Annotated in this window: 41 protein-coding genes (1 of these 41 only partly in view); 21 read left to right on the plus strand and 20 right to left on the minus strand. The window is 64.7% G+C overall.

All coding sequences use genetic code 11. The annotated features are described in order from the left end of the window. On the minus strand, nucleotides 1-419 hold the beginning of the coding sequence (locus AC0L30_RS01055; protein ID WP_007593794.1) for a DMT family transporter. Its footprint begins 496 nt before the window's first position; 419 of the gene's 915 nt are visible here — the first part of the coding sequence; its start codon is at nucleotides 417-419; its stop codon lies off the left edge, out of view. Between the two features lie 101 nt (nucleotides 420-520). Here AC0L30_RS01055 and pdxR point away from each other — a divergent pair, with 101 nt between their 5' ends. Beyond that, complete coding sequence (gene pdxR / locus AC0L30_RS01060) at nucleotides 521-1,951, plus strand: MocR-like pyridoxine biosynthesis transcription factor PdxR (protein ID WP_473254877.1); 1,431 nt, start codon at nucleotides 521-523, stop codon at nucleotides 1,949-1,951. A 10-nt stretch (nucleotides 1,952-1,961) separates the two neighbouring features. Here the strand turns inward: pdxR and AC0L30_RS01065 are convergent, their stop codons facing one another. From AC0L30_RS01065 to AC0L30_RS01085, 5 genes are read right to left on the minus strand one after another with little or no spacing between them, the layout of a single operon-like run. Beyond that, nucleotides 1,962-3,185, minus strand: coding sequence for a bifunctional alpha/beta hydrolase/OsmC family protein (locus tag AC0L30_RS01065; RefSeq protein WP_007593789.1), 1,224 nt, complete (start codon nucleotides 3,183-3,185; stop codon nucleotides 1,962-1,964). 26 nt (nucleotides 3,186-3,211) lie between these two features. Beyond that, a complete protein-coding gene (locus AC0L30_RS01070; protein ID WP_473254865.1) occupies nucleotides 3,212-3,874 on the minus strand; it encodes a sulfite oxidase-like oxidoreductase in 663 nt (220 codons plus the stop codon). Between the two features lie 3 nt (nucleotides 3,875-3,877). Continuing rightward, the gene (locus AC0L30_RS01075) at nucleotides 3,878-5,200 is read right to left on the minus strand and encodes an MFS transporter (RefSeq protein ID WP_473254866.1); all 1,323 of its coding nucleotides are present in this window, start codon (nucleotides 5,198-5,200) and stop codon (nucleotides 3,878-3,880) included. A gap of 33 nt (nucleotides 5,201-5,233) precedes the next feature. Next, nucleotides 5,234-6,457, minus strand: a complete 1,224-nt coding sequence (locus AC0L30_RS01080) for a cytochrome P450 (protein ID WP_007593782.1) — start codon at nucleotides 6,455-6,457, stop codon at nucleotides 5,234-5,236. Between the two features lie 57 nt (nucleotides 6,458-6,514). After that, a complete protein-coding gene (locus tag AC0L30_RS01085) occupies nucleotides 6,515-6,724 on the minus strand; it encodes a ferredoxin (protein WP_007593780.1) in 210 nt (69 codons plus the stop codon). A 135-nt stretch (nucleotides 6,725-6,859) separates the two neighbouring features. Here AC0L30_RS01085 and AC0L30_RS01090 point away from each other — a divergent pair, with 135 nt between their 5' ends. Next, nucleotides 6,860-7,507, plus strand: a complete 648-nt coding sequence (locus tag AC0L30_RS01090) for a TetR/AcrR family transcriptional regulator (protein WP_007593778.1) — start codon at nucleotides 6,860-6,862, stop codon at nucleotides 7,505-7,507. On the opposite strand, the gene AC0L30_RS01095 is transcribed toward AC0L30_RS01090, so the two are convergent. The 4 genes from AC0L30_RS01095 to AC0L30_RS01110 all read right to left on the minus strand — a co-directional run bounded on the left by AC0L30_RS01095 (nucleotide 7,504) and on the right by AC0L30_RS01110 (nucleotide 11,554). Then, nucleotides 7,504-8,154 (minus strand): aspartate/glutamate racemase family protein, encoded by a 651-nt coding sequence (locus tag AC0L30_RS01095; RefSeq protein WP_007593776.1) that lies wholly within the window; start codon nucleotides 8,152-8,154, stop codon nucleotides 7,504-7,506. The genes AC0L30_RS01090 and AC0L30_RS01095 overlap by 4 nt on opposite strands. Nucleotides 8,155-8,302: 148 nt before the next feature. After that, nucleotides 8,303-9,316 (minus strand): amino acid ABC transporter substrate-binding protein, encoded by a 1,014-nt coding sequence (locus tag AC0L30_RS01100; RefSeq protein ID WP_007593774.1) that lies wholly within the window; start codon nucleotides 9,314-9,316, stop codon nucleotides 8,303-8,305. Between the two features lie 12 nt (nucleotides 9,317-9,328). Continuing rightward, nucleotides 9,329-10,678, minus strand: coding sequence for an aspartate aminotransferase family protein (locus AC0L30_RS01105; protein WP_007593772.1), 1,350 nt, complete (start codon nucleotides 10,676-10,678; stop codon nucleotides 9,329-9,331). Nucleotides 10,679-10,681: 3 nt separating this feature from the next. Beyond that, nucleotides 10,682-11,554, minus strand: a complete 873-nt coding sequence (locus AC0L30_RS01110) for a MurR/RpiR family transcriptional regulator (RefSeq protein ID WP_007593762.1) — start codon at nucleotides 11,552-11,554, stop codon at nucleotides 10,682-10,684. 86 nt (nucleotides 11,555-11,640) lie between these two features. Between AC0L30_RS01110 and AC0L30_RS01115 the strand changes: the two genes are divergently transcribed. Beyond that, nucleotides 11,641-12,828, plus strand: a complete 1,188-nt coding sequence (locus AC0L30_RS01115) for an amino acid ABC transporter permease (protein ID WP_007593761.1) — start codon at nucleotides 11,641-11,643, stop codon at nucleotides 12,826-12,828. 2 nt (nucleotides 12,829-12,830) lie between these two features. Further along, on the plus strand, nucleotides 12,831-13,937 hold the full coding sequence (locus AC0L30_RS01120; protein ID WP_219682666.1) for an amino acid ABC transporter permease: 1,107 nt from the start codon (nucleotides 12,831-12,833) through the stop codon (nucleotides 13,935-13,937). Between the two features lie 70 nt (nucleotides 13,938-14,007). Here the strand turns inward: AC0L30_RS01120 and AC0L30_RS01125 are convergent, their stop codons facing one another. The 3 genes from AC0L30_RS01125 to AC0L30_RS01135 all read right to left on the minus strand — a co-directional run bounded on the left by AC0L30_RS01125 (nucleotide 14,008) and on the right by AC0L30_RS01135 (nucleotide 16,462). Further along, entirely contained in the window at nucleotides 14,008-15,426 is a 1,419-nt protein-coding gene (locus AC0L30_RS01125) for an amidase (RefSeq protein ID WP_007593759.1), read from the minus strand. 113 nt (nucleotides 15,427-15,539) lie between these two features. Continuing rightward, nucleotides 15,540-16,316: an SDR family oxidoreductase gene (locus AC0L30_RS01130; RefSeq protein ID WP_007593758.1), complete on the minus strand. Its 777-nt coding sequence runs from the start codon at nucleotides 16,314-16,316 to the stop codon at nucleotides 15,540-15,542. A gap of 5 nt (nucleotides 16,317-16,321) precedes the next feature. After that, nucleotides 16,322-16,462 carry a hypothetical protein gene (locus AC0L30_RS01135; RefSeq protein ID WP_198288235.1) on the minus strand — a complete coding sequence of 47 codons (141 nt, stop codon included), beginning with the start codon at nucleotides 16,460-16,462 and terminating at the stop codon, nucleotides 16,322-16,324. 11 nt (nucleotides 16,463-16,473) lie between these two features. Here AC0L30_RS01135 and AC0L30_RS01140 point away from each other — a divergent pair, with 11 nt between their 5' ends. Next, nucleotides 16,474-17,547, plus strand: a complete 1,074-nt coding sequence (locus tag AC0L30_RS01140) for a tartrate dehydrogenase (RefSeq protein ID WP_473403629.1) — start codon at nucleotides 16,474-16,476, stop codon at nucleotides 17,545-17,547. Between the two features lie 194 nt (nucleotides 17,548-17,741). On the opposite strand, the gene AC0L30_RS01145 is transcribed toward AC0L30_RS01140, so the two are convergent. The 4 genes from AC0L30_RS01145 to AC0L30_RS01160 form a co-directional block, all read right to left on the minus strand. Beyond that, a complete protein-coding gene (locus AC0L30_RS01145) occupies nucleotides 17,742-18,815 on the minus strand; it encodes a malate/lactate/ureidoglycolate dehydrogenase (RefSeq protein WP_007593751.1) in 1,074 nt (357 codons plus the stop codon). A gap of 121 nt (nucleotides 18,816-18,936) precedes the next feature. Next, nucleotides 18,937-19,848 (minus strand): NAD(P)-dependent oxidoreductase, encoded by a 912-nt coding sequence (locus AC0L30_RS01150; protein ID WP_007593749.1) that lies wholly within the window; start codon nucleotides 19,846-19,848, stop codon nucleotides 18,937-18,939. A 12-nt stretch (nucleotides 19,849-19,860) separates the two neighbouring features. After that, nucleotides 19,861-21,111 (minus strand): Zn-dependent hydrolase, encoded by a 1,251-nt coding sequence (locus AC0L30_RS01155; protein WP_007593747.1) that lies wholly within the window; start codon nucleotides 21,109-21,111, stop codon nucleotides 19,861-19,863. A gap of 32 nt (nucleotides 21,112-21,143) precedes the next feature. Further along, on the minus strand, nucleotides 21,144-22,061 hold the full coding sequence (locus tag AC0L30_RS01160) for a LysR family transcriptional regulator (RefSeq protein WP_007593745.1): 918 nt from the start codon (nucleotides 22,059-22,061) through the stop codon (nucleotides 21,144-21,146). 120 nt (nucleotides 22,062-22,181) lie between these two features. Between AC0L30_RS01160 and AC0L30_RS01165 the strand changes: the two genes are divergently transcribed. The 6 genes from AC0L30_RS01165 to AC0L30_RS01190 all read left to right on the plus strand — a co-directional run bounded on the left by AC0L30_RS01165 (nucleotide 22,182) and on the right by AC0L30_RS01190 (nucleotide 27,761). Continuing rightward, nucleotides 22,182-22,997 (plus strand): putative hydro-lyase, encoded by an 816-nt coding sequence (locus tag AC0L30_RS01165; protein WP_007593743.1) that lies wholly within the window; start codon nucleotides 22,182-22,184, stop codon nucleotides 22,995-22,997. Between the two features lie 89 nt (nucleotides 22,998-23,086). Next, the gene (locus AC0L30_RS01170) at nucleotides 23,087-24,331 is read left to right on the plus strand and encodes an ABC transporter substrate-binding protein (RefSeq protein ID WP_007593741.1); all 1,245 of its coding nucleotides are present in this window, start codon (nucleotides 23,087-23,089) and stop codon (nucleotides 24,329-24,331) included. Nucleotides 24,332-24,483: 152 nt separating this feature from the next. Next, complete coding sequence (locus AC0L30_RS01175) at nucleotides 24,484-25,362, plus strand: branched-chain amino acid ABC transporter permease (protein ID WP_007593739.1); 879 nt, start codon at nucleotides 24,484-24,486, stop codon at nucleotides 25,360-25,362. Next, nucleotides 25,362-26,345 (plus strand): branched-chain amino acid ABC transporter permease, encoded by a 984-nt coding sequence (locus AC0L30_RS01180; protein WP_007593738.1) that lies wholly within the window; start codon nucleotides 25,362-25,364, stop codon nucleotides 26,343-26,345. The genes AC0L30_RS01175 and AC0L30_RS01180 overlap by 1 nt, the downstream gene beginning before the upstream one ends. Beyond that, nucleotides 26,342-27,073 carry an ABC transporter ATP-binding protein gene (locus AC0L30_RS01185; RefSeq protein WP_007593737.1) on the plus strand — a complete coding sequence of 244 codons (732 nt, stop codon included), beginning with the start codon at nucleotides 26,342-26,344 and terminating at the stop codon, nucleotides 27,071-27,073. The genes AC0L30_RS01180 and AC0L30_RS01185 overlap by 4 nt, the downstream gene beginning before the upstream one ends. Beyond that, the gene (locus AC0L30_RS01190) at nucleotides 27,057-27,761 is read left to right on the plus strand and encodes an ABC transporter ATP-binding protein (protein WP_007593731.1); all 705 of its coding nucleotides are present in this window, start codon (nucleotides 27,057-27,059) and stop codon (nucleotides 27,759-27,761) included. The genes AC0L30_RS01185 and AC0L30_RS01190 overlap by 17 nt, the downstream gene beginning before the upstream one ends. Nucleotides 27,762-28,724: 963 nt before the next feature. On the opposite strand, the gene AC0L30_RS01195 is transcribed toward AC0L30_RS01190, so the two are convergent. Further along, nucleotides 28,725-29,150 carry a universal stress protein gene (locus tag AC0L30_RS01195; protein ID WP_007602088.1) on the minus strand — a complete coding sequence of 142 codons (426 nt, stop codon included), beginning with the start codon at nucleotides 29,148-29,150 and terminating at the stop codon, nucleotides 28,725-28,727. A gap of 70 nt (nucleotides 29,151-29,220) precedes the next feature. Further along, nucleotides 29,221-29,754, minus strand: a complete 534-nt coding sequence (locus tag AC0L30_RS01200; RefSeq protein WP_219682799.1) for a SixA phosphatase family protein — start codon at nucleotides 29,752-29,754, stop codon at nucleotides 29,221-29,223. A 209-nt stretch (nucleotides 29,755-29,963) separates the two neighbouring features. Between AC0L30_RS01200 and AC0L30_RS01205 the strand changes: the two genes are divergently transcribed. The 9 genes from AC0L30_RS01205 (at nucleotide 29,964) to AC0L30_RS01245 (ending at nucleotide 44,167) form a co-directional block, all read left to right on the plus strand. Next, nucleotides 29,964-31,463, plus strand: coding sequence for an NAD(P)/FAD-dependent oxidoreductase (locus tag AC0L30_RS01205; protein ID WP_473403630.1), 1,500 nt, complete (start codon nucleotides 29,964-29,966; stop codon nucleotides 31,461-31,463). Nucleotides 31,464-31,519: 56 nt separating this feature from the next. Further along, the gene (gene msrB, locus AC0L30_RS01210; RefSeq protein ID WP_219682797.1) at nucleotides 31,520-32,032 is read left to right on the plus strand and encodes a peptide-methionine (R)-S-oxide reductase MsrB; all 513 of its coding nucleotides are present in this window, start codon (nucleotides 31,520-31,522) and stop codon (nucleotides 32,030-32,032) included. 292 nt (nucleotides 32,033-32,324) lie between these two features. Then, nucleotides 32,325-34,607, plus strand: a complete 2,283-nt coding sequence (locus tag AC0L30_RS01215) for a flagellar hook-basal body complex protein (RefSeq protein WP_007602095.1) — start codon at nucleotides 32,325-32,327, stop codon at nucleotides 34,605-34,607. Nucleotides 34,608-34,642: 35 nt separating this feature from the next. Beyond that, the gene (flgK, locus tag AC0L30_RS01220; protein WP_007602097.1) at nucleotides 34,643-36,526 is read left to right on the plus strand and encodes a flagellar hook-associated protein FlgK; all 1,884 of its coding nucleotides are present in this window, start codon (nucleotides 34,643-34,645) and stop codon (nucleotides 36,524-36,526) included. Between the two features lie 21 nt (nucleotides 36,527-36,547). Next, complete coding sequence (locus AC0L30_RS01225; RefSeq protein ID WP_007602098.1) at nucleotides 36,548-38,926, plus strand: flagellin/flagellar hook associated protein; 2,379 nt, start codon at nucleotides 36,548-36,550, stop codon at nucleotides 38,924-38,926. Between the two features lie 71 nt (nucleotides 38,927-38,997). Beyond that, a complete protein-coding gene (locus tag AC0L30_RS01230) occupies nucleotides 38,998-39,780 on the plus strand; it encodes a hypothetical protein (RefSeq protein ID WP_219682796.1) in 783 nt (260 codons plus the stop codon). Then, nucleotides 39,770-41,419, plus strand: coding sequence for a sugar phosphate isomerase family (locus tag AC0L30_RS01235; RefSeq protein WP_473403631.1), 1,650 nt, complete (start codon nucleotides 39,770-39,772; stop codon nucleotides 41,417-41,419). The genes AC0L30_RS01230 and AC0L30_RS01235 overlap by 11 nt, the downstream gene beginning before the upstream one ends. 1 nt (nucleotide 41,420) lies before the next feature. Then, entirely contained in the window at nucleotides 41,421-42,674 is a 1,254-nt protein-coding gene (locus AC0L30_RS01240; protein ID WP_473403632.1) for an ATP-grasp domain-containing protein, read from the plus strand. Continuing rightward, a complete protein-coding gene (locus AC0L30_RS01245) occupies nucleotides 42,671-44,167 on the plus strand; it encodes a pyridoxal phosphate-dependent decarboxylase family protein (RefSeq protein ID WP_473403633.1) in 1,497 nt (498 codons plus the stop codon). The genes AC0L30_RS01240 and AC0L30_RS01245 overlap by 4 nt, the downstream gene beginning before the upstream one ends. A 72-nt stretch (nucleotides 44,168-44,239) precedes the next feature. On the opposite strand, the gene flbT is transcribed toward AC0L30_RS01245, so the two are convergent. Beyond that, the gene (gene flbT, locus AC0L30_RS01250; protein ID WP_473403634.1) at nucleotides 44,240-44,665 is read right to left on the minus strand and encodes a flagellar biosynthesis repressor FlbT; all 426 of its coding nucleotides are present in this window, start codon (nucleotides 44,663-44,665) and stop codon (nucleotides 44,240-44,242) included. Nucleotides 44,666-44,987: 322 nt separating this feature from the next. Between flbT and AC0L30_RS01255 the strand changes: the two genes are divergently transcribed. Further along, on the plus strand, nucleotides 44,988-45,436 hold a 449-nt coding region (locus tag AC0L30_RS01255; protein WP_473403635.1), incomplete at its 3' end, for a flagellin N-terminal helical domain-containing protein.

Raw genomic sequence — 45,436 nt, forward strand, 5'->3', positions numbered from 1 at the left:
ATCACGGCAAGGCCGATCAGCCCGAGCAAGGCGCCGGCCAGCTTTGGCGCGGTCAGCGTGTCCTTCCCGAGCAGCGGCGCGGCGATCGCGACCCAGAGCGGCGTGGTGTAGCCCAGCACGATGGCCTTGCTCGCCGGCAGGAAGCGCACACCAGTCGCAACCAGCACCGAGAACACCGTCATGTGCAGCAGTGCGACGCTGAGGATTACCGGAATGTCGCGCCGCTCCGGGATCACCAGATTGTTGCTCAATCCGAGGATCGCGAACAATCCGGCCAGCGCGATCCAGCTCCGGATTGCCGACGTCCACAGGGGCGGGAGGAACTGGACGAGCTGCTTCGTCACCGACCAGTTCACGCCCCAGGCCAGCACGACGATGAGGAACAGGCCGACGGCCGCGCGGGGGGAAAGGGAGTTCATCTCGGAGGTCCTTGAAGCAGTCCAGTCCAGCGAATAGCATCCCGCTTGGCGCCTGAAAAAGTGCCAGATCGGAAAGGATTAAGGTGCCAGTTCCGGAAAGCATGATCTCCGCTCTGATCGACCTGAACCGGTCCGACGACGAGGGGCTGGTGGCTCAACTGACGAGCCAGCTCCGAAGCTTGATCGCGACGGGCCGTCTCGGCAAAGGCCGCACGCTGCCGTCGAGCCGCCGGCTTGCGAGCGATCTCGGCGTCTCGCGCAACACCGTCAGCTATGCGTTCGAGCAGCTCGCCGCCGAGGGATATCTCGAAGCCTCGCGCGGCCGCCGTCCGATGGTCACGGTCGACGGGGGCGAGCGCGTCGCAGAGGCGGGCGCCGTCGCATCTCGCATGCGCCCTGGCAAGCCGCGGCTTTCGCCCTGGGCGTCGAGCCTCACGCAGACCGACTGGCCGATGTCTTATCAGGCGCGACTAAGACCCTTGCGTCCCGGGCACGGCGATTTCAGGGAGTTTCCAAACGAGGTCTGGGCGCGTTGCCTGCGCCGCAGCGCCGTGCGCGCGGCGAAGCGCGAGCTCGGACCGGTCAACCGGACGCGCCTGCGCGAGGCGCTGGCGCATTATCTCGCGACCAGCAGGGGCGTGCGCGCGACGGCGGATCAGATCCTGATTCTGCCGAGCGCACAGGCTGCGCTGACCTTGATTGCGGCTGCCCTCATCACGCCCGGTGACGAGGTCTGGGTCGAGGATCCCGGCTATCCCGGCGCCGCCGCCGCCTTCCGCGCGTCCGGTGCGCGCGTGACCGGGATAGGATTGGACGAGCAGGGCATGCAGCGGATTCCGGGGATGGCGACCCCGACATTGATCTTCATGACGCCGTCGCACCAGCACCCGACCGGTCGCCTGATGTCGCTATCGCGCCGCACGGAATTTCTTGGCCTGAGCAGGCCCGGCAAGACCTGGATCGTGGAGGACGATTACGACGGCGAATTCCACTACGACAGCCGGCCGGTGCCGGCCTTGCAAGGACTCGATGCCCATGGCCGCGTGTTCTATGTCGGCACGTTCTCCAAAGTCATGACCGCGGACATCCGGCTCGGCTATCTCGTCGTACCGCGGGCCCTGGTCGGTACTCTCGAGATCGTACAGCGGCACATCGGACTGATCGCCGCGAGCCACATCCAGGAGGCGCTGGCCGAGTTCATTGCCGACGGGCATTTCCTGGCGCATCTGCGCCGGATGCGCCGGCTCTATCACGCCCGCCGCGATCACCTCGTGGAGGGACTAGCCGGCCATTTGGGCGACGTGCTCTCTGCCGAAGTGCCCCCGGGCGGCATTCAGCTCGTTGCGCGCCTCAAGCGCGGTCGCGCCGATCAGACGGCGGTCAAGCGGCTGGTCGAAGCGGGCGTTGAAACGCGTGCCCTGTCCGGCTTGGCACTGGGCAGGCCGCGCGATCACGGTCTGTTGCTCGGCTTCGCGGCCTGGCGCGAAAGCGAGATCACCGCGGCATTGCGGACGATGGCGTCGTGCTTCTAGCGCAATCGCGCTAGTCCACAGCCTTGGTCACGATGCGGATTTCCGAGGTCAGCGTCCGGTGCACCGGGCACTTGTCGGCGATCTCCATCAATTTCTTGCGCTGCTCGGGATCGAGCGCGCCGTCCATCGCGATGTCGCGCTCGATCTGGTCGAGCATGCCATCGCGCGTCTCGCACTCCGCGCAGTCTTTTGCATAGATCTTGGAATGCTTCAGCGAGACGGTGACACGATCGAGCGGCAGCGACTTGCGGTCGGCATAGAGACGCATGGTCATTGAAGTACAGGCCCCGAGGCCAGCGAGCAGGAGATCGTAGGGACCAGGGCCGGCATCCTCGCCGCCGGCGGCGACCGGCTCGTCCGCGATGAGCTGATGCGGTCCGACGGTGACGACCTGGTTGAACTTGCTCTTGCGGGTCTCCTGCACCACGACCCGGCGCGGTGCCTCGGGGAGATCCATCGCCTTCGCAGGCTTCGCCGTGTCGATGTACCGGCTCGCCCAGGCCGCGATCACGTCGGCTGCGTAGAGCGCGTCGGCCGGCTTGCTCAGCAGATGATCGGCGTGGTCGAGCGAGACGAAGCTCTTGGGATGCCGAGCGGAGACGAAGAGCTTCGTCGCATTGTCGATGCCGACGGTATCGTCGAGCGGAGAATGCATGACCAACAGCGCCTTGTGCAGGCCGGTGACGTCCTTCATCAGCTCGTGCTCGGCGATATCGTCGAGGAATTCGCGCTTGATCCGGAACGGGCGTCCCGCAAGCGAGACTTCGACCTCACCTTGCATGCGAATGTCGTCGAGATGCTCTTTGAACAGGCCGGTGACGTGGGCGGGATCGGATGGTGCCGCAATGGTCACAACCGCCTTGGCTTCCGGGATTTGTCCTGCTGCCGCAAGGATCGCGGCGCCGCCGAGGCTGTGACCGATCAGGATTGACGGCGCCTTGCGGACGCTACGCAGATGATCGGCCGCGCGCACGAGATCGGCCACGTTGGAGGAAAACGTCGAATTGGCGAAATCCCCTTCACTGGAGCCGAGCCCGGTGAAGTCGAAGCGCAGCACCGCGATACCCTTGGCTGCGAGTGCGACCGAGATGCGTTTGGCGGCCAGCGTGTCCTTGCCGCAGGTGAAGCAATGCGCGAACAGCGCGAAGGCCCCGGGCTCGCCGTCCGGCAATTCGAGCGTGGCCGAAAGCTGATGGCCGCCTTCGCCCGTGAACTGAAAGCGTTCCGTCGACATGGGCTTTCCCCCGTCCTTGCTTGAACCTAATCGTCCGAATAGCGCTGCTCTGCCCAGGGATCGCCGCGATTATGATAGCCGCGGACCTCCCAGAAGCCCGGAGCGTCCTCGGTCAGGAATTCAATCGACTGAACCCATTTGGCGCTTTTCCAGAAATACAGATGCGGCACGACCAGCCGCACCGGGCCGCCATGTTCGTCCGACAATGGCTCACCGGACCAGCTATGGGCGAGCAATGCATCCTCGGCGGCAAAGTCGTCCAGCGCGAGGTTGGTGGTGTAGCCGTCGTGAGAATGCAACACGACGAAGCGCGCGTCCTCGCGCGGCCGGCAGGCCGCGAGCAGCTCGCGCGTGGCGAGCCCCTCCCACTCATTGTCGTAGCGCGACCAGGTGGTGACGCAGTGGATGTCGGAGGTGAACTGCGCCTGGTTCTGGGCGACGAACTCGGCAAAGGTCCAGAACACGGGGTTCTCGACCGCGCCAAAGACATCGAGCCGCCAGCGCTCGCGCGAAACCGGCGGCACGACGCCGAGATCGAGCACCGGCCAGTCTTTTGTCAGATGCTGGCCGGGCGGCAGGCGCTGATCTTCCGGTCGCGCGATCTTGCCGGTCAAAAAACGGCCTTCGCGCGCCCATCTCTCCTTGGTGCGCGTCAGCTTGCTGTCGGGCGGCTCGTTGTCTTCGGCCATCGGCTACTCGTGGCGATGCATCGCGGAGGCGTGCTTGGTGTCGCGCATGGTGGAATAGATGATCAGTGACAGGCAGATGACGCCGGCGAGATAGTAGTAGAACCACTCCTCATGCCCGATGCTCTTGAAATAGAGCGCGATCGCGGGCGCCGTGCCGCCGAACATCGAGACGGTGATCGCATAGGGCAGGCCGACGCCGAGGGCGCGGACATTGGTCGGGAACAGCTCGGCCTTCACTACGGCGTTGATCGAGGTGTATCCGGCGACGAACAGCCAGGCCCCGCAGATCAGGATGAACGCGATGAAGGGCGACTTGGTCTCCTTCAGCGTCATCAGCAGCGGCACGGTTGCGAGCGTGCCGGCGACGCCGAAGGAGATCAGCAGCGGTTTGCGGCCGATCTTGTCGGAGATGGCGCCATAGATCGGCTGTAGGATGGTTGCGAAGATCAGCGTGCCGAAGATCACGAAAGTGGTCTGGTCCTCGGTCAGCCCCACCGAAAGCTTGACGAAGGTCTGCATGTAAGTGGTGAAGGTGTAGAACGCGGCGGTGCCGCCGGCGGTCAGGCCGACCACGAGCAAAAGCTCGCGCGGATACTTCAGCAGGTTCGTGATCGAGCCGGTCGGCTTCACCACCTTCTTGGCCTCTTCAAACGCTTCAGTCTCGTGCAGATTGCGCCGCATCACTGCAGCAAAGATCGCGAGCGCAGCACCGATCGCGAACGGGATGCGCCAGCCCCAGGCTCTCAGTTCCTCCGGCGTGAGGAAGATTTTTTGCAGAAGCAGCAGCACGATGATCGCGGTGAGCTGGCCGCCGATCAGGGTGACGTATTGAAAGCTCGAATAGAAGCCGCGGTGCTTGGGGTCGGCGACCTCGCTGAGATAGGTGGCGCTGGCGCCGTATTCGCCGCCGAGACTCAAGCCTTCGATGACGCGGGCGAGCGCCAGGATCACCGGCGCGGCGAAGCCGATCGTGGCGTAGGTCGGCGTCAACGCGATGATCAGGGAGCCGAAGCACATGAAGACGACCGACAGCGTCAGCGAGATGCGCCGCCCGTAATGATCGGCGATATAGCCGAACAGCCAGCCGCCCAACGGCCGCATCAGGAATGTCGCCGCGAATACGACGGCGACATTCAATTGTTGGACGACAGGATCGTTGCCGGGAAAGAAGGCGGGAGCGAAATAGAGCGCGAACGCGGTATAGGCGTAGAAGTCGTACCACTCGACGAGATTGCCGATCGAGCCGATGAAGATCGCCTTGATCCGGCGCTTGGCGTCGGCGACGTCAATATGGTCGGAAGCCGGTCGGGTTATTTGCTCAGTCACGTCCGGCCTCTCGGTATTGCTCTTTGGAGAGGTCTACATCGCCTTTCCAAGCAAAAATGGCAACTGGCGGGGGCCTCTGACGGTTCCCTGTGACCAGGTCACCGTGCCTGCCGGATCGAGGGCGAAGTCCGGAATTCGCTTCAGCCATTCCTCCAGCGCAACCTGCATCTCCATGCGCGCAAGGTTCGAGCCGACGCAGCGGTGGATGCCGAGGCCGAACGCGGCGTGGCGGTTCTCGCGGCGATCAATCACGACCTTGTCAGCATCCGGAAACATTTTCGGGTCACGGTTGGCGGCCGGGAAGGACAGCAGCACCATGTTGCCCGGCTTGACCGGGCAGCCTGAGACCGTTGTCTCCTTGACCACTTCGCGCGCCATCGTCACCGGCGAATAGGCCCGCAGCAGCTCTTCCACCGCGGTCGGGACCAGCCCGGGCTCGGCGACCAGGCGCTCGCGGTCGGCGGGCGTCCGGGCGAGGTGCCAGAGCGAGGAGCCGATCGCGCTCCAGGTGGTGTCGATGCCGGCAATCAGGAGCAGGCGCAACGAGCCCAGCACATGCGAATCCTCGAGCGGATTGCCGTCCTTGTCCCTGGCATTCATCAGGTAGGAAATAAGATCGTCGGTCGGCTTGGTCTTGCGCGCCTCGATGTGGGCGCTGAAATAGACGGTCATCTCCTGCACGGCCTGGAGCAGCGTGTTTTCATCCTTGATGCCAAGTTCCAGGATCATGTGGATCCAGCGGATGAAGAGATCGCTGTCTGTCTCGGGGATGCCGAGCATGTGTGCGATCGCGCGAACCGGAATGTGCTTGGTGTAGCGCTCTGCCGCGTCCAGTCGGTCTTCCGTGATGAAACCGTCGATCAACTCGTTGCAGATCGCGCGCACCCGCGGCTCCAGCTTCTTCATCGCGTCCGGCGTGAACGGCGGCAGCAGCAATTGCTTGGCTGGCTTGTGCACCGGCGGATCGGACGTGATCGGCGGGGCGGAGTTTCTGCTGGTGATCTCCGGTCGAACGTCACGGACGATGATGCGGCGTGAGGAGAAATGCTCACTGTCATTGGCGATCTCGCGCACCGCTTCATAGGTCGTCGGCAGGTAGCAGCCGAGGAAGCGCTCGGTATGCACGACCGGGCTTGCGGCGCGCAGCTCGTCCCAGATCGGGAAGGGATCTTCCGTCCATTGCGGATCGGTGTGGTCGAAATCATGGACCCAGTCGGTCACGGGCGGATGGGCGGCGGGCTGGCTGATGTCGGACATCTCGAAATCCCTTGGGGCTCGTGGTCGCGGAAGGCACGCGGGCAGAGGCGGGACGCGCTACTCCTCGATCACGTCGATCGCGATTTCCGGACAATTGGATTTGGCAAGCCAGGCCTTGTCTTCGAGGCCGGGTGGGACCGTGCCGTCGCCGGCCTCGTGGGCGTTGCCGTATTCGTCGAGCTCGAACAGCTCCGGCGCCAGCGCGTTGCAGCGCGCGTGCCCCTGGCATCTGTCGGGATCGACGTGAACCCTCAGTCGCTCTGTCATGGCGGCTTCCTCGGTCGTGTGCGCTCCAGCCCGAAGGCGGCGCGCGCTCCCATTTGCGTTTTTGTTCAAGTTATAGGCTATTACATTCGCGGCAGGCTTCCCCTGTCAAGCGCAAACTTATAGGCTCTGCGCAACATGCGTTCACAACTTGCCCGCAAGCCCGAGAATACCTACCACCACGGCGATCTCCGCGACGCCTTGATCAAGGCCGCGCTGCGCGAAGCCGAGCAGGGCGGGACGGAGGCGATCAGCATCAAGGCGCTGGCAAAGCAGCTGGGTGTCTCGCAGCCGGCGCCCTACCGGCATTTCGCCGATCGCGAGGCGCTGCTTGCGGCGGTGACGGCGGAGGCGTTCCGGCAGCTCAGCGCGCTTCTGCGTGCGGCGATGGCAAAGCCGTCGAAGCGATCGAAGCTGTCGCTGCTGGCGCAGGCGACGCTGGATTTCGGCTTACGCCGCAATGGCATCTACCGCTTGATGTTCGCTTCGCGCACGGTGTCGTGTGCGGCGAAAGGCAGCGAGCTGCACGAAGCGACACGCGAAACGTTTGCGCTCGTGATCGAGGCACTGGAAGCTCCGGCAGTCGATTACCTGCGCGAGCGGCAGGCGCTCAAGATCTGGGCGGCGCTGCATGGCGTGGTGATGCTGGCCGAGCAGGGGCTGTTCACCGGCGAGGCGGCCCATGCCACGCGCGAGGACCTTGTCGAGGATTTTGTCAGCGAAACGAAGGCCGCGCTTGCGGCGGCGATCAAGGGCGCGCGACGCCGGAAAAAGGCCGGCGCTTAAGCCTTCGCCGCCAACAGCTTCATCAGCTTCTCGACGGCGCTGTCAGGCGTGGTCACGACAGGGCGACCGGTAGCTTCTGCAACGAGGGGCGCAGTTGCCGCGATGCTGAACTGCGCGAGCGCGACGACGTCGCAATCGCGCAAATCATGTGAGGATTCCACGATCAGCCGGTCATGCGTAGCGCGGTCGCCACGGTCGAGTGCGGCCAGCGCGCCTTCGGCAAGTTTGGGCACGACCTGGACAGAGGCAGGAAACTCCGGCGGCATCGAGGCCAGCGTCGGCGCGAAGGTCGAGAGCAGGCCGATACGCCGGCCCATCGTCACTGCCCGCTCGATCATGGCTTCGTTCGGCTTGAGCACCGGCATCGGCGCATGCGCGCGCGCAACCGCCTCGATGCAGGGACCGAAGGCCGAGCAGGTGAACAGGATCGCATCCGCGCCTGTCGCCGCGGCGTAGCGACCGAGCACAAGAAAGCGTTCGGTCATGGCATCATTGAGCTTGCCCTCACGCGCCAGATCCGCCGACAGGCTGTCGTCGAGCAGGTTCATCAGCCGCGCTTCCGGCCACGCCTTCGCGAACGCAGCTTCGATCGGGGCGATGGAATGCTTGAGGGCGTGGATCAGGGCGATGCGAAGGGACGTCGGCATTGAACGTTACTACCTGGTAGATCTCGTGCCCCGGACGCGGCGCAATGCGGAGTATTGCGCCGCAGAGCCGGGGCCCATTGTGGCCGCTGGGTCCCGGCTCTGCGCAGCAGCGTTGCACGCTGCAGCGCGTCCGGGACACGAGAGGCGTTTACTTGAACGGCACCGCGTACATCAAGCCGCCCTTGCTCCAGAGGCCGTTGAGGCCGCGCTCGAGCTTGAGCGGGCTCGCCTTGCCGACATTGCGCTCGTAGATCTCGCCGTAATTGCCGGTGGCCTTGATGGCCGTGACCAGCCATTTGTTGTCGAGCCCGAGCCGGGAGCCGAGATCGCCGGAGGCACCGAGCAGGCGTTGGATCGCGGGCGTCTGCGACTTCGCCATCTCGTCGACATTGCCTTGTGTGACGCCAAGCTCTTCGGCCTCGATCAAGCCGTAATGCAGCCAGGTGATGATGTCGCTCCAGACTTCATCGCCATTGCGGGTGAAGGGGCCGAGCGGCTCCTTGCTGATGGTCTGCGGCAGCACGACGTAGTCGGCCGGGTTCGGCGCCGCGGTCGTCACGGCGCCTGCGAGCGCGGAAGCGTCTTGGGTCATGGCATCGCAACGGCCGCCGAAGAAGGTCTGGTACATGGTGTCGACGCGGTCGAACACCAGCGGCTTCCAGTCGATGCCGTTGGCGCGGCCGTAATCGCCGAGCGTGACCTCATGCGTGGTGCCCTGCGCGACGCAGACGGTGGCGCCCTTGAGGTCCTTGATCTCCTTCACGCCGAGGTCTTTCTTCACCACAAAGCCCTGACCGTCGTAGAAGTTGATTGGGCCTTGCCGCAGGCCCAGCGTGACGCCGCGCAGATAGGTCTGCGTCGAGTTGCGGTAGAGCACGTCGATCTCGCCGGACTGGAGCGCGGTGAAGCGGTTCTGCGCGGTCAGCGAGACGTAACGCACCTTGCTGGCATCGCCGAGCACGCCGGCGGCGAGCGCGCGGCAATAATCGACATCGAGACCCTTGTAATTGCCTTGCGAGTCCGGCGCGGAGAAGCCGGCAAAACCGGCGCTGACGCCGCATATCAGCGTGCCGCGGCCCTTCACAGTGTCGAGCGTCGCCGCCGATGCGACCACGGTCGATGCCGCGAGCACGCCGGCTATGATAACCACTTTCCTCATCATGTTATTCTCCCCTCAGTGATTGACACGACGCAATACGTTGTCGACAGCCGTGCCGAGCTTGTCGACGATCAGATCGATCTCGTCAGCCGAAACGATATAGGGTGGCGCCAACAGCACGTGGTCGCCACGGACGCCGTCCACGGTGCCGCCGCCGGGATAGCAGCCGAGGCCGTCGGCGAGGGCCTCCGCCTTGATCTTCTGGTTCAGCTTCAGCGCGGGATCGAACGAGGTCCGGCTGCCGCGATCGGCGACAAGCTCGATCGCCCAGAACAGGCCGCGGCCCCTGATGTCGCCGATATGGCGGTGGTTACCGAAACGCTCGGTGAGCCGCTGCTCGAGCTGCTTGCCGCGCTCCTTGACCCGGTCGAGCAAGCCGTCCTCGCGGATCACGTCCTGCACCGCGAGCGCGGCAGCGCAGGCGAGGGGATGCGCCAGATAGGTGTGGCCGTGCAGGAAGGCGCCCGAGCCGGCGCGAATGGCGTCGATGATCTTGCCACTGGTGAGCATTGCACCGATCGGCTGGTAGCCGCCGCCGAGGCCCTTGGCGATCGCCTGGATGTCGGGTGCCACGCCTTCCTGCTCCCATGCATGCGTGGTGCCGGTGCGGCCCATGCCGCACATGACCTCGTCGAGGATGAGCAGGGCACCGTGTCGGTCGCAGATCTCGCGGACCGCCCTGTAATAACCGTCCGGCGCGGTCACGGCACCTGCGGTGGCGCCGACGACGGGCTCTGCGAGGAACGCGGCGACCGTATTGGGACCGAGGCGCTGAAACTCGGCTTCGAGTTCGGCCGCAAGCCGGGCGACGAATTGCGCATCGGATTCGCCATCGTGCTTCTCGTGATAGGCGAAGGCCGGGGTCACGTGGCTGAAGGCGTCGGAGAGCAGCGGCGCATAAGGCGCACGCCGCCAGGCATTGCCGCCGGCAGCCAGCGCGCCGAGCGTATTGCCGTGATAGCTCTGGCGCCGGGCGATGAAATGCTGCCGCTGCGGCTCGCCGCGCTCGATGAAATATTGCCGGGCGATCTTGATGCTGGCTTCGACCGCTTCCGACCCGCCGCTGACGAAATAGGCGTAGGCGAGGCCGCCGGGCTCATGGCCGACCAGCCTCTCGGCCAGCGCCTCGGCCGGCTCGGACGAGAAGAACGCCGTGTGGGCGTACGCCAGTGTCGAGGCCTGCTTCGTCAGCGCCGCGATGACGCGTGGATGCTGGTGGCCAAGGCAAGAGACCGCCGCGCCGCCGGAGGCATCGATCACGCGGCGTCCGTCCTCGGCAAAGAGATAGACGCCTTCGCCGCCGATTGCCTTGGGCGGCGTTTCGCGCAGCGAGCGATGCAGCACGCGGCTGGTGCGAGCGGCCATGGGTCAACCTTTCTCTGATACGTAAGTTGAAGCCGCGGCCAGCCGCGCCTCGGTATTCTCCAGGCGCTTCTTCGCGGCCGTGCCGCCGAGCGAGAACGTCACGGCCGCGAGCGATTGGGCGATCGCAATGGCGCCGGTCAGGCTCGGGAAAAAGCCGGGAGAGGAAGCCGCTTCGAACAGCAGCACGTGGTCGGCGCCTTCAGCCATCGGCGCCGAAGAGCTATCGGCGATCGCGATCAGGGCCGCGCCGGCACGATAGGCGGCCTGCGCGACCCGGACACTGGCATGTGTGTAGGGCATGAAGCCGATGACGATGACAGCTTCGCCGGGCCGGAATGCGCCGAGGTCGAGATCGTCGGGGCCGGACGCGCCGACGAGTTGCACCTGTTCGGGACGAAACAGCCGGAGCTCGTAATTCAGCAGTTCCGCGACGCTGCGGCAGCTTCGGTAGCCGGTGATCCAGATCCGCTTGGCGTCGTGGAGCGCGCGCGCCGCCTCGGCAATCGGCTGGGCCGGGATGCGCGGAAGGCCGGCGGCCTCGGCCTCGAGCTTGTCGGTGACGAGCGCGACATCGGCGTTCGGGCCGTGGCGGCGGCTCCTGGCGCGGCCGGAGAAGGGCGCGATCTGCGAGGGGCGCCGCGCCTCCGTCAACGCCGCGCGCAATTCATCCCAGCCCGAATAACCGATCGCTTTGGCAAGCCGCGTGAACGCGGCGGGATCGGCGCCGGCAACCGCCGCGAGATCGCGCATCGAACGCGTGGTGGCGTCGTAATCGTTGGCCGCGACGAAACGCCCGACCTCCTGCAACCGCATCGGAAGCGATGGCAATGCAATGCGCAGTTCGCTCAGCGGCGAGGATTTCGCGGGCTCGGCCATGAAACATTTGTTGCACAAAGTGGAGTTTGGTGCAACACTTGACGTACGCCGCCGGAAATCGTCGTCTTGAGAAGGATTTTTGTGCTGTGACGTCAGACGCTCCGAGACCGCCGCCGCGCCGCCGCTTCTTTGGCGCTTTCGGACAACGCGAGCTGAAAGGCCTGTTCTGGCAGGCCCTGGTGGTCGGGATCGCAGTCGCGGTCATCGCCTTTCTCTGGTCCAACACGGTCACCAATCTCTCCGCGCGCCGCATTACGACCGGTTTTGCCTTCCTCGGCCGTGAGGCCGGCATGCCCATCTCCGACAGCCTGCTCGCCTACAATCCGAGAGACTCATATCTCTGGGCCTTCGTCGTCGGCATCGCCAACACCCTGCGCGTTGCCGTGATCGGAATCGTGCTTGCAACCATCCTGGGCACGGTGATCGGCATCTCGCGGCTGTCGGCCAATTGGCTGCTGTCGCGGCTCGCCGCAGTGTATGTCGAAACGCTCCGCGACATCCCGCTGCTGCTCCAGCTCCTGTTCTGGTACGTGCTGATGCAGGCGCTGCCGGCAGCGCGCGCGGCATGGCGGCCGATCGAGGGCGTGTTCCTGTCCAATCGCGGGTTGATCCTGCCGGCGATTCCGATCGGGACGCCGCAGCTTTGCGTGCTCGGCGCGGCAGTGTTCGGGCTTGTCGTGTTCTACGTCATCCGGCGGCGGCTCATCGCGCAGCAAATGCGCGACGGCAAGCCGCGGCCGTCCTGGCCTTTTGGACTCGGCTTGCTTGTTGTGCTGCCTGCGGCGGTGTCCGTGCTTCTCGGCGTGTCCTGGACGATCGAATGGCCGGAGCTGCGCGGCTTCAACTTCGTCGGCGGGCTGACGCTCGCGCCGGAATATTTCGCGTTGCTGATCGCGCTCGTCACCTACACCTCGGCCTTCATCGCCGAGATCGTGCGCAGCGGCATCCAGTCGGTGCCGCGCGGCCAGTGGGATGCCGCCAATGCGCTGGGACTGCGCCGGAGCTTCATGCTGCGGCAGATCATCCTGCCACAGGCGCTACGCGTCATCGTGCCCCCAATGACGAGCCAGTACCTCAACCTGACCAAGAACTCCTCGCTCGCGGTGGCGATCGGCTATCAGGACGTGGTCTCGATCGCCAACACGACGTTGAACCAGACCGGGCAGGCGATCGAGGCCATTGCGTTGATCATGGCGGTGTTTCTCACCATCAGCCTCGGCATCAGCTTCTTCATGAACTGGTACAATTCGCGCATCGCGCTGGTGGAGCGCTGACCATGACGGCGATCGCCGACATTCCGGAAGTACCGCGCGCCGCCCGCCGCCCGCAGATCGGCAATCCGGTGCTGCGCTGGCTGCGCACCAATTTGTTCTCGTCTATCCCGAACGGCATTCTCTCGGTCGTGTTGCTGGCAGTGCTCGCAAAGGGCCTCTTTAGCTTCGCGCAGTGGGGCATCGCCAATGCGGTCTGGCTCACCCCGGCGAACGATTCCAGCGCCTGCCGCGCGGTACGCGGCGTCGGTGCATGCTGGGCGATCATCCCCGAGAAATACCGCTTCATCCTGTTTGGCACCTATCCGTTCGACGAGCAGTGGCGGCCGGCGCTGGCGGTGCTGCTGTTCATCGCCCTGTTCTATCTCTCCACCCGCCGCGCCTTATGGCGGCGCGAGCTGGCCTATCTCTGGATCGCCGCTCTCGCGCTGATCAGCATGCTGATGTGGGGCGGCATACTCGGCCTGTCGTTCGTCTCGCAGGACCGTTGGGGCGGCCTCCCGGTGACGCTGATCCTGGCGACCTTTGGTCTGGCTTTCGGCTTCCCGCTCGGCATCCTGGTCGCACTCGGCCGGCGCTCAAAACTGCCGGCGATCCGCTCGCTCAGCGTGCTCTATGTCGAGCTGATCCGCGGCGTGCCGCTGGTCAGTCTGCTGTTCATGGCGAGCGTGATGTTTCCGCTGTTCATGCCGAACGGATTCAACATCGACAAGCTCCTGCGCGCGCAGGTCGCGATCATCCTGTTCGCGGGCGCTTACCTGGCCGAAGTCATTCGCGGCGGCCTCCAGGCCGTGCCCCGCGGGCAATACGAGGCCGCCGATGCGCTCGGGTTGTCATACTGGCGCAAGAACCGGCTGATCGTCCTGCCGCAGGCGATCCGTCACGTCATCCCGCCGCTGGTCAACACCTTCATCGCGTTCTTCAAGGACACCAGCCTGGTCCTGATCATCGGTATCTTCGACCTGCTGACGACGGCCAAGACCGCGATCATCGATCCGGCGTGGCAGCAATTCTCCGTCGAAGTCTACATCTTCGTCGCCGGGATCTATTTTGTCTTCTGCTTCGCGATGTCGCGGTATAGCCGGAGCCTGGAGGCGGCAAGCGAAAGGTGAGTATCTCTCTTGTCCCGGACAAGGTGCTACGCGAAACGCTGCGCCGCATCCGGGGCACGAGAGCGGAGACCTAGTTCTTCACCCGCGGATCAATTGGCGTCGTGCCACGCACGCCCAAGATATCCTCCAGCGTCTTCGCGCCGGCGATCACCTGCGCATCAGCGCGCGGAGCCCCGACGACCTGCAGTCCGACCGGCAGGCCCGACGCCGTGAAGCCGCAGGGCAGCGAAAGCGCGGGACAGCAGGCGAGCGTGATCGCATAGACGATGCCGAGCCACTCGACGTAATTGTCGAACTTCTTGCCGGCGCATTCGGCGACATAGCGGTGCTCGATCGGGAAGGGCGGCACGATGGTGGTCGGTACCAGCAGCAGATCGTAGCTCTTGAAGAACTCGACCGCACGCGCGGTCATGCCGACGCGCTGCGCCTCGGCGCGTTCGAGTTGCTCGATCGTAAGCTTGAGGCCTTCCTCGATGTTCCAGATCACTTCGGGCTTGAGCAGGTCGCGCTTGGTGCGCAGCAGCTGTGCCTTGCTGATCGCGAAGTCGAACGCGCGCAGCACGTGGAAGCACTCATGCGCCTCGCGCCAGTCCGGATGTGCCTCCTCGACGATGACGCCGGCTTCGGCAAAGCGTTCCGCCGCCTTTCGCGTGATTGCTTTGACTTCGGGATCGACCGGCGTGATACCGAGGTCTGGCGAGTAGGCGATGCGCTTCGGTTTGCTGCCTGACTGCGCCGCCGAGAGAAACGAGGTCAACGGCGCCGGCAGCGACAGCGGATCGGCGGCATAGTCGCCGCTCATGGCGTCGAGCAGCAGCGCGAGATCCTCGACGTTGCGTGCCATCGGACCGACGACGCCGAGATTACGATCGATGGCTGATTTTGGAGTATGCGCGACCCGGCCGATGCTCGGCCGCATCCCCACGACGCCGCAGAAAGCTGCCGGACTGCGCAGACTGCCGCCCATGTCCGAGCCCTGCGCGAGCCAGGCCATGCCGGTCGCGAGCGCAGCGGCCGCGCCGCCTGACGAGCCGGCTGCCGACTTGGACGTATCCCAGGGATTGAGCGTTGCGCCGAACACCTCGTTGAAGGTGTTGGCGCCCGCACCGAATTCCGGCGTGTTGGATTTGGCGTAGACGACCGCGCCGTTACCTTCGAGGTTCTCCACCATGAGGTCGGACTGTTTGGGCACATTGTCCTTGAAGATCGGCGAGCCCTGGGTGTTCAGCACGCCAGCAACGTCGGTCAGATCCTTGATCGGCACCGGCAGGCCTGCGAGTAATCCGCGCGCACCGGCCGGCTTCCGCATCAGCGCCTTTGCGCTATCCCGCGCGCGATCGAAGCACAGCGTCGGCAGCGCGTTGACCTTGCCGTCGACTTCGCCGATACGCTTCTCCAGCACATCCAACAGTTCCAGCGGCGAGACGTCGCCGGACCGCAGCTTGTCGACGACGGTGCAGGCGGTTTCGCGGATCAACTCTTGAGACAACTATTTTACTCCTGTACTTGTTCAAGCGTCATTGCGAGCGCAGCTAAGCAATCCAGTCTGTCAAGGCGGAAAGATTCTGGATTGCTTCGCTGCGCTCGCAATGACGAGATTAATCAACCCCAGCCCGCGCTGATGCCGCCGTCCACCGTGTAGATCACGCCGGACGTGTAGCCCGCGCGATCCGACGCCAGGAACGCCATCAGGTCGCCGATCTCGCGCGCATGCGCAGGCCTGCCGAGCGGCAGGCTCTTCTGGAATTCCTTGTAGCGGCTCTCGTCGCCGAACTGGTGCTTTGCCCGGGTCTTCAGCAGGGTGACGTGACGATCGGTGCCGACAGGGCCGGGATTGATGCCGACCACGCGGATGTTGTCGGCGAGGCTCTTGCCCCCGAGCGCGCGGGTGAAGGCCATCAGGGCGGCATTGCCGGCGCTGCCGCAAATGTAGTTGGCGTCGAATTTCTCGCCGGCGGCGCCGATGTCGTTGACGATCACGCCGCCGCCCTTCGCCTTCATCTGCGGATAGATCATGCGCGTGAGGTTGATGTAGCCGAACACTTTCAATTCCCAGGCGTGCCGCCAGGTCGCCTCGTCGATCTTGTCGATGGAGCCGCCGGGAATGTCGCCGGCATTGTTGACGAGCACGTCGATGTCGGCGGCTTCCTTGGCGAGCCGCGTCAAATCCTCGCTCTTGCGCAAATCGACGATGCTCGTGGCGGCATCGATCTGGTGCGCCGAGCGCAAGCGCTCGGCCAGAGCCTTGAGCTGATCGCCGTTGCGGGCGGCGAGGAGGAGATGGCAGCCTTCCTCGGCAAAGGCCTCGGCGGCAGCTGCGCCGATGCCCTTGGACGCGCCCGTGATCAGGACGCGCTTGCCACGCAGATGCAGATCCATGGGAGTCACTCGCAGGAGAGGAACGGGAATAAAATCAGTAGGCGGTCGGCCGCGCCATGGTCAACATTGCAGTGCAGCGTTGCACTGCCGCCGCGTTTGGTCCATTGCAGTGCGGTCAAAAAGGCGGCGGCTGCCGGAGCAATCAAGGACGTTCTCGATGAGCAAGAAACAATACCGGATCGCGGTCATTCCTGGCGACGGCATCGGCAAGGAAGTGATGCCGGAGGGTCTGCGCGTTCTGGAGACCGCGGCGAAGAGGCACGGGGTGTCCCTTCATTTCGATCATTTCGACTTCTCGTCCTGGGACTATTACGAGAAGCACGGCCAGATGATGCCGGACGACTGGAAGGACAAGATCGGCAAGCATGACGCGATCTATTTCGGCGCGGTCGGCTGGCCGGCCAAGATTCCGGATCACGTCTCGCTGTGGGGCTCGCTGATCAAGTTTCGCCGCGAGTTCGATCAGTATGTGAATCTGCGCCCGGTACGGCTGATGCCGGGCGTGCCGTCGCCGCTGGCCAACCGCAAGCCCGGCGACATTGATTTCTGGGTGGTGCGCGAGAACACCGAAGGCGAATATTCCTCCGTCGGCGGCCGCATGTTCCCGGACACCGACCGTGAGTTCGTGACGCAGCAGACGGTGATGACCCGCATCGGCGTCGATCGCATCCTGAAGTTCGCGTTTGAACTCGCGCAGTCGCGGCCGAAGAAGCACCTGACGTCGGCGACCAAGTCGAACGGCATCTCCATCACCATGCCCTATTGGGACGAGCGCGTGGAGGCGATGGCGAAGAAGTTTCCGGGCGTGAAGTGGGACAAGTACCACATCGATATTTTGACGGCGAATTTCGTGCTGCACCCGGATTGGTTCGACGTCGTGGTCGGCTCCAATTTGTTCGGCGACATCCTGTCCGATCTCGGCCCGGCCTGCACCGGCACCATCGGCATCGCGCCATCAGGCAACATCAACCCCGAGGGCAATTTCCCGTCGGTGTTCGAGCCGGTGCACGGCTCGGCGCCCGACATCGCGGGGCAGGGCATCGCCAATCCGATCGGCGCAATCTGGTCCGGCGCGATGATGCTCGAACATCTCGGCGAGAAGGAAGCCGGCAAGTCGATCGTCGATGCGATCGAGCGCTCGCTGGCCGAGCGCACGCTCCGCACCAAGGACCTCGGCGGCAACGCCGACACCACGGCTTGCGGCAAGGCGGTCGCGGACATGGTGGATTAGAGCGCTCCTGTCCCTCCCCCCTTGTGGGGGAGGGTGGCTTCGATGCGAAGCATCGAAGACGGGTGAGGGGTTGTCTCCGCGGAGACAGACCTCTCAATTGTGCATTTCTCTTCGTGGAGAGAGACCCCTCATCCGGCGCTTCGCGCCACCTTCTCCCACAAGGGGAGAAGGGAAGAGCCGCGTGCTCTGTCTCACTACCCCGCGATCTTCTCGATCGCCGCCTGATCCAGCCCAAACGTTTTCCCAGCCAGCAAAATATCCCGCCAGGTGGTCGGATCGACCGGGATGCCTTCCGCGAGCCGCTTCTTCTTCGTCTCGCGCTCGGGCTCGCCGGCGATCTTCACCTTGTCGACGCCGGGGGCCGGCGGTGAGCCCGTGTGCCACGCGACGAAGCTCTCGACTTCGCGCGCGAGATTCTCCGCGGTGCCGAGCTTGGCCGGATCGATGATGATCGAGAGCATGCCATTGAGGACGTTGTACTTGCCATCGGACGGGCCCTTGACCACCTGACCGCCGGAGAGCGCGCCGCCGAGGATTTCGCACACCAGCGCGAGTCCCGAACCCTTGTGCTCGCCGAACGGCAGGATGGCGCCGTACGGCGGGATCACGGTGTAGCGCGGGTTGGTGGTCGGCTTGCCCTCGTTATCGATGATGGTGCCGGGCTCGAGCTCGACGCCCTTGTTGTGGGCGACGCGGGTCTTGCCCTGCGCGATCCTGCTGGTGGCGAAGTCGAGCACGATGGGGTCCTTGCCCGCGCGCGGGATGCCGACGCAGAACGGGTTGGTGCCGTGGCGCCCATCGCTGCCGCCCCAGGGCGCCACGATCGGGCGCGAGATCACGTTGACGAAGTGAATCGAGACCAGTCCGTGGTCGATGCACTGCTCGGCCCAGTGGCCGATGCGGCCGATGTGATGTGAATTCGAGAGGCCGACGAGACACACGCCGTTGCGCTTGGCGCGCTCGGCTGCGAGCTCCATCGCTTCATGGCCGATGACCTGCCCGTAGCCGGTGAGGCCGTCGAGCGTGAGCAGCGGACCGGTGTCGAGCACGACCTTGACGTGCCGGTTCACGGCGAGGCCGCCCGTGGTGACGCTCTGGACATAGCGCGGGATCATGCCGACGCCGTGCGAGTCGTGTCCCTTGAGGTTGGCCTCGACCAGATTGGTGGACACGAGCTCGGCCTCGCGGTCCGTGGAGCCGCCGGCCTTGACGATGGCACTGATGGCTTCGATGAGCGGCTGTGCCTTGATGGTGCGATAGTCGGCCATTGTTGGCGCTCTTATCCCTTTCCAAGATTGCGGTGCGTAGGGTGGGTTAGGCGAAGCCGTAACCCACCTCTTCTGTCTTCGCGAACGTCGAGGGTGGTGGGTTACGCTTCGCTAACCCACCCTACGTTTTCACGATCCGGCGGCAGTGCTCCCACGCCGCATAAATGAGGTTCTCGCTCGCCTCCGGGGTCCGGAACGCCGAATGCGCCGACAACGTTACGTTCGGCAGCTTGGTCAGCGGATGATCGCCGGGCAATGGCTCGATGTTGAAGACGTCGAGGCCGGCATGGCGGATGTGGCCCGACTTCAGCGCATCGATCATGGCGGCCTCGTCGACGACGGCGGCGCGGGCGGTGTTGATGAGGATGACGCCCGGCTTCATCTTCGCGATCATCTCGCGGGTGATCATGCCGCGCGTCTCGTCGTTGAGCAGCAGATGCAGCGATACGACGTCTGCTCTCGCCAACACCGAATCGAGATCGACGAATTCCACGCCCGGATAGCTCTTCGGCGAGCGGTTCCAGGCGATCACCTTCATGCCGCTGCCCGAGGCAATGCGCGCGACCTCCGCGGCAATACCGCCGAAGCCGATCAGGCCGAGCGTCTTGCCCGTGAGCTGCATGCCGTCTTCGCGCAGCCAGTTTCCGCCGCGCATCTCGCGGTCCATCATCGCGATGACGCGGGCCGAAGCCCACATCAGCGCGATCGCGCATTCCGCCACCGCCGTGTCGCCATAGCCCTTGATCAGGTGCACGGAGATGCCGAGCTCAGCGAGCTCCTCCGGGTTCATGTAGCTGCGCGCGCCGGTGCCGAGGAACACGACATGCTTCAGCCCCGCGCACTTCTTTGCGACATCGGTCGGCAGCGCGGTGTGGTCGACGATCGCGATCTCGGCGCCGTCGAGGATCTCGGGATATTGCTCGGGCTTGATGTCGGGATCCCTGTGGATCCGCACCTTGGGATCGCCCGGTTGCTCCAGCCGCTCCAAGATCACGGCGAGGGCTTCATTGGCGTCGACGAAAACTCCGCGCATGATTCTCTCCGGTCAGGATGCGACGCCGGCGATCGCCAGCACCGTGTGCATGAGGACGTTGGTGCCCGCGGCGCAATCGGGCTGCGTAGCGTCTTCCAGCTCGTTGTGGCTGATGCCGTCCTTGCAGGGCACGAACACCATTGCGGCGGGCATGATTGTGTTGAGATTGCAGGCGTCGTGGCCGGCGCCGGAGGTAATGCGGCGAGAGGAGTAGCCGAGCGTCTTCGCCGCGTTTTCCACCGCTGCAATGAGCTTCGGATCGAAATGCGTCGGCGGCTTGCGCCAGACCAGGTCGATCTTCACCTCGACCTTGCGGCGTGCGGCGATCTCGGCAATCGCGCTACGAAGATCGCGATCGAGCGCATCCATGATCGCGTCATCCGCGCTGCGGCAATCCATGGTGAAGGCGATCTCGCCGGGAATGACGTTGCGTGAAGGGTTTGCGATCACGGCCTCGCCGATGGTGCCGACTGCCTTCGGCCCGTGCTTCCTCGCAATGGCTTCCATCGCCAGCACGATCTCGGACAGCGTCGCCAGCGCATCGCGCCGCAGCGGCATCGGTGTCGATCCGGCATGACTCTCGAAGCCGGAAATCTTGCCGTCGTACCAGAGCACGCCCTGGCCGGAATCGACCACACCGATGGTCTTGCCTTCGGCCTCCAGGATCGGGCCCTGCTCGATGTGCAGCTCGACGAAGCAGCCGAGCTTCTGGAACCCGACCGGCTTGTCGCCGCGATAGCCGATGCCGTCGAGCGCCTGGCCGACGGTGGTGCCATCGGCGTCCTTGCGCGACAGGATGTCGTCGGTGGTGAAGTCGCCGACATAGGCGGCGGAGGCCATCATCGCGGGAGCGAAGCGTGAGCCCTCTTCGTTGGTCCAGTTGACGACGCAGATCGGCGCTTCGGTTTCGATTCCGGCATCGTTCAGCGTGCGGATCACTTCGAGCGCACCGAGCGTTCCCAGAATGCCGTCATATTTGCCGCCGGTGGGCTGGGTGTCGAGATGCGAGCCGATGCCGACGGGCAGCTTCGACATGTCGCGACCCTTGCGCAGGCCGAATTGCGAGCCGAGCGCATCGGTGTGCACCTCTAGGCCAGCGTCCTCGCAGGCCTTGCGGAACCAGTCGCGCACCAGCTTGTCCTCCGCGCTCAGCGTCAGCCGCCGCACGCCGCCCTTGGCCGTCGCGCCGAACTGCGCGGTCTCGTGGATGGAGCCCCAGAGGCGGGCGGAATCGATTTGCAAATTGGTGGCGGCTCGGCTCATGCGGTCAGTCTCTCAATTGTCCGGCGCCTGTTTCAATGACGCGCCGGCGCGGGCGCGTCAACTGCGAGGCTGCTCTGCGCAATCTGACATGCAAGCTCTGCGACCCGCTCCACCGCCACGACGTCGGGCGAGGCGAGCCAGCTCGCGGTGAATGTCAGCGGCGCGATTTTGAGATCGGTGTCGAGCAGTTGCAGTCGCCCGTCTGCGAGCTCGCTCTCGACGATGGCGTCGGGGATCACGGCGATGCCGAGACCCTCGACCGCCATGTGGATGACGGTCGCAAGCGAGGCGGAGGCGTGCAGCCGGATCGGCGGCAGCTCCGGCCGGTCGAACACTTCGCGCACGACTTCGTAGGGCCGCGTCTTCCGCGGAAACGTGATGATCGGAAACCGCGCCAGCTCGGCCCGCGTGACCGGTCCATGGCCAAGGCCGAGCGAGGGGCTGGCGAGAAAGCCGATCGGATAGTCGGCGAGGACGCGATTGTGCACCCCGGAGGCAGAGAGCGGCCCCACCACGAAAGCGAGCTCGATCTCCTGCGCAAGCAGGCGCGCGGTCAGGTTCGGCGTGATGTCGACCTCGATCTCCAGCGACAGGTTCGGATAGACCTCGTTCATGCTCTTCACCAGCCGCGGCAGCCAGGTGTGCACGATGGTCTCGGCGACGCCGAGCCGCATCACGCCGCGCATCGCCGAGCGGTCGCCGATCTCGGCGATCATCGCGGCGCGCAGGCCGATCAGCTTCTCCGCATAGACCATCATCTGCCGGCCGCTCGGCGTCGGCGAGGCCACGCGGTGGTCGCGGTTCAACAGCTTCACCCCCATCTCGCGCTCGAGCTGGGCGATGCGCTGCGAGATCGCCGGCTGGGTCGTGTTGAGGCGTGCTGCGGCGCCGCGAAAGCTGCCGAGCTTCACAACCCAGAGAAACGTCTCGATCGATCTGAAGTCCAGCATTGGAAGGATTTTCCCGTCCGATAAATGAAATTTATCGATATTGATTAGAAAGGAAGATTAGACTTTATAGCACGCGTGGTGTTGGCTTGTCTTTGTCGAGTTTATAGGCAGGTCGATCTCATGACTGTTTTGGTGGCAGTGCAGCAAACTGAAACGCCCGACACCCTCCCGAGCCGCAAGGCGCGGCTCGCCTACCGCGAGGGGCTGGTCGCCTCCACCGCCGGCGTTGCCCCCGGCTTCGTCCAGGGCAATCTGGCGATCCTGCCGGCGGAATATGCCGGCGCCTTCCACCGCTTCTGCCAGCTCAATCCCAAGCCGTGTCCGATCATCGGCATGTCCGACGTCGGCAGTCCGCACATCCCGGCGCTCGGCGCGGATCTCGACATCCGCACCGACGTGCCGCGCTATCGAGTCTGGCGCGACGGCGAGGTCGTGGACGAGCCGACCGATGTGACAAAGCACTGGCGCGACGATCTCGTGACCTTCGTGCTCGGCTGCTCCTTCTCGTTCGAAGAGGCGCTGCTCGACGAGGGCATGCCGATCCGCCACATCGAGCACAATGTGCGCGTGCCGATGTATCGCACCAACATCGCCTGCGGCGAGTCCGGTCCCTTCGCCGGTCCCATGGTGGTGTCGATGCGTCCGTTCAAGCCGGCGGATGCGATCCGCGCGGTGCAGATCACCTCGCGCTATCCGGCCGTGCACGGCGCGCCCGTGCATCTCGGCCATCCGCATCTGATCGGCATCAAGGACATCGCCAAGCCCGATTACGGCGATCCGGTCCCGGTTGCAGACGACGAGATCCCGGTGTTCTGGGCGTGCGGCGTGACGCCGCAATCGGTCATCAATGCTGCCAGGCTGCCGTTCGCGATCACGCATTCGCCGGGCCTGATGCTGGTGACGGATCTCAAGAACAGGACCATGGCCGTGATTTAGTGGGCAGCGTTTGCTGCTTCTTCGAGCTTTACCGCACCCATCAATCGCTTCATTCGATCAGCCGAAATTCAGTAACAGGGGACTTTGCCATGACGATCACTCGCCGCGACGTATTGTTGGGAGCCACCGCTACGGCCGCGCTCGTGCCGCTGGCAGCGCGCGCACAGACTTCGGAAGTCGTGATCGGCGTGATCTATCCGTTCTCCGGCGGCAGCGCGCAGCAGGGCGTCGATGCGCAGAAGGCCTATGAGACCGCGCTCGAGGTCATCAACAAGGCCACGGATTTCGACCTGCCGCTGGCCAAGGGCGAAGGCCTGCCGGGCCTCGGCGGCGCAAAAGTCCGCCTCGTGTTCGCCGACCATCAGGCCGATCCGCAGAAGGGCCGTGCCGAAGCCGAGCGCCTGATCACGCAGGAGAAGGTCTGCGCCATCATCGGCACCTATCAGAGCGCGGTCGCCGTCACGGTCAGCCAGATCTGCGAGCGCTACCAGATCCCGTTCGTCTCGGCCGACAATTCCTCACCCAGCCTGCATCGCCGCGGCCTGAAATATTACTTCCGCGCCTCCCCGCACGACGAGATGTACTCGGCCGCGATGTTCGACTTCTTCGATGCCTTGAAGAAGAAGGGCACCAAGATCGAGACGCTGTCGCTGTTCCACGAAGACACTATCTTCGGCACCGATTCCGCCAATGCCCAGGCCAAGATCGCCGGCGAGCGCGGCTACAAGATCGTCGCGGACATCAAGTATCGCGCCAACTCGCCCTCGCTTTCGGCCGAGGTGCAGCAGCTCAAGAGCGCCAACGCCGACGTGCTGATGCCGTCGAGCTACACCACCGACGGCATCCTGCTGGTGAAGACCATGGCCGAGCTCGGTTACAAGCCGAACGCGATCGTGGCGCAGGACGCCGGCTTCTCCGAGAAGGCGCTCTATGACGCCGTCGGCGACAAGCTCGAAGGCGTGATCTCGCGCGGCACCTTCTCGCTCGATCTCGCGCAGAAGCGCCCGATGGTCGGCAAGATCAACGAGATGTTCAAGACGCGGTCGGGCAAGGATTTCAACGATCTCACCTCGCGTCAGTTCATGGGCCTGATCATCCTCGCCGACGCCATCAGCCGCGCCAAGTCGACGGACGGCGAGAAGATCCGCGACGCGCTCGCCGCCACCGACATCCCGGGCGAGCAGACCATCATGCCCTGGAAGCGCGTCAAGTTCGACGAGATGGGCCAGAACAACGACGCCGACCCGGTGCTGCTGCAATATGTCGGCGGCAAGTTCGTCACCATCTTCCCGCCGCAGGCCGCGATCGCCGAGGCGATCTGGCCGATGAAGTAAGACACGGCGGGCGGGAGCACAGATCGTAGCTCCCGCCCTCATCCTGAGGAGCGGGCGCAGCCCGCGTCTCGAAGGACGAGGGCTGGGCCATCCTTCGAGACGCGCGCGGTGCGCGCTCCTCAGGATGAGGACGTAGTTGGGGGGACAGACTTTTGACAGCCCAAACCATTATCCAAAGTCTCGCGAGCGGCCTCCTCATGGGCCTGCTCTACGGACTGATCGCCGTCGGCCTCGCGCTGATCTTCGGCCTGATGGACGTCGTGAACTTCGCCCATGGCGAGTTCTTGATGATCGCGATGTATGTGAGCTTCTTCCTGTTCACGTTTTTCGCCATCGACCCCTTGCTGTCGGCGCCGCTGGTGGCCGCTGCCCTGTTCGTATTCGGAGCGGTGGTCTATTTGTTGATCGTACGCTTCGCCATGCGGGCCAAGGCCAATGCGGGCATGGTGCAGATCTTCTCCACCTTCGGCCTCGCCATCGTGATGCGCGGCCTCGCGCAGTTCTTCTTCACGCCGGATTATCGCAGCGTTCCGCATTCCTGGCTCGGCGGCAAGACGATCTCGATCGCCGGCGTCTTCCTGCCGGAGCCGCAGCTCATGGGTGCGCTGGTTGCGATCCTGGCCTTCGCCGGGCTCTACTTCTTCATCCATCGCACCGATTTCGGGCGCGCGCTGGAGGCCACCCGTGAAGATCCCGGGGCGGTGGCTCTCGTCGGCATCGACAAGAACCGCGTGTTCGCGCTCGGCTGGGGGCTTGGTGCCGCGCTGGTCGGCCTCGCCGGAGCGATCATGGCAAGCTTCTTCTATATCTACCCCGACGTCGGCGCGTCCTTTGCGCTGATCGCCTACGTCACGGTCGCGCTCGGCGGCTTCGGCAGCGTGTTCGGCGCTTTCGCCGGCGGGATCATCGTCGGCCTCGTCGAGGCCACCACCGCGCTGGTGCTGCCACCCTCGCTGAAATCGGTCGGCATTTACGCCGTCTACCTGCTGGTCGTCTTCATCCGGCCGCGCGGCCTGTTCGGATCGATGTGATGGACAAGGATTTTGCCGCGCGGCGCCGCCGCGACCTCATCATCGCCGCGGTGCTGACCGCCCTGGCGGCGCTCGCTCCCCTGTTCATCAAGGACGTCTACGTCCAGAACATCCTGATCCTGACTTTGATGTATGCGGCGCTCTCGCAGAGCTGGAATATTCTCTCCGGCTATTGCGGACAGATCTCGCTGGGACATGCGCTCTATTTCGGCATCGGCGCCTACACCACCGAGCTGCTGTTCACCAAGTTCGGCGTGCTGCCATGGTTCGGCATGCTCGCCGGCGGCGCAGTCGCGGCCGCAATCGCGATGGGGCTCGGCTATCCCTTCTTCCGCCTGCGCGGCCATTATTTCGTGATCGCGACCATCGTCATCGCCGAGATCGGCTTGCTGCTGTTCCAGAATTGGGAATGGGCGGGGGCCGCGATGGGGATCACCATTCCGGTGCGCGGCGACAGCTGGTTGAAATTCCAGTTCATGCGCAGCAAGCTGCCATACTTCTATTTCGCACTTGTGCTGTGCAGCCTCGCCTGGTTCGTCACCTGGTGGCTGGAGGACTCCAAATGGGGCTTCTGGTGGCGCGCGGTGAAGGACAATCCGGAAGCGGCCGAGAGCCTCGGCGTCGTCGTGTTCAACTCCAAGATGGGCGCGGCTGCCGTCTCCGCTTTCCTCGTTGCCATCGGCGGCGCCTTCTATGCGCAGTTTCTCGCCTATATCGATCCTGAAAGCGTCATGGGGTTCCAGTTCTCGCTGCTGATGGCGCTGCCGGCCGTGCTTGGCGGCATCGGCACCCTCTGGGGGCCCGTGTTAGGGGCGGCGATCCTGATCCCGATGACGGAGCTGACGCGCTCCTATATCGGCGGATCCGGCCGCGGCGTCGACCTCATCGTCTACGGCACGCTAATCGTGCTGATTTCGCTCGCCCTGCCGCAGGGTCTGGTGAGCCTGTTCTCTCGTGCGAAGCGGAAGGGAGCCACGCGATGACCCCACTGCTTGAAACCCGCGGCGTCTGGCAGCGTTTCGGCGGCCTCGTCGCCAACAGCGACGTTTCGATTTCGGTCGGCCGCGGCGAGATCGTCGGTCTGATCGGCCCGAATGGTGCCGGCAAGTCCACGCTATTCAATCTCATCGCCGGGGTGCTGCCGCCGACGCAAGGCTCGATCTGGTTCGACGGCGAGGATGTCACCAGCATGCCGGCCGCCGAGCGCTGCCAGCGCGGCGTCGGGCGCACCTTCCAGGTCGTCAAGAGCTTCGAGACCATGACCGTTATCGACAACGTCATCGTCGGCGCTCTCGTGCGCAACACCGTGATGCGCGAGGCACGCCGCAAGGCGCATGAGGTGCTCGAATTCACCGGCCTTGCCGCGCGCGCCAACGTGCTCGCGAGCGACCTCGTGCCGGCCGAAAAGCGCCGCCTCGAAGTCGCGCGCGCGCTTGCGACGGAACCAAAACTTCTGCTGCTGGACGAAGTCCTCACCGGCCTGACGCCGACTGAGGCGCAGACCGGTGTGGCGCTGGTGCGCAAGGTGCGTGACGCCGGCATCACCGTGCTGATGGTCGAGCACGTCATGGAGATCGTGATGCCGCTGGTCGACCGCGCCATCGTGCTCGACCTCGGCAAGGTGCTGGTCGAGGGCAAGCCCACTGAAATCGTCCGCGATCCCAAGGTGATCAGCGCATATCTGGGAGATCGTCATGCTGTCGGTGCGTGAAGTCACGACCGCCTATCAGGGCCTGGTCGCGATCTCCGCGGTCTCGATCGAGGTCCAGAAGGGCGAGATCGTCTGCGTCGCCGGCGCCAACGGCGCGGGCAAGTCGACACTGCTGAAATCCATCGCCGGTGCCGAGCGCCCGCGCTCGGGCACGGTGACGTTCGATGGCAAGCGCCTCGACGGCATGGCGCAGCACCACATCACCGCCACCGGCATCGCCTACGTGCCGGAGAACCGCCGACTGTTTCCGCGCCTCTCCGTGCGAGACAATCTGCGCCTCGGCAGCTATCTCTACCGCGGCGAGGCCGACCGCGAGAGTCCGCTCGATCTCGTGTTCCAACTGTTTCCGCGTCTCTCCGAGCGCCTGGAGCAGCGCGCCGAGACGCTCAGCGGCGGCGAGCAGCAGATGCTCGCCATCGGCCGCGCGCTGATGACGCGCCCGCGGCTGTTGATGCTGGACGAGCCCTCGCAGGGCATCATGCCGAAGCTGGTCGACGAGATCTTCCAGGCCGTGAAACGCATCCGCGACGCCGGCATGACCGTCTTGATCGTCGAGCAGCGCATGGCGGAATGCCTGGAAATCGCAGACCGCGCTTACATCCTGCAAACCGGCCGCGTGCTAATGCAGGGCGCGGCAAGCGAGATCAAAGGCAATCCCGACGTGCGCAAGGCGTATCTGGGGCTGTAGCTACAGGCACACTGCCGTAGCCCGGATGAGCGAAGCGATATCCGGGGCAAGCGTTCCCGCATGTCGCTGCGCTCATACGGGCTACGATTGCGGGGGCTGTAGCGCCAACCGTCATTGCGAGCGCAGCGAAGCAATCCAGAATCCCTCCGCGGAAAGACTCTGGATTGCTTCCGCCTTCGCTGAAGCTTCGGCGGACAAGTCGCTGCGCTCGCAATGACGGCGTTTGTGGGTAGCACTGTCGCTACTTTAGCTCGCGCTTCCACCGCAGACACAGCTTCGCATCCTCGCGGCTTGTTTCGCCCGAGCTTTGCTTCGTCGCCTTGCCCTCCTAGAAAGAGGGCGCAGGGAAGAACGGGCGCCGGCTGGCACCCGCGATCCACTGTGCGAAATTGCAGTAAGAAGTCTGCACAGCGGCATACAGGTGAAGCCAAAACGTCCGGCCTTCCCTGCGCAGCGGTTTTACGGCTTATGCCGTGCTCTCCCCGGGGAGCGATGCACTATTGCCCCCGTCGCCTCATGGATCGCTGATGCTGCGTGCCCGGTCGGGCCGCCACATCACCACAAGACTTGACGCACAGACCCCGGGCGTCAGGACGACACGGTTTTGCCGTACGCGGATCACACCGGTCGTGTGCGCGACGCCTTCGCTCACGGTTGCCCCCCCTGCGAAACCATTCGCGCCGGTGTTTCCCAGCGTCCGCCGCCACCCGGCCCGCGTTCGTGACGATCGCGATAGCCCCTCTTCCTTGGGCCGGGTTGCCGCGACACATACGTGATTTCCGAATTTCGGTAAAGTGGAATATTTTTCGCGGCGCGCATTGACCTGCAGTTCGGGTGTTTTGCCCGACGGGCAACGCGATATCTTGTAGCCCGGATGGAGCGCAGCGCAATCCGGGATTCCATCCGTGCGGGCACAGCGGCTCCGGATTGCGCTGCGCTCCATCCGGGCTACGAACAGAGCCCTCAGTGCCTTACCACCAGCACAGAGCATTTTGCATAGCGCACGACGTGCCCGGCATTGGAGCCCAGGAAATAGGTGCGCATCGCCGGCCGGTGCGAGGTCATCACGATCAGCTCGGCCTTCATGTGCACGGCTTCCTCCAGGATCTCGTGATAGATGCCGCCCTGGCGCACCACGCTGGAGATGCGGGATGGCTCGATGCCGGACTCGCGTGCGACGATGGCGAGGGCTTCTTCCGAGGTCTGGCGTTGCTGTTCGTCGAAATCGGCCGGCACGTATTCGGCCAGCATCACCGGCGTCATCGGCAGCACGTTGAGCAGGCGCACCACGCCGCTCCAGGTCTGCGACAGCGTTGCCGCGGTCGCGATTGCCGGCTTGGCGAGATCGGTGTCGGCGAGGTCGATGGGCACGAGGATGGACTTGAACATCTGCGCCTCCAAATCTTTCAGTCAGGACGTCTTGCCGGCACGTCGCGCGATCAACCCGATCGAAGCAGCCTTAACTTCGAAGCAGCTTTGGACTGACGAACAACACCAGCTTGCCACGGCGGTAAGCCACGTCACCCCAATCCTTGACGTCAAAGTCGAAGATCGCAAGCCCCGACGTGGGCAGGTTGTCGGCGAGCGCCTTGGCGGCGGCCGGATCGCCTCCGCCCGTCAGCATCAGGGCGATCTCGTGCATGCCCGGATTGTGGCCGACCAGCAGCAATTGCCTCGGATCAGCCGGAATGGTTGCAGTGCGAATGGATTCCAGGATCTGGGCGGGATCGGCGGCGTAGAGTTCCGGCAGGACCTCGACCTGCGGCGCGGCGACGCGGTCCTTCATGGTCTCCCAAGCAATGTCCCAGGTCTGCCGAGCCCGGACGGCATGCGATACCAGTACGGCCTCGGGAAAGGGGGGATGGGAGGCCATCCAATCGCCGATCTCGGCGGCATCCTTGTGGCCGCGGTCGTCGAGTCGGCGGTCCTGGTCACGGCCGCTCGGCGCGTCGGTCTCGGTCTTGGCGTGACGCAGCAGCAGCAAACGGCGCATGGCATTCTCGAATCGTTACGCGTCCAAGGATAATCTGAGAGGATAATCTACAGGCGCCGGTTGAGGACAAGGTGACAAGCGGCCGCTCGGTCTTTTAAAGCGCGATGAGATTAGGGCGAATCGTCATCGCGCTTTAGGTTATTGTTTGGAGCATGGTCCTTTCGGAAAACCGCTGCACACCTTTCCGGATCATGCTCTAAGAAAACGACATGAGCGAGACTTTCACAAGCGTGTCCCAGGAAGAAGCCGGCTTTCGCGACCGGGCGCGGCTGTCGTTCGACCTCGATGCCGATATCTGCGTCATCGGGGCCGGGCTTGCCGGACTGTCCATCGCGCTGGAGGCGGCCCGGCTGGGGGCCAGCGTCGCGGTGCTTGAGGGCCGCCACATCGGCTGGAACGCTTCCGGCAATCAGCTCGGCACCGTGATGCCGGGCTTCGCGCTGCCGCTCGCCGAACTGATCGAGCGCATCGGCTTCGAGGACGCGCGGGAATTGTGGACGCTGTCGAAAGCGGGCGCCGAGTTCGTCCGGGCCAACGCCACCGAGGAGAACATGCCCGGGATCCGCCCGACCGACGGTGTGCTCGAGGTCTCCAACGTCGATGCCGGCGACCGGCTGATCAGCCGTTTGCAGATGCTGAACGAGGATTTCGACACCGAGGCCGAGGGCTGGCAGGTTGATCGCGTCCGCGAGGTGCTCAAGACCGATCACTACTTCCACGGCGTCTACTATCCCAGGGCGTTCCAGGTCGACGGCCGCAAATATGTGCATGGCCTCGCGGCGCTGGCGCGACGGGCGGGAGCGCGCATCTTCGAGGATACGCCGGTCGTCAGCATCGATCATTCCGGCATCCGCAAGCGGATCGTCACGCCCTCGGCGCGGCTGCGCGCCACCCATATCGTGCTCGCCGGCAACATCCATCTCGGCGCGCCCTTGCGGCGCCTGTCGGAGACGCTGCTGCCGGTCTGGCGCTATGCCGGCATCACCGCACCGCTCGGCGAGCGCGTGCACGAGATCATCGCCTTCAAGGGATCGGTGAGGGATTCCGACGGCGTCGATCACTTCCGGATCGTCGACGGCGACCGGCTGATGTGGGAAAGTGCGGAGACCACCTGGGCCGCACGGCCGCAGCGCTTTGCAGGCGCCGTCAGGCGGCGGATCCGGTCGATCTTCCCTCAGTTCGGCAATGTCGAGATCACCGACATGTTCGGCGGCGCCACGGGCCAGACCGTGCATGGCATGCCGCAGATCGGCCAGTTACGCAAAGGCCTGTGGGTGGCCAGCGGGTTCGGCCGCCAGGGCATGAACACCTCGGCCATGGCCGGGCAGATGATCGCGCGCAGCATCTTGTGGGGCGACGAGCGCTGGAAGCTGTTCTCACCGTTCGAGCTGGTCTGGGCGGGGGGAACGACGGGGCGGGTTGCCGGCCAATTGGTCGGAATCTGGGGCAGGGCGAGTTCCGCCGCCGCAGGCTCGCTTGCCCGCTATCGTGAACGTGCCAGGGTCAAGGACCGGGAACGCGAGGCGCGGCTGGCCGAAGCCAACCGGGCCGCGGGCACCGGTCCGCGCCGGCCGCCGTCAGGCGTCAGGCCGCGGCTTGCCCAGCCGCCGAAAACTGGGTCCAACGCGGTCGAACCAGCCCCGGAACCGGCCTCGCGCGACGACAGCGTCTCGCAAGAGACCCGAGAAAAATCCCGCCCGGAAGTGTAACGTTAGCCGCGAGAGCCCGTATCTCAGGGCGTAGACGCTCCCGCATGGAGAATGAGATGTTTGACCGCCGCATCCTGTTGACGACTGTCGCCGGCCTGTTCGGCCTTGCGGCCTTCCGCTGGCTCAGAGCATCGCCCGCGGAGGCTGGAGAGAAAGCCGCGCAAAAATTCGAGATCGAGAAGACCGACGCCGAATGGCGTGCCCAGCTCACGCCGCAGCAATATGAGATCCTGCGCAAGGAAGGCACCGAGCGGCCGGGCTCCAGCCCGCTGCTTGGGGAGCACCGCAAGGGCGTTTTCGCCTGCGCCGGCTGCGACCTGCCGCTGTTCGCCTCCGACACCAAATTCGAGAGCGGCACGGGCTGGCCGAGCTTCTACCAGCCGATCGAGGGCAATGTCGGCAAGACCGAGGATCGCACCTTTGGCATGCTCCGCACCGAGGTGCATTGCCGGCGCTGCGGCGGCCATCTCGGCCACGTCTTCGACGACGGTCCGAAGCCGACCGGACTACGCTACTGCATCGACGGTTTCGGGCTGGTCTTCCACCCCGCGGCGGCGTCGGCGACGTAAGGCGTCGCTGGAGCATTCCGGAGCGATGCATGAGCATCGAATTATGGTGCGCAATTGCGCACCTGAGAATCTCGAGATTCCGGGTTCGGTCTTGTGGACCGCCCCGGAATGACAGGCAAGTACCGGCAATTGTTGCCGGTCCCGGCAATTGTGCCCCGGTCATCAGACCGGGGCTTTTTCATTAAGCCATTGATTTTTTGAGAAAACCCGCATTGGCATAGCCCTTGCGACAGTCTCCTCCGACTGCGGCCATGGTCGACCGGCCGCCGAGATCGGATCTGGAGACAAAGTTATGGGTATCTTCGATGCAATGAACACCTCGGTGGGTGGCCTGCAGGCGCAGTCCTACGCGCTGCAGAACATTTCCGGCAACATCGCGAACTCATCCACCACCGCCTACAAGGGCATCGGCACCAGCTTCGTCGATCTCATTCCCGACTCATCGGTCCCGAGCAAGCAGGTCGCGGGCGGCGTGACCGCCAACGCCAAGGCCACCATCACCACGCAGGGGACGATCTCGGGCTCCAGCGTCGCCACCAACATGGCGATCACCGGCGACGGCTTCTTCTCGATCCAGAAGGCGACGGGCGTCGTCGACAACGCGCCGGTGTTCAGCGGCGTCACTTATTACACCCGCCGCGGCGACTTCCAGCTCAATGCCAACGGCAATCTGGTCAACGGCGCCGGCTACTATTTGATGGGCGTCACGGTCGACCCGAAGACGGGCAACCCGCAAGGCAACGTCGCGACAGTCCTGAAATTCCAGAACAACTTCATCCCGGCGCAGGCGACCACGTCGATCCAGTACGCGGCGAACCTGCCGACCCAGCCGAACACCGTGGCGAGCACGACGGCGGCAACCAAGACGCTGCTGGCGGCCGGCGGACTGAACCCGTCGGACTTCGCGGCCAACCCGCTGCCGGTCGGCACGCCGCCTCCGCCGTATGCAAACGCGACAACGTCCGGGGCTGCTGCAACCGGCAATATCCGTTCACCCTACTCGTCGACCACCGCGACGGGCGCAGTTGCGCTCCAAAACAACTCCTCCGCCGTGGCATCCACGAACACGTCTTTGAATAGCGCCGCCGGCACCCATCTCGCCTCCACCACTCTCACCCAGCTGGTCGGCCAGACACTGGTCGTCAACGGTCACAATATCGTCTTCGATGGCAGCTTGACCAGCACGCCCGACGGCCTTGGCGGTACCGCGATTGGTCTCGGCGTGGGTACGACCACAAAGGTGTCCGACATCATCACCGCTATCCAGTTGGCCGGCGGCCCCGGCGTTAGCGCCTCGCTCAACGCCAGCGGCAACATCGTGATCTCCAGCGGCACCAGCACCGACGTACCGGTTGGTAGCGGCCAGGCGGCCACGGCGCTTGGCATCAGCAGCGTAACGCGCGGCGGCAACGTGCTGTCCTCGCCCGCGATCTCGGGCGCCACCGTGCTGAGCGGCGCGGCGGCGGCCGGCGGCGCCGAGGTGCTCACATCGGGCTTCCAGGCGGGGTCAGTAGGTCCGCCCGTGGTTCCTCCCGACACGATCACTGTCAACGGTCAGACGCTGACATTCATGGCCTCCGGCGCATCAGGCCCGAACCAGATCAATATCACGGATAACATCACGATGCTGCTCGGCAAGATCGACGCTCTCGCCGGTGCAACGGGGTCGTCGGTCAGCAGTGGCGGCGTGATCACGCTGAACACCGGCACAGCTTCCAACCTCTCGGTGGCGAGCTCCAACAGCGCAGCCTTCGCCGCGCTCGGCTTCACCTCGACCATCGCCAAGAATCGTGACGGTGGTGGCGTTGCCGGTACCGGCGGCGTGATCGGCAATGACATCGCCACCTTCACCAAGGAATCGATCAGCGGTGGCGCGGTGACCGCCTACAACGCGGCCGGCACGCCGGTGAACCTGCAATTGCGCTGGGCCAAGACCGACAGCGCCTCGCTGGGCGCGGGCCATGCCGATAGCTGGAACATGTTCTACCAGACCGACCCGAATGCGACCGGCACGACCGTCGGCTGGGTCAATACCGGCCAGGCCTTCACCTTTGCCGCCGACGGCTCGCTGACCTCGCCGAGCGGCTCGGGTATCACCATCAACAACGTCAGCGTCAGCGGCCAATCGCTGGGCTCGGTCTCTTTCAATATCTCCTCGGGCGGACTGACGCAATATGCCAGCACCAGCGGCGCGGTCACCATCAACACCATCACCCAGAACGGCTATGCCGCCGGTCAGCTTCGCTCGGTCGCCGTCAACAACAACGGCCTCGTGGTCGGGACTTTCTCCAACGGCCAAAACCTCGACCTCGCACAGGTCTCGTTGTCGCACTTCAACGGCACCAACTACCTGAAGGCGCAGGACGGCGGCGCTTACTCAGCGACCGAACAGTCCGGCGCCGCGATCGATGGCGCTTCCGGTTCGATCAGCGGCTCGTCGCTGGAAGGCTCGAACACCGACATCGCCGACGAATTCACCAAGCTGATCGTGACCCAGCAGGCCTATTCGGCCAACACGAAGGTGATCACGACGGCGAATACGATGGTGCAGGACCTCTTGAACGTGTTGCGCTGATTGGGGCGTGACGTAACCAAAGGCGGCAAGTCAACATGGGTTTGAGTTCAGCCCTCGCCAGTGCGATGAGCGGTCTGCGTGCCAATCAGGCTGCGCTCTCGATCGTTTCCTCGAACGTCGCCAACTCGCAGACGCCGGGTTACGTCGTCCAGACGCCGAACCAGATCGAGGTCACCACCGGCGACTTCGGCTCGACGGTGACGACGACCGGCGTCAGCCGCGAGCTCGACACCTATGTGCAGAAGCAGCTGCGCACCGAGACCGGCGGCGGCGGCTACGCCGACCAGATGGCCAACATTCTGAAGCAGCTTCAGAATGTCTATGGCACGCCCGGCAACAGCGGTACGCTCGAAACCGCGCTGAACAGTTTCACCACGGCGCTGCAGGCGTTGTCGACCAACGCGGGCTCGTCGTCGGCGCAAACGGTTGCGCTCGGCGCCGCGCAGACGCTGGCGCAGCAGCTCAACCTCACCACCAAGGGCATCCAGTCGCTGCGCTCCAACGTCGAGCAGGATCTCAGCACCTCGGCGATAGCTGCCAACGCGGCGATGCAGCAAGTCGCCGACATCAACTCCAGACTCCAGGGCCTGTCGGAACACGACCCCTCGGCTGCGACGTTGATGGACCAGCGCGACCAGGCCATCAATAACCTGTCGAAATATGTCGACGTCCACGTCACCGTCGACGGGTCCAATCAGGCCAACATTTACACCACCACCGGTATCCAGCTGGTCGGCGCCGGGCTGGCCTCGCAATTCACCTTTGCGTCCGCCGGTGCGCTGTCGGCGACTTCGCTCTACAACATCGATCCGGCCAAATCCGGCGTTGGCGCGTTCAACATCAAGCTCCCGAACGGATCCTCGGTCGACGTCGTCGCCAACAGCGTGGTGTCTTCGGGCCAGATCGCGGCCGATCTGAAGCTGCGCGACCAGACGCTGGTGCAGGCGCAGAACCAGATCGACCAGTTCGCCGCAACGATGTCGAGCGCGTTGTCGGACAAGACCACGGCCGGCAGCACGGTCACCGGCCCGCCGGCCGGCTTCGATCTCGACCTTGCCGGGGCGGCGCCGGGCAACAGCGTCAACTTCAGCTACACCGACACGACCACCAACACGAAGCGACAGGTCACGCTGGTCAACGTGACTGATCCGGCGGCGCTGCCGCTGCAGAACCCCACCAACGCCAATCCGATGCAGATCGGGGTGAACTTCTCCGGCGGCATGAGCGCGATCGCCTCGGCGCTCAACACCGCGCTTGCCGGCTCGCATCTGTCGTTCGCCGCCGCCCCGTCGCCGGCGACGGCCACCACATTGCGGGTGACCGACGACAACAGCGGCCTCGCCAAGGTCAATTCGGCCTCGATCACCAAGACGATCTCGTCGCTGACCTCGGGTAATCCGCAACTGCCGCTGTTCACCGATGGCGGGCAGGCGCTCTACACCGGCGCGATCACGGCATCGGGTTCGCAGATGACCGGCCTTGCCGGACGCATCGCCGTGAATACGCAGCTCGCCACCGACCCGACCAGGCTGTCGGTCTACAACACCTCGCCGGTGACGCCCACCGGCGACACCACGCGCTCGGACTATCTCTATTCGCAGCTCACCTCGGCGGTGTTCTCCTATTCGCCGCAATCCGGTCTGGGCTCGGCGAGCCAGCCCTTCACCGGGAGCGTCTCGAACTACCTCCAGCAGTTCCTGAGCGTTCAGGGCAACGCTGCGACCCAGGCGACCGCGCTCCAGCAGGGCCAGAGCGTCGTGGTCTCGACGCTGCAGGCCAAGTTCAACTCGACCTCCAGCGTCAACCTGGACTCGGAGATGTCGAACCTGATCCAGCTGCAGAATGCCTATGCCGCCAACGCCCACGTGATGTCGGTGGTGCAGAGCATGATGAATACGCTGCTCCAGGCTCAAGTGTAACAAGTAACAGGGCTCTGAAACATGTCGATCAGCAGCATCAACTATTCCTCGTCGGTTCTCGGCTCGCAGATCCGCAACATCAACCAGCAGCTCACCGACCTGTCGACGCAGCTCTCGACCGGGAAGCTGTCGCAGAACTATTCCGGGATGGGCACCAACGAGGGCTTTGCGATCGCCGGGCGCGCGCAGATCTCCAACATCGCTGCCTATACCGACACGATGACCAACGTCAACGTCAGCATCAACCTCGCCAATACGGCTTTGCAGTCGCTGACCACGATTCGCAACACGGTGCAGACGGGCTCGGCCAACACCGCGCAGGATCTCAACGTCAACGGCCAGACGGTTGCGCAGAACACTGCGGCTGCGCAATTCGGCTCGATGGTCGGCGTTCTCAACACGCAGTCGGGCAACCGCTATCTGTTCTCCGGAACCGCCTTCAACACGCCGTCGGTCGCGAATGCCGGCGACATCATCAACGGCACCACGACGCAGGCGGGCTTCAAGACCGTCATGGCAGAGCGCCAGGCCGCTGACCTCGGCGCCAACGGCATGGGCCGGCTGGTGCTGGCGGCGCCACAACCGACGCCGAGCTCGGTGAAGGTCTCTGAGGACGCCGCCGTATCGCCATTCGGCCTGAAGATCGCCGCAGTCTCCTCGACGCTGACCGGCGCGACGGTCACCGGCCCGAGCGGCTCGCCGGTGTCGTTCTCGGTCGACCTCAACGGCGTCAACCCGAAAAATGGCGACAAGCTCAGCGTGCAGTTCACGCTGCCCGATGGCTCGACCGAGCAGATCGACCTGACGGCGTCGACCGCGACGCCGACGCCTGTCGGCAGCTTTGCCATCGATGCAAGCGTCCCGGTCAATCCGAACAACACGGCGACCAACCTCAACACCGCGCTGAACACCGCGATCAAGAAGCTTGCCGGCACCTCGCTGGTGGCGGCGTCCGCTGTCACGGCCGGTGACAATTTCTTCAATACGGCGGGATCCGCCACCGCGAATGTGGCGGCCACCGGCAATCTGCGCTCCTATACCTCGACGACCGGGACGGGCTCGGTCGCGTTGCAGGACAGCGCATTGGCGGTTGCGTCTACGACCACGTCGCTCGATTCTTCGGCGACACCCCATCTCAACGGGACCATTCTCAACGCGCTCGCCAACGTTCCGACCGGTACCACCCTGACCATCACCGGCGCGAGCGGCGCCCACACGATCACCTTCGACCCTAATGTCACCACTGTCACGACGGCTAGCGGCAATACCACGATCGGATTGGCTTCGGGCAGCGCCGCGAACGTGTCTGATATCTTGAATGCGATCGCGACGGCCGCCGGCATCCCCGCCGCTAACGTGACTCTGAGCGCCAGCGGCAATATCCAGATCGCGACCGGCACGGGCACCGACGTGGCGATCACCGGCGGCTCGGCGGCCACAGCGCTCGGTCTCAGCAGCGTGACGCGCGGCAACGTGCCGTCGACGCCTCCAATCACCGGTTCAACTGTGCTGAGCGGCACTGCGACCGCTGGCGGCCCGGAGGTCCTCTCAGCGGCGTTCCAGGCGGGGTCGGCGGGTCCGCCTGCTGTTAACCCCGATACGATCACGGTGAACGGTCAGACACTGACCTTTGTCGCCTCGGGCGCCGCCGGCCCAAACCAGATCAACATTACCGACAACATCACAACTCTGCTTGGCAAGATCGATCAGATCACCGGCACCACGAAGCCGTCGACCATCCATGGCGGCGTGATCACGATCAACACGGACGATCCCGGGAGCCTCAACATCACGAGCTCGAACAGCACGGCATTCTCGGCGCTCGGCTTCACGACCTCCCCGGTCACGGCGGCAAAGGCTCCGCTGCGCGTCGGCTCTTCCCCCCTCGGCTCGGCGACGACGCTGGTGAACGGCTCGGCCACCACCGTGCAATGGTACCTGGGCAATGACGGCCCCGGCTCGCCGCGCTCCACCGCAATGGCCCGGGTCGACGATTCCGTCACGGTGCAGTATGGCGCGCAGGCGAACGAGGACGCGATCCGCAAGGAGCTGCAGGCGGTCGCCGTGTTCGGGACGTTCTCGACCTCGCCGACCGGGCAGTATTCAGGCGGGCAGGTCGCCGCGCTGAGCGTGCGGGTGACGCAGGCCCTGACCAAGCAGCCCGGCCAGCAGAGCATCGAGGACATCCAGACCGACCTCGCGATGGCCCAAAACACGATGAAGGACGCAGGCACGCGCCAGACCCAGGCCAAGGCGCAGCTCCAGACCATCATCGACCAGGCGGAATCGGCCTCGCCGGACCAGGTCGCGAGCGAGATCCTGTCGCTCCAGAACGCGCTGCAGGCGTCCTACCAGGTGACCTCGAACCTCTCGCAGCTCTCGCTCGTCAAGTTCCTGTAAGGATGCGTTAAGGCGCCGTTAACCATGCCTCTTTACCTCTTGGTGAGGATTGGAGCGAGGCGGAGCCGTCAATGTCGGACACGATGCAGCTGGTGGTGGCGACGCCCTGCTTTGGCGGGCAGGTGTCGAGCATCTATGCGAGTTCGATCTTCGCGCTCCAGCGCGCCGTGCATGGCGTGCCCAATCTCGAGCTCAAGGTGCTGCTGCGCGACGGTGACGCGCTGATCACCCGCGCGCGGGCCAATCTAGCCGCGATGTTTCTGGACGATCCCAAGGCGACCCATTTCCTGTTCATCGATGCAGATATCGGGTTCAAGCCCGAGCAGGTGTTCCGGCTGATCGAGTGCGGCGCGGACGTCGTCGCGGGCTGCTATCCGATCAAGCGGGTCAACTGGGACAAGGCGAAGCGGGCATTCGAGGCCGGCCGCACCGACGTGCCGGCCGCCTCGCTCGACTACGTACTCGAAATCGAAGACCCCGACCGCATTGTCGTGGTCAACGGCTTTACGCCCGTGCGCTACGCCGGCACCGGCTTCCTGATGATCCGGCGCCACGTGCTGGAAACGATGTGCCGCCATCCGGACTATGCGGCCCTGCAATTCTTCCGCGAGCATTCGCACGATACCCTGGCGGGGAGCCAGAACCGGTTTGCCTTGTTCGAATGCACGATCGATGCGGCGACCGGCACCTATCTGTCCGAGGACTTCGCCTTCTGCAAGCGCTGGACGGACATCGGCGGCGAGATTTGGGCCGATATCGAGAGCTCGCTCGATCACGTCGGACCGTCGGTGTTCCACGGCGACATCACCTCGCAATTCGCAGCGGCGCCCGCGGCGGCGGCCGATGCGGCGTGAGCCTTTCGGGATGAGCGCCGGCGCATCCCGTCTGTCAGCCAGCGAGCGCGCGTCCGACGGCGGCTCGCGCTATCGCCTGCGCGACCTCTTCACACCGCTGGATACGCTGCTCGCCTCCGGCGGAGATCCGCGGCTGGCGCTCGATCCGAACGACCGTGTCAACGCCTATGGTTGCGCGGCTTCGCCGGAGCCGGAGCTCTGGAATTTTGCTTCCTCGACTGCGTCGACGATCTCGCAGATGGCCTACGACTGCGCTGCGCTGGCGCGCGAAGAGCTGATGCACAAATGTTTGTTCGACGAGGTCGAAATCGCCTTCGACGCCCGCTGCGAGGACATGCGCGAGGAGCTACGCGGCCACCTTGCGCTCTCGTCGCGCATCGACGTCGTGTTCTCGCCGTCCGGCACGGACTCCCAGCTTCACGCCCTGTTCGTGGCCCGCGCGGTGCTCGGCGCGGCGCCGGTGACGATCGTGGTCGGCGCCGACCAGACCGGCAGCGGAACGCCGCATACTGCACGCGGCCACCATTTCAGCACGATGACAGCAGGCGGCATTGTCGTGCGCAAGGACGGCGCGGTGACGGGGCTGGCCGGCGATAGCATTGCGGTGCCGCTGATCGACATGGTGGCCGGCATTGCGATGCGTACCGATGCCGATGCCGCGGTGCTGCGCGCGGTCGAGACCAGCCTCGCGCAAGGCCGCCGCGTTTTGTTGCAGATCATGGATTCGTCAAAACTCGGTTGGCGCGCCCCAAGCGAGGCCTGTCTCGATGAGATCGCGCGGCGCTGGCCGCGCAAGGTTCAAATCGTCGTCGATGCCTGCCAGGCGCGCATCGGCCGCCGGCGGCTGCGCGCCTATCTCGACCGCGGTTACATGGTGCTGATCACCGGCTCGAAATTCTTCGGCGGACCTGCCTTCAGCGGTGCGCTGCTGCTGCCGAAAGGCCTGTCGCGGTCGATCGACCGGATTGGCGGGATCGCGCCTGGCATCTTCGACTATGCCGGCCGCTGCGACTGGCCGGTGGCGTGGACGACGCTACGCTCGCGCTTCGAGCGCCGGCCGAATTTCGGCCAATGGCTGCGCTGGGAGGCAGCGCTGGCCGAGATCGGCAGCTACTACGCCGTGCCCGGGGCTTTCCGCGCCAGGATGCTGGCCGAGCTTGCGGCCGGCATCGACAGCATGATCGCGTTGTCGCCGTCGCTTCGTGCCGTTCCAACCGCCATCGACAAGTCCGGCGCGGAGGACGAGGAATTCGCGCAAGCCACGATCTTCCCGTTCACGCTGCTGCGCGGCGGTAAGCCGGTCTCGCTCGCCGAGACCAGCGCCGTGCATCGGGCGCTGGCGCGCGACATGGCCGAGGAGATCAGCGGCAGCGCGGCGGACCGGCAAGTGGCCGCCCAGCGCTGTCTCGTGGGCCAGCCGGTCCGACTGGAGCGGCAGCACGGCGCGCCGCAGGCCGTGTTGCGCCTCTGCGTCGGCGCACGATTGGTGACCGAGGCGTGGTCGCCGGATACAATGCAGGCGCAACGCAATGTGCAGCACGTTCTCGATCGCATCGCCCATGTGCTGGTGAAGATCGAGCTGCTGCTTGACCGTGGCGCGGTTGCGGCCGTGCCGGCAAAGTCCGCGTTCGAGGTGTGAGATGCAACATCCAGTTTCCGCGCCGAGCGGCGTGACCGCGCCGAACCATGCCGATCGCATCGGCTTTGCCCAGTTGACGCGCCGCGCCTTCGAGGGCGGCGACCTGCATCCGTTGCGCGAGCGGCTGCTGGCGCGGATCGAGGAGGGAACGGCCGAGGCCGGCGAAGGCCTCGATCTCTCGCTGATTGCCCAGCTTCTCGGCGAGAAGGAGGCCGGGCTGGTGATCCAGACCGAGGTGCTCTCCTTCCACCAATTGTTTCGTACGCCTTGCGCTGCTCCAAAACCCCGGCTGCGCGTGCTCGCGCTCGCCGCTGATATCGACATGGGCGGCAACACGCCGATCGATTTCCTGCTTGAAGACTCCGACATCGAGCTGTTGACGCTCTACGTGGTCAAGGGCATCGGCCTGCCGGAGACTCTGCCCGAGCACGACGTCGCCATCGTGATCGCATCCGATTCCGAGGAGTGCCGAGAGGCGCTCGCGCTGATCGCGAAGGCCGCGCCACACTGGCCGCGACCGCTGCTCAATCGTCCCGATCTCATCGGCAATCTCGATCGCGACAAGCTGTATCGTCTGCTGGCAGGCGTGCCCGGCCTCGACATTCCCGTGACCGCGCCCGCGACGCGCGCGCAATTGTCGGAGCTTTCGCAAGGCAAGATCGTTTGCGAGGAGATCACGGGCGAACTGCGCTTTCCGATGATCGTGCGGCCGCGCGGTACGCATGCCGGCGTCGGTCTCGCGAAGCTCGACGATGCTGGGGCGCTCGCTGCCTATCTCGCCGAGCGACAGGAGCAGGACTTCTTCGTCGCACGTTTCGTCGACTATGCGAGTCCGGACGGGCTCTACCGCAAATACCGTCTCGCCATGGTCGACGGCAAACCCTATGCCTGTCACATGGCGATCGCCGATCGCTGGGACATCTGGTATCTCAACGCCTTCATGGCGTTCAGCGAGGAGAAGCGGGCCGAGGAAGCCGCCTTCATGCTCGAATTCGACCATGCATTCGCGGCGCGCCACAAAATCGCGCTCGACGAAATGAGCAGGCGCGTCGGTCTCGATTACTTCATCGTCGATTGCGCCGAGAACCAGAAGCGCGAGCTGCTGGTGTTCGAAGCCGACAACACCGCCGTCGTGCACAACATGGATCCGCCGGCCGTGTTTCCGTACAAGCCGCCGCAGATGCGCAAGATCTTCGCGGCATTCACGGCGATGTTGTCGCGGCACGCAAGAGCGGGTGAGGAGAGTGCAGCATGAACGAGATCATCCGCAACACCCAAAGCTCTGTCACGCACACTTCGCTCGATCCGCAGGACTGGAGCGAATTTCGCGCGCTCGCCCATCGCATGCTTGACGAGACGATCGATGGCATCGCCAACATTCGCGCGCGTCCGGTGTGGCAGCCGATCCCCGACGGCGTTCGCGCGGCATTCAAGGCCGACGTGCCGCGGGAGGCAAGCGATCTCGCCGACGTCTATCGCGACTTCTCCGAACATGTCGCGCCCTATGCGACCGGGAACGTCCATCCCGGTTTCATGGGCTGGGTGCATGGCGGCGGCACCGCGGTCGGCATGGTCGCGGAAATGCTCGCGGCAGGTCTCAACGCCAATCTCGGCGGCCGCGATCACATGCCGATCGAAGTCGAGCGCCAGATCGTCCGCTGGATGCGCAGCCTGTTCGCCTTCCCGGAAAGCGCGAGCGGCATCTTCGTGACGGGCACGTCGATGGCCAATCTGATGGCCGTGCTGGTGGCACGTACGAGCGCGCTCGGCGCGCTGGCGCGGCAATACGGCATCGGCAATGACGGAGCGCTTCTTACCGCCTATACATCGCAGGTCGCGCATGGCTGCGTCTCGCGGGCGATGGACATCGCTGGGCTCGGCAGCGATGCGCTGCGCAAGATCGGCGTCGATGCCGATCATCGCATGGACGTTGCCGCGCTGCGTGCGCAGATCGCGATCGATCGCGAGGTCGGCTTCAAGCCGTTCCTGGTCGTCGCATCCGCGGGTACGGTCGATATCGGTGCGGTCGACGATCTCAAGACGATCGCGGAGCTGTGCCGAGAGGAGGGGATCTGGTTTCACGTTGACGGCGCCTTTGGTGCGCTCGCGATCCTGTCGCCCGAGCTCGCGCCGCTGCTCGGCGGCATGGAGCTTGCGGATTCCATTGCGCTCGACTTCCACAAATGGGGACAGGTGCCTTATGACGCCGGCTTCCTGCTGGTGCGCGACGGCGAGCAGCATCGGCAAGCCTTTGCGCAGCCCGCGGCCTATCTGCGTCGCGAGGCGAGGGGGCTTGCGGCCGGAGCGATCTGGCCCTGCGATCTCGGCCCCGATCTGTCGCGCGGCTTCCGTGCGCTGAAGACGTGGTTCACGCTGAAGACATTCGGCACCGATCGGCTCGGTGCGGTGATCGCGCGAAGCTGTGCGCTGGCGAAATACCTGGAGACGCGCATTCTCGCTGAGCCGCGGCTGGAATTGCTGGCACCGGTCAATCTCAACATCGTCTGCTTCCGTTACCGCGCTGCCGACGAGGTCAATCGCGAGATCGTCGCCGACATCCAGGAGTCCGGTATCGCTGCCCCCTCGAGCACGACCCTGGACGGCGGGTTTGCGATCCGCGCCGCGATCGTCAATCACCGGACCGAGGAGAGGGATATCGATGCGCTGGTCGCGGCCGTGCTGGAGTTCGGTGCCCGGCGCAGCGGCGGCGTGATCGAGGTCGAGGCACCGCCGCTCGCGGCGCAGTGATGGCGGTTCCTTCAAAACAAAACCGCCCCGGACCTGGTCCGGGGCGGCTTTGTTTCAGATGGTGGGAGGTGCTCAGGCGGCCGAGCTGACTTCGCTCTTGAGATGGCTGGCTTCGTATTGGTCGCGCAGCTTGTCTTCATAAGCGATCAGCTTGCGAGCCTCCTTGAGCGCCCTGTAGAGGTCGCCGCTCATGATGTTGTTGTTGATGCCCTCGATGATCGGCCAGGAGCTGGGCACCGCGGTGACAATGTCGCGCACCAGGTTGAAATAGGTGCCGTGCTGGGTCTGCGGGTCCGGCGAGATGTACATGAGCTGCACCGCCAGATAGACGAGCTTGGCCGGCGTATCGGCGGTCTCCGGCGTGAGGATGTCGCGCTCGCGCAGAATCGGCACGTTCTCGCCGTCGATCAGAAGACGCGCGCGCTGATCCGTGTTGGTGATCACCGAATTGCCGACGATGATGCGTTCGTGTGGTTTGAGTTCGACCTTGAGAGCCATGCCTGTTCTCCATCAACCCTTTTGTAACGAGCCTCGTGCGTGCCCCCGCTGACGGCTGCCGGCTCTGATTTGGGTCCAATCCTTGCTCAATGTGGTTAACGGGTTGTAAACGCCGGCCGCCGTCGCGGAAACGTGAAGGATTTCAAGGCGCTGGTTCCGGGCTAAATTTCGGACTGGCGCCTTCGGACCGGGTTTGAAGGCCTGAAGCAGACAAACCCGGAGTTTCATTTCACGGATTGTTAGAGGCTTGGACGCAACCGTCCGCCCGTCGTTTGATCAATCTCGGTCAGACAGGACGCGTAGCTACCAGAAAGGTAACAGTATGTCCGGTATCGTTCTCTCCTCCTCGGTTCGCCAGAACCTGCTCTCCCTCCAGTCCACCGCCGATCTGCTCGCCACCACCCAGTCCCGCTTGTCGACTGGCAAGAAGGTGAACTCGGCACTCGACAACCCCACCAACTTCTTCACGGCGCAGTCGCTCGACAACCGCGCCAGCGACATCAACAATCTGCTCGATGGCATTGCCAACGGCGTGCAGGTGCTCCAGGCCGCCAACACCGGCATCACCTCGCTCCAGAAGCTGCTGGACAGCGCCAAGTCGATCGCCAACCAGGCGCTGCAGACCACGGTCGGCTATTCGACCAAGTCCAACGTCTCGACCACGATCGCGGGTGCGACCTCGACCGACCTGCGTGGCACCACGACCTATTCCAGCGCGAGCGCTCTGTCGAACGTGCTGTTCTCCGGCGCAGCGGGCGGCGCAACCGCGGC

The organism is Bradyrhizobium sp. MI1.11, from assembly GCF_055811255.1.

Bases quoted from the DNA above. Each gene is read 5' to 3' on its own strand.
- pdxR (WP_473254877.1), top strand. From the start codon at position 521: ATGATCTCCGCTCTGATCGACCTGAACCGGTCCGACGACGAGGGGCTG.
- AC0L30_RS01065 (WP_007593789.1), bottom strand. From the start codon at position 3,185: ATGTCGACGGAACGCTTTCAGTTCACGGGCGAAGGCGGCCATCAGCTT.
- AC0L30_RS01070 (WP_473254865.1), bottom strand. From the start codon at position 3,874: ATGGCCGAAGACAACGAGCCGCCCGACAGCAAGCTGACGCGCACCAAG.
- AC0L30_RS01080 (WP_007593782.1), bottom strand. From the start codon at position 6,457: ATGTCCGACATCAGCCAGCCCGCCGCCCATCCGCCCGTGACCGACTGG.
- AC0L30_RS01085 (WP_007593780.1), bottom strand. From the start codon at position 6,724: ATGACAGAGCGACTGAGGGTTCACGTCGATCCCGACAGATGCCAGGGG.
- AC0L30_RS01090 (WP_007593778.1), top strand. From the start codon at position 6,860: ATGCGTTCACAACTTGCCCGCAAGCCCGAGAATACCTACCACCACGGC.
- AC0L30_RS01095 (WP_007593776.1), bottom strand. From the start codon at position 8,154: ATGCCGACGTCCCTTCGCATCGCCCTGATCCACGCCCTCAAGCATTCC.
- AC0L30_RS01100 (WP_007593774.1), bottom strand. From the start codon at position 9,316: ATGATGAGGAAAGTGGTTATCATAGCCGGCGTGCTCGCGGCATCGACC.
- AC0L30_RS01105 (WP_007593772.1), bottom strand. From the start codon at position 10,678: ATGGCCGCTCGCACCAGCCGCGTGCTGCATCGCTCGCTGCGCGAAACG.
- AC0L30_RS01110 (WP_007593762.1), bottom strand. From the start codon at position 11,554: ATGGCCGAGCCCGCGAAATCCTCGCCGCTGAGCGAACTGCGCATTGCA.
- AC0L30_RS01120 (WP_219682666.1), top strand. From the start codon at position 12,831: ATGACGGCGATCGCCGACATTCCGGAAGTACCGCGCGCCGCCCGCCGC.
- AC0L30_RS01130 (WP_007593758.1), bottom strand. From the start codon at position 16,316: ATGGATCTGCATCTGCGTGGCAAGCGCGTCCTGATCACGGGCGCGTCC.
- AC0L30_RS01140 (WP_473403629.1), top strand. From the start codon at position 16,474: ATGAGCAAGAAACAATACCGGATCGCGGTCATTCCTGGCGACGGCATC.
- AC0L30_RS01145 (WP_007593751.1), bottom strand. From the start codon at position 18,815: ATGGCCGACTATCGCACCATCAAGGCACAGCCGCTCATCGAAGCCATC.
- AC0L30_RS01150 (WP_007593749.1), bottom strand. From the start codon at position 19,848: ATGCGCGGAGTTTTCGTCGACGCCAATGAAGCCCTCGCCGTGATCTTG.
- AC0L30_RS01155 (WP_007593747.1), bottom strand. From the start codon at position 21,111: ATGAGCCGAGCCGCCACCAATTTGCAAATCGATTCCGCCCGCCTCTGG.
- AC0L30_RS01160 (WP_007593745.1), bottom strand. From the start codon at position 22,061: ATGCTGGACTTCAGATCGATCGAGACGTTTCTCTGGGTTGTGAAGCTC.
- AC0L30_RS01165 (WP_007593743.1), top strand. From the start codon at position 22,182: ATGACTGTTTTGGTGGCAGTGCAGCAAACTGAAACGCCCGACACCCTC.
- AC0L30_RS01170 (WP_007593741.1), top strand. From the start codon at position 23,087: ATGACGATCACTCGCCGCGACGTATTGTTGGGAGCCACCGCTACGGCC.
- AC0L30_RS01180 (WP_007593738.1), top strand. From the start codon at position 25,362: ATGGACAAGGATTTTGCCGCGCGGCGCCGCCGCGACCTCATCATCGCC.
- AC0L30_RS01185 (WP_007593737.1), top strand. From the start codon at position 26,342: ATGACCCCACTGCTTGAAACCCGCGGCGTCTGGCAGCGTTTCGGCGGC.
- AC0L30_RS01190 (WP_007593731.1), top strand. From the start codon at position 27,057: ATGCTGTCGGTGCGTGAAGTCACGACCGCCTATCAGGGCCTGGTCGCG.
- AC0L30_RS01195 (WP_007602088.1), bottom strand. From the start codon at position 29,150: ATGTTCAAGTCCATCCTCGTGCCCATCGACCTCGCCGACACCGATCTC.
- AC0L30_RS01200 (WP_219682799.1), bottom strand. From the start codon at position 29,754: ATGCGCCGTTTGCTGCTGCTGCGTCACGCCAAGACCGAGACCGACGCG.
- AC0L30_RS01205 (WP_473403630.1), top strand. From the start codon at position 29,964: ATGAGCGAGACTTTCACAAGCGTGTCCCAGGAAGAAGCCGGCTTTCGC.
- msrB (WP_219682797.1), top strand. From the start codon at position 31,520: ATGTTTGACCGCCGCATCCTGTTGACGACTGTCGCCGGCCTGTTCGGC.
- AC0L30_RS01215 (WP_007602095.1), top strand. From the start codon at position 32,325: ATGGGTATCTTCGATGCAATGAACACCTCGGTGGGTGGCCTGCAGGCG.
- flgK (WP_007602097.1), top strand. From the start codon at position 34,643: ATGGGTTTGAGTTCAGCCCTCGCCAGTGCGATGAGCGGTCTGCGTGCC.
- AC0L30_RS01225 (WP_007602098.1), top strand. From the start codon at position 36,548: ATGTCGATCAGCAGCATCAACTATTCCTCGTCGGTTCTCGGCTCGCAG.
- AC0L30_RS01230 (WP_219682796.1), top strand. From the start codon at position 38,998: ATGTCGGACACGATGCAGCTGGTGGTGGCGACGCCCTGCTTTGGCGGG.
- AC0L30_RS01235 (WP_473403631.1), top strand. From the start codon at position 39,770: ATGCGGCGTGAGCCTTTCGGGATGAGCGCCGGCGCATCCCGTCTGTCA.
- AC0L30_RS01240 (WP_473403632.1), top strand. From the start codon at position 41,421: ATGCAACATCCAGTTTCCGCGCCGAGCGGCGTGACCGCGCCGAACCAT.
- AC0L30_RS01245 (WP_473403633.1), top strand. From the start codon at position 42,671: ATGAACGAGATCATCCGCAACACCCAAAGCTCTGTCACGCACACTTCG.
- flbT (WP_473403634.1), bottom strand. From the start codon at position 44,665: ATGGCTCTCAAGGTCGAACTCAAACCACACGAACGCATCATCGTCGGC.